Source organism: Pseudaquabacterium rugosum (assembly GCF_038066575.1).
Lineage (GTDB): Bacteria > Pseudomonadota > Gammaproteobacteria > Burkholderiales > Burkholderiaceae_C > Pseudaquabacterium > Pseudaquabacterium rugosum.
The window spans coordinates 1-57,671 of sequence record NZ_JBBUTF010000007.1; the positions used below are offsets into that span (position 1 = coordinate 1).

The following is a 57,671-nucleotide window of genomic DNA, read 5'->3' on the forward strand; positions in this document are numbered from 1 at the left end:
GACTCATGGCTCACCATGATCGCTCCACCTGGGCCCCTCTTGCCTGGGTCTGGCTGACCGAGGCGCGTATCCTCGCAACACGATTGGCCAAAAAAATCATTTAGGGGACACCCTCTGAGGCGACGGCCGGGCGACGCGGGCCCGGCTTCCAGGCACGGCCACCGCCATGCGGCCGTGCCGCTGATCTGGCGTGGCTGCGGGGCGGGCCGGAAGTCGCTCGGCCAGGTCCGTCCGGATCAGACCCGCGGCCGTGGCGGGCTGGACATGCCGGGCAGCGGCTCGACCGCCGTGCGGCGGATCCAGCCGGCGATCTCGCCCAGGCCGACCACGTCGCGCACGCCGCCGTGCTTGACCGCCTCGGCCGGCATGCCGTAGACGACGCAGCTGGCCTCGTCCTGGGCGCCGGTGATGGCGCCGGCGTCGCGCATCTCCTTGAGGCCGCGCGCGCCGTCATCGCCCATGCCGGTCATCACCAGGCCGATCGCGTTGCGGCCCGCGCAGTGCGCCACCGAGCGCATCAGCACGTCGGCCGACGGGCGGTGGTGGTTGATCAGCGGGCCGTCCTTGATCTCGACCACGTACTGCGCGCCGCTGCGCTTGAGCTGCATGTGGCGGCCGCCCGGGGCGATCAGCACCCGACCGTTGAGCACGCGGTCACCGTCCTTGGCCTCCATCACCTCCAGCGGCAGCGTGTTGTTCAGGCGCTGGGCGAAGCTGGCGGTGAAGCCCGCGGGCATGTGCTGGACCATGACGATGCCGGGGCAGGTGCGGTCCAGGCCGCGCAGCACGACCTCGATCGACTGCACGCCACCGGTCGAGATGCCGATGGCCACCACGCGGTCGGTGGTCTCGGCCAGAGCCCGAGCCGGTGCGATGGCCGTCGGAGGGGCGGCGCCCGTGGCCGCACCGGCCGATGTCGCCGGTGTGGCCGGGACCCTCAGGTGGGCCGGCAGGGCCCGTAGATTGGCTCGCGCAGCGCCGCGCACCGCATCGACCAGGCCATTGCCGCGGTCAGCGAGGAAGTCCTTCAGCCCGCTCTTGGGCTTGGTGACGAAGGCCACGGCCCCGGCGGCCAGCGCCTGCATCGTGGTCTCGCAGCCGCGCTCGGTCAGCGTGGAGCACATCACCACCGGCGTGGGGCGTTCGGCCATCAGCTTGCGCACGAAGCTGATGCCGTCCATGCGCGGCATCTCGACGTCCAGCACGATGACGTCGGGCCAGGCCGACTGCATCTTCTGCCAGGCGAACAGCGGGTCGGCCGCACTGCCGATCACGCGGATGCCGCCGGCCGTCAGGGTCTCGGTCAGCACCTGGCGCACGACGGCGGAGTCGTCGACGACGAAGGCGGTGGTCATGGGTTCTTTCTCCGGGAAGTGCTGATCGCCGGTTCTGGCGGCAGCACGGGCTTGCGGATGGCCGCGCCGCGCCGGACCTGCACTTCACCGCTGTGCAGGTCCATGCTCACGGTGCGGGGGACGTCGTCGCCGACGTCCACCGCCTGCAGCAGGAAGCCGTAGTGGTCGATCAGCTGCCAGCCCATCTCGATGTTGCGTTCGCCGATGGCCGCGCGCGGACCGCCGAGGCCGGACTGGGTGTCGGCGCCGCCGTACAGATGGGCTTCGTACTCGTGGGTCTCGGTGCCGGCCAGGCGCAGGCGCTGCACCATCAGCGCGACGGCCTCGGCGCCGAAACGGCCTTCCAGCGCCTCGGGCGGCGCCTTGGCGCGCATCGGCAACAGGAAGTGGCACATGCCGCCGAGCTGGCGGTACGGATGCCACAGCGTGATCGCCACGCAGCTGCCCAGCAGGGTGCGCACGGTGGCGGCCTTGCTGCCGAAGTACAGCTGGCCCGGCATCAGGCTCAGATGATCGCCCGGCCGAGCGCTCAGCATCTGGGTACCCGGATGTGCCGGCCGGACGGCCTGCGTGGCGGGCGCCGGGCGCTGGGCGCTGACGGCGGGCGCGGCGGGGCGTTCATGCACGCTCATACGCCGCCGGCTGGACCACCCGCAGGGGCAGGCCCATGTTGTTGAGGCTTTCCGAGTGGCCAGTCAGCAGCAGGCCGCCGGGCTTGAGCAACTGGATGACGCGCAGCACGATGTCGATCTTGGCCGCGTTGTCGAAGTAGATCAGCACATTGCGCAGGAAGATCAGGTCGAAGCGACCGAGCTCGGGCAGCGGCTCCATCAGGTTGGCGGTGTCGTAGTGCACCTTGTCGCGCAGCTCGCGCGCGATCAGCAGCATGCCCTCGTACTCCCCATGCCCCTTGCGGCAGAAGCGGCGCAGGTACTCCTGAGGCACGTTGCGGGCCCGTTCCATCGTGTAGAGGCCGCGCCGGGCGTGCGCCACCATGGCCGTGGACAGATCGGTGCCGACCACCTCGAAGCGGCCGCCCGGCAGGCGGTCGGCCAGCGTCATCGCGATGCTGTAGCCTTCCTCGCCGCTGGAGCTGGCGGCACTCCAGACGCGCATCGTGTCCGGGGCCCGCCGTGCGGCGGCCAGGCGGGCCAGCAGCGTGAAATGCTCGGGCTCGCGGAAGAAGTAGGTCTCGTTGGTGGTCAGCTTGTCGACCACCCGTGTGAGCTCCAGCGGGTCACGCTCGCGCAGCAGCTGCTGCACATAGTGGTCGACATCGTCGAGCCCGCGGTCCTGCGCGAGCTTCATCAGCCGTCCGGTCACCAGGGCCCGTTTGGATGCCGGCAGGTGAATGCCGGAGACATCGTGGAACATGCCAGTGACGGCGGCGAAAGCCTGTTCGGAGATCATGGCGGTCGCGGCCTTGTCGATGAAGGGCGGGTGTGCGCGGTCAGTGTTGCGCGCCGTGTTCGGCGATCAACGCGGCCAGCGTGTGCTGGTCGAGCACGTTGCCGATGTCGAGCTCGGGCGTGGTCTGTCCGCGCACCCGCACCATGCTGCGGATGAAGGAGGGATCGATGCGCGTGCCCAGGCGGGGCACCGGCTCCAGTTCGGCCGGGGTCGCATCGACCACCTCGTAGACCGCGTCCACCAGCATGCCCAGGCGTTGCGTGCCCTGGTCCTCGGCCAGCGTGATGTCGACGATGACCACGCAGGTGCGACGGCCGATGCGGGTGCTGGCCATGCCGAGCCGGGCACACAGGTCGATCACCGGTACCACCGCCCCGCGCAGGTTCATCACGCCGCGCACGAAGGCCGGCATCAGGGGCAGCGGCGTCATGCGCGCGACTTCGAGGATTTCGCGCACGGCATCGATGCGCACCGCATAGCGCTCCTCGCCGAGCGCGAAGCGCAGGTACTGCTGCAGGGTCTGGCTGGCCTCACCGGCGCCGCCGTGCGGCAGGCTGGAGCCGGGAGTCTGGGTGGCCTGGAGGATCATGGTCTCGGACGGTGCGGCGGTGGAGTGGGGTGGTGTCAGAAGCGGCCGAAGGCGGCTTCATCGACGACCAGGGGCGCGTTCTGGGCACCGGCTGGACGGAGCCCGGAAGCCGCGTTGTTCATGCGTTGGGCGGCATGGCGCAGGCTCGGTGCCGACTGCGATTCGCGCAGCAGCGCCTGCGCCTGCATCACCGGGGAGACCGCCCTGCGCGGCGCCTGCGCGTTGAACGTACCTTGGCCGGTACCGAAGCGGAAGAAGGCCATCATGTCCTGCAGCTGGGCGGCCTGACCGGAGAGCTCCTCGGCCGTGGCCGACAGCTCCTCGGACGCGCTGGCGTTCTGCTGCGTCGTGCCGTTGAGGTGGTTCATCGCGGTGGTGATCTGCGTCACCCCGGTGGCCTGCTCCAGGCTGGCGGCGGAGATCTCCTGCACCAGTTCGCTGGTGCGGTTGATCGACGGCACCATGTCGGTGAGCACCTGACCGGCGGTCTCGGCCAGCTTCACGCTGTTGCCGGCGAGCTGGCCGATCTCCTGCGCGGCGACCTGGCTGCGCTCGGCCAGCTTGCGCACCTCGGCGGCGACCACGGCGAAGCCCTTGCCGTGCTCACCGGCGCGCGCGGCCTCGATGGCGGCATTGAGCGCCAGCAGATTGGTCTGGTAGGCGATGTCGTCGATGATCGAGATCTTGGTGGCGATGGACTTCATCGCCTCGACCGTCTGGCGCACCGCCGATCCGCCCTCGAGGGCCTCCTTGGCGGCCTTGGTGGCCATGCCGTCGGTGACGTTGGCGTTGTCGCTGTTCTGGCGCACGCTGGCGCTCATCTCCTGCAGCTGGGCGGTCGTCTCCTCGACGCTGGCGGCCTGCTCGGAGGCCGACTGCGACAGCGCCTGCGAGGTCGACGAGACCTGGGCCGAGGCGGCCGTCAGCGCCTGTGCGGCACCGGAGACATCCGACAGCGTCGAGCCCAGCTGGGTCAGGCTGTTGTTCAGCACGGTCTTGAGTTCGTCGAAGGCGCCCCGGTAGTCGCCGTCGATGCGCGCGGTCAGGTCGCCGGCCTCGAGGCCACGCAGCACGCCCTGGACCTCCTTGAGCGGCGTGACGATGGCGTCGAGCGTGCCGTTGACGCCACCGATGATGCGCTGATAGTCACCCTGGTGGCGTCCGGCATCGGCGCGGGTGTCCAGCCGGCCTTCGACCGCCGCGGTCGACAGCGTGGCGGCGTCCTCGATCAGCGCCAGCAGGCTGCTGCGGACCTGTTCGAAGGCCCGGGCAATGCGTGCCAGTTCGTCCGCGCCCTGGAGCTGCACCGGTTGAGACAGGTCGCCGGCAGCGATGGCCGCAGCCGTTGCCAGCACCACGCGAGAGCTCCGGCGGATGGCCGACGCCGTGGCCAGGAAGAGGTAGACCGCCAGCAGCACGCCACCGGCGGCCAGTGCGATCAGGCGTGTGCGCTCGGTCACGATGCGGTCGACCCGGGCCTGCAGCAGCTGGTCCAGGCGTTCGATCGACGCGTTGTGGAACACGTCCATCTTGGCCAGTGCCAACTCGCCGGCCTTGTGGATGGCCAGGGCCGAGGCGGCATTGCCCGCCTTGCCCGTCAGGGCTTCCCGCACCTGGGCGTCGAAGGCGTCGACAGCCGCCAAGCCTTCGGACCAGCCGGTGGGCAGCGGCTCACCGGTGCGTCCGAGGGCATCCAGGCGCTGCTGGATGGCCGCGCGGGACTGCGTCAGGCTGCGGCGGGCCATCGCCACGCGCAACTGGTCATCGATCCGGTTGCTGTCGTGCATCGAGGCGATGGAGCCGGCCAGCTGCAGCTGGGTGGTGGCCTCGATCAACTGGGCATTGCGGTCGTAGGCCACGTCCATCAGCAGGAAGGTCGGGCCTTCGGGGTCCAGCAGCAGGCCGCTCTTCTCCAGCACCAGGCCGGCCAGGTCATGCACCTGGCGCACCGTGACGCTGTGGCGGTCCAGCGCCTGCGGGTCCTTGTCCAGCTTGCCCAGACGCGAACGCAGCGTGTCGGCCAGAGGTGACCAGTTGCGCTCGATGTCCAGCGGGCTGGCGGTGACCGCCTTGCTCATGTCCTGGATCGCCTGGCCCAGTCGCTCATCGGCTTCACGCAGCGCGGCCAGCACCTGGGCGTCGCCGGTCTCGGCGGCGATCGCATGCAGGTTGCGGTGCTCCTTGACCTCATCGGCGAGTTCGACCAGTTCGTGGGCCAGGTGGCTGCCGTCCTGTTCACCGCGGGTGTAGGCCAGATCGACATTGGCCTTGACCACCAAATGCACGAGCAGTGCCACCAGGGGCACCAGCAACACGGCGGCGATCAGCGTCAGCTTGCCGCCGAGGCCGAGCCGGCCCAGCAGCGGCGCCACAGGGGCGAAGATCCAGTTGGACATCGGAGCAGACACCGGCGGGGCGGCGGTCGCGTGGTCTTGGGTCACGTCTTGCTTTCCGGAGAGCGGTTGGGCGGAGAAAGCACCGGTCCATCGAGCCGATTCGTTGGCCGGCGCCTCAGGGGATCAGAAGCGGCCGAAGGAGGACTCGTCGAGCGCCAGCGGGGCCGACACGCTGTTGCGTGGCCGTGCCGGCTGACCCGCACGTTGCGCGGCATGACGCAGCGTGGGTGCGCCGTCCATGTCGGGCAGCAGACTGGCCGCATGGGCGACCGGCGAGTCGCCACGGCTGCGGCCACGCAGGCGGCCATCGCTGCCGCCCAGGCGGAAGAAGGCCATCATGTCCTGCAGCTGCGCGGCCTGGCCGGACAGCTCCTCGGCCGTGGCCGACAGCTCCTCGGACGCGCTGGCGTTCTGCTGCGTCGCACCGTTGAGGTGGTTCATCGCGGTGGTGATCTGGTTGACGCCGGTGGCCTGCTCGCCGCTGGCCGCCGAGATCTCCTGCACCAGCTCGCTGGTCTTGTTGATGGTCGGCACCATCGCGGTCAGCACCGAGCCGGCCTGCTCGGCCATCTTGACGCTGGAGCCGGCGAGCTGGCCGATCTCCTGCGCGGCCACCTGGCTGCGCTCGGCCAGCTTGCGCACCTCGGCGGCGACCACCGCGAAGCCCTTGCCGTGCTCGCCGGCGCGGGCCGCCTCGATCGCGGCGTTGAGCGCCAGCAGATTGGTCTGGTAGGCGATGTCGTCGATGATCGAGATCTTGGTGGCGATGGACTTCATCGCCTCGACCGTCTTGGTCACCGCCTCGCCGCCTTCCATCGCCTCCTTGGCGGCCTTGGTGGCCATGCCGTCGGTGACGTTGGCGTTGTCGCTGTTCTGGCGCACGCTGGAGGCCATCTCCTGCAGCTGGGCCGTGGTTTCCTCGACGCTGGCGGCCTGCTCGGAGGCCGACTGCGACAGGCTCTGCGAGGTCGACGAGACCTGGCCGGCGGCCGCGGTCAGCGCGCTGGCGGCCGAGTTGACGTCGGTCAGCGTGGTCGACAGCTTCTGCAGCGAGGCGTTGAGCGCGCCCTTGAGCTCGGCGAAGGCGCCCTGGTAGTGGCCGTCCACACCGCGCGTCAGGTCACCGGCCTCCATCGACTGCAGCACGCCCTGGACCTCCTTGATCGGGGTCACGATGGCGTCCAGCGTCTGGTTGACGCCGTCGATGATGCGGCGGAAGTCGCCCTGGTGGCGTCCGGTGTCGGCACGCGTGTCGAGCTCGCCGGCGATGGCCGCGTCGGCCAGCATGCTGGCGTCCTCGATCAGGGCCTTGAGGTTGCCGCGCACCTGCTCGATGGTGCGGTTGATGAAGGCCTTCTTGCCCGGCAGCTGCTGCAGCGGCGCGTTGAAGTCGCCCTCGCCGAAGGCCTTGATGCAGGCCATGGCCATCTTCTTGACGTCGATGTGGGCGTTGACCATGTCGTTGACGCCCTGGGCCATGGTGCGGAAGTCGCCCTGGAACTTGTTGACCTCGACGACCACGTCGATGTCGCCCTTGTCGTGCTCGGCGGCCATGTGGGCCATCTCGGCGATCAGGCCCTTGAGGTTGCCGCGCACGGTCTCGACCGTCTGGTTGATGAAGGCCTTCTTGCCGGGCAGCTGCGGCATCGGCGCATCGAAGTTGCCCTTGCCGAACTCGGCGAAGACCCCGACGGCCGTCTTCTTGACCGCGATGTGGGCGCCGACCATGTCATTGACGCCAGCGGCGATGCGGCGGAAATCGCCCTGGAAGCGCTGGGTGTCGACCACCACGTCGATGTCGCCCTTGTCGTGCTCGACGGCCATGTGGTCCATCTGGCCGATCAGGCCGTTGAGCGTCTCCATCAGCGTGTTCGTGGCCAGGCCGACGCCGGCGAGCTCGGCATCGATGCCGGCCAGGTCCACCCGCTGGGCCAGGTCGCCCTGGGCGGCCGCGGTGATCACCCGGGCCACCTCGGCCTGCAGGTGTTCGAGCTGGACCTCCTTGGTCCGGTCGTGCCACTCGACGGCGAAGCCGGTGGTCTTGCCCTGGCGGTCGGTCAACGCGGTGGCGACGAAGGACAGCGTCTTGACGCCGACCTTGATCTGCGCGCGGTGCTGGCCGCGCAGCTGCGCCAGCATGCCGCGCTGGCGCGAGGGATTCTTGTGGAAGACGTCGATGTTCTGGCCGACCAGGTGCCGGGTGTCGAAGGCCGGCAGCTCCTTGCGCAGCTCGCCCTCGATGCTCTGCAGCATGCGCATCAGCGACGCGTTCACGTAGGTGATGTTCAGGTCGGCATCGGCCATCATCACGCGCGAGTCGAGCTCGCCGACGACGCCCGCGCCCGGCTGCTGCAGCCGCTCCAGCAGGGTGTTGAAGGCGCCGGCCGTCGGGGCCAGCCAGCCGGGCAGCTGCGCGGGCTCGGCGCGACGACCCAGATCGCCGCTGGCCGCCGCGGTCACGGCCGCGTGCAGATGCTGGTTGAGCAGCGCTTCGGTGCGGGCCTGTTCGGCGGCGATGCGGTCACGCGAGACGAGGTTGAACATGGCGATGTTCCTTCTGAGGATGAGGAGGGCGCGCGGCGTGTCCGGCCGGCTCAGGAGTGACGGGACAATGCGGCCAGGGCTGCGCGCCGTTGGCCTGTCGCCAGATCGAGCAGGGCCGGCACGTCCAGGATCAGCGCGACTTCACCGCTGCCCAGGATCGTGGAGCCGGCCAGGCCCTTGATGTGCTGGAACACCTGACCCAGCGGTTTGATGACGGTCTGGTGCTCACCGTGCAGACGGTCGACGATCAGGCCGACACGGCTCGCACCGTCGCGCACCAGCACCAGCGAACGTCGGGTACCGGTGGCCGCCGGCTGATGGCGGTAGAAGCGGCACAGGTCCAGATAGGGCAGCACCTCGCCGCGCAGATCGAAGTGGCCGCTGACGCGTTCCGGGTCCTCGATGCACTCGTGGGGCACTTCGAGGCACTCGGCCACCAGCTCCAGCGGCATCACGTAGCTGACGCCGCCGACACTGGTCAGGAAGCCGTCGATGATGGCCAGCGTCAGCGGCAGGCGGATCTGCATCGTCGCGCCGTGGCCGGGCGTCGACGCGATGCGGATCTGGCCGCGCAGCGACTCGATGTTGCGCTTGACCACGTCCATGCCGACGCCGCGGCCCGACAGGTTGGTCACCGCGTCGGCGGTCGAGAAGCCGGGGGCGAAGATCAGGCCGTAGATCTCCTCGTCGCTGAGCGCCGCGTCGGCCGCGATCAGCCCGCGCTCGAGCGCCTTGGCCAGGATCTTGTCGCGGTTCAGGCCACGGCCGTCGTCGCTGACCTCGATGTTGATGGCACCCGACTCATGGTAGGCATGCAGCGCCAGCTTGCCCTGCGCCGGCTTGCCCACCGCCACCCGGTCCTCGGCCGATTCGATGCCGTGGTCCAGGCTGTTGCGCACCAGGTGCATCAGCGGATCGGCGATGGTCTCGACCATGCTCTTGTCGAGCTCGGTGTCGCCGCCGGTGATGATCAGCTCGACGTCCTTGGCCAGCTGCTTGCTGACGTCACGCACCACGCGGTTGAAGCGGGCGAAGGTCTCGCCGATGGGCACCATGCGCAGGCCGAGTGCGCCGTCGCGCGCTTCCTGCACCAGGTCGTGGATGCGCAAGGCGGCTTCGGCGAAGCGTGGGCTCTGCTCGGTCTGCGCCACCAGCTGGGCACCGGAGCTGGCGATCACCAGCTCGCCGATCAGGTCGATCAGGCGGTCGAGCTTGTCGGCGCGGACACGGATGAAACGGGTTTCTTCAGCGGCACCGGAGCGGCGGTCGCGTGGGGGCGCGCGGCGATCGCCGCCGGCAGGCTCGGCCCGTCGCTCGACCGCCAGCGCGCCGCCGGCCGGGGTGTCGGAGCCGCTCCCGTCGACGCCGGACGCCGGCTGCAGCGCGGCAGCGGCCTCGGCGTCCAGGCGGCGCAGCGGCAGGCTCACGCCCTGGTCCGCCCACAGCGCGAGCAGGCTGGCCTGGCCGTCGGCGTCGGCGTGGCGGCGCTCCAGCAGTTCCTGCCAGGCGGCCGGCCCGTCATCGGGGCCGACGATCACCAGATCGCAGTCGTCGAGGCAGAAGCTGAAGACGTCCTCGATCGTGCGCCGACCTTCCTCGGTCATCAGCCGCACCTCGAAGCCCAGGCAGCAGCCTTCCGGATCCAGCGCCTCCAGGGCCGGGACACCGTCGACCAGCGTCGTGCACTGCATCGCCGTGCCGCGCGTGGCCAGATAGCGCAGGAAGGCCAGCGGATCGAGGCCGTTGCGCAGGGCGTCGGCGCCGAAGCGCAGCGAGACCTGCCACGGCCGTGGCCCTTCGGTGACCTCCTCGGCTACCGCCACCGCTGCTGCCGTCGGGCTGCCCGTGGCCGTCGTCGCCGACGTGCTGCCCGGCATCAGGGCGCGCAGGCGGGCGCCGAGGCTGGCGCTGCGTTCGGCCAGGCCCGTCTGGGTCTGGCCGGTGCGCACCTCGTCGAGCAGGGCCTCGATCAGGTCGCGGCTCTCCAGCAGGGCGGCCGCGACATGCTCGTCGACCTTGCGCTGGCCGGAGCGCAGCACCTCCAGCAGGGTCTCGGCCTCGTGCGTGAAGGCCACCACCGCATCGAAGCCGAACAGGCCCGCGCTGCCCTTGATGGTGTGCGCGGCGCGGAAGGCGGCGTTCAGGTTCTCGTGGTCCTCGGGCTGGCTTTCCATCACCAGCAGGGCCTGCTCGAACTGCGCCAGCATCTCCAGCGCCTCGTCGAGGAAGCCGGCACGGGCGGCGGCGATGATCTCGTCGTCGTCGTCTTGGGTGTGCATGTCCTGGGTTCCTTTTCCGGCGTCTGGCGCCTCAGGCGGCCGTGGCGTGCGCGGGGTCGTCGGCCAGCAAGGTGGCCAGACCCAGGGTCTGCAGACTGCCGTGCACATGGGCCGGCAGGCCCGTCAGGTTCAGACCCAGGCCGCGGGCGGCCAGGCTGTGGCGGGTGGCCAGCAGCAGCTGGACGCCCGCGCTGTCGAAGACCTCGACCGCGCTCAGGTCCAGCGTCGGCACCGTGCCGTCGGCCGGCAGCGACTGCAGCCAGGCCAGCAGTCGGGTGCGCGTCGCGGCGGCGCCGGTGATGGCCAGATCCGCATCCAGCTGCAGGGCGGCGGTGCTCATCGCGTGGCTCCGTTCAGACGCACAGGCGGTTGACCGCATCGACCAGCTGCGAGGGCTGGAAGGGCTTGGTGATCCAGGCGCGCGCACCCGCGGCCTTGCCCTCGGCCTTCTTCGCTTCCTGGCTCTCGGTGGTCAGCATGATCACCGGCGTGAAGCGGTGGGCCGGGCTGTCCTTGACGTGGCGCAGGAAGCTCAGGCCGTCCATGTTGGGCATGTTGACGTCGCAGACGATCAGGTTGACCTTCTGCCCGCCCAGCTTGCCGATGGCGTCCTTGCCGTCGCACGCCTCGACCACGCCGTAGCCGGCCTTCTGCAGCGCCAGTTTCACGACGGTGCGGAAACTTCCGGAATCATCGACAACCAGGATGGTCTTGCTCATGGGGTCCTCTGGGGGCGCGGCGTGGAGCCTTGTTCGGGGGATGAGGGTGGTGAGGAATCAGAAGAACTCGACCGTGGTGGCCTGTTCGATCGTCTTGTTGCCGTGATGGGCGCTGCGCAGCTCTTCCATCGTGTAGCTGGACTCCAGACGCGCCAGCCAGTCCTGCGGTCGGTCGGCCAGTTCGTCGGGACTGCCATGGAGCCAACCCACATAACGGCCGATGTCATCGGTCACTGAAGTGAGCATCTGGTTCAGGCGGTCATGCGACTGCAGGCTGACCATGATCTTTTCCAGATCGCCCTGGACTTCCTGCGACGCCAGGCGCAGCTGGCGCGAGTTGCGGCTGACCTCCGACAGGCTGCCCACCAGCGACAGCACCAGCGCGCGGGTGGCCTGGTCGGTGCGCCGGCCGATCTCGTCGTCGTCGGTGTCGTTGCGGCGGGCGTCGAGCAGGGTGGCGTCGATCTGCTCGCGCAGCGTGGCCATCGTGCGGCTGAGCTGGGTGCCCGCCTGGCGGGACTGGGCGGCCAGCGTGCGCACCTCGCGGGCGACGACGGCGAAGCCTTCGCCGGCACTGCCGGCGCGCATGGCCTCGACCGAGGCGTTGAGCGCCAGCAGGTGGGTCGCCCGGCCGATGTTCTGGACCTCGCGGGCGTAGAGGTTCATGGCGTCGATCTGGGCGGCCGTGGCCTCCAGCGCCAGTTGCATGCGCTGCTTGAGGGCGACCACCTCGGTGCTCGATGCGCGCAGCGCCTCGATCTGCGGATGGTGGCGCTGCAGCAGTTCGTCGGTCGCGCCGACCTCCAGCGAGACATCGCCCGGGCCGCCGGCGAGCGCCTGGTCCAGATGCGAGGAGACGCTGGCGAAGGCCTCCAGCAGCGAGGCGCTGTTGCGGTCGGCGTGCTGCTGGGCGGTCTCGATGCCGCGACACCACACCGGCATGACCTGGGCCGACAGCCGGGCGTCGGCGCCGGCGCCCAGGGCACCGGCCTCGGCACCGGCCGCCGTCGTGGCGATCTCGCGCCGCTGGCCGCGGTGATCCAGCCACCAGACCAGGGGCAGGCAGCCCGCCAGGGCGGCGGCCGCGCCGGTCGTGCCGCCGTGGGCCTGGGCCGCGGCGCAGGCGGCGCCGCAGGCCACCACCGTCAGCCACAGGCGCCAGGGCAGGCGCAGGCGGCCGGCGGACGGGGCCGTCGCGTCCTTGGACGGGGCGTGCGCGTCGTCGGGCGACACAGCGGAGGTGGAAGCGGTGACGGACATGCGGTCTCGTTCGGGCTGGGGAGGAACGAAAGGCGAGGGGACAGCCCCGCTTTTCGACGACCCTGCGTCGAACTTGAGCGGCGGCCATTCGGGCCTGCCGGAGGGGCCTGCCGTTCAGGGCCTTGGTCACGCCGGCGCGGCATGGCGGCGGCGCCCGTTCCGCGGTTCATTTCAGTTGCCGCTGCGGCGGTCGATATGCAGGCCGTCTGGCCGGTGATGCGGCCGGCGTCCGAAGGGGGGCGGGTCGCCCGATGTGCCGTCTGCACGCGACCGTCCCGCCTTGACCACGGACCAGGATTCGACAAGGAAGCCCATGCCCCCGACCCCTCCCACAGATGCTGCGCCGTCGATGCCGTCGTCCGCGCCCGGCCTCGTCATGCGGCTGCGCCGCTGGCCTGGTCTGGTGGCCCGGCTCGGGCAGTACCACGGTGTGTGGGGGCCCGGGGTGCGGGCGCTGCGCTCGCTCAATCTGCAGCGCAAGACGCTGATCGTCGGCGCGCTGTGTCTGCTGCTGGGCACCGGTCTGGTCGCCGATGTGCTGCAGCACCGCAGCGGCCAGTGGCAGGCCAGCTCGGCGGCGCTGCAGGAGGCGCACCTGATCGAGCGGGTGTTGCCCTGGCAGACGGCGGTGCAGGAGCTGCGCGTGCTGGCCGCGGCTGCCCAGGCGGGCCAGGCCGGCGCCCAGGCCGCGTTCGCCCGCGGTCTCGCGGCCGAGCGCCAGGCCGCCCAGGCGGCCTGGCCGACCGTCGAGGCGGACCTGGCCGACGATGCGCAGCTGGCGCCGCTGCTGGACCAGCTGCGCCAGCGCGCCCGCACCGTGCAGACGGTGGCCACGCAGTCGGCCCCGGCGGCCGATCCGGCCACCGACGGTCCCCGGCTGGTCGCGGTCGCCGCCCTGGCCGACGGCGTGCAGCGTCTGACCGAACAGGTCAGTGACCGCTGGCGCGCGCTGCCCAGTCTCGATCCGGAGCGGCAGAACCTCTACAACGGCCTGGTCAAGGCGCAGATCGATCTGCTGCCGCTGCTGGTCGACGCCCAGCTGTCGGCCGCCGGCCATCACGGCGGCCATGGCCTGGCGCCGCGCATCGAGGCCTTGCGCGCCTGGATGGGCGCGGGCACGCTGCTGCACCACCAGCAGCCGGAGTTCGAGGCCGCCAAGGCCTTGCTGCCGGCGCGCACGCCGGAGCTGGTGCAGGCCCGCCAGACGGTGTTGCAGTGGATCGAACGCGAGATCGGCACGGCCTCGGCCGCCGAGGTGCCGCGGGCCACCGAACCGGTGGCGGCGGCCCGCGCCCGGGCCGCGTTGCAGCTGGCCGGCACCCAGGGCGTGCAGGCGCTGGTCGCCCGCAGCCAGGCCATGCACGCCGCCCAGCGCCGCGACGCGATCTGGCGGGTGGCCGCCACCCTGGCCATCGTCGCCTTCGGCGCCTACCTGCTGACCTGCATGTACATGGTGATGTCGGGCGGGCTGCGCTTTCTCTGCCGCCAGGTCGACGAGCTCAGCCGCGGCAATCTGGCGATCCGGCCCACCGGCCACGGCGGTGACGAGATCGGCCAGGCGCTGAACGCGCTGGCCCGGGCCGCGCATCACATGTCCGGGCTGTTCGAGGCGGTCACGCACGGTGTCTCGGCGGTCTCCCATGCCTCCCGCGAGGTGGCGGTGGGCAACAGCGGCCTGTCCGGCCGCACCAGCGAGATCCGCGAGGCGATCGACGGGGTGGCCGAGCGGGCGCGGGTGGTCAACTCGGCGATGGACCGCTGCGGCGAGGCGGTCGACCGCGGCGCCGAGCACGTGCGCGACATGCGCATCGAGGCCCAGCGCAGCCGCAAGGCGATGTCCGGCCTGCACGAGCGCATGAGCGCGCTGCAGGGCAAGAGCCGGGAGATCGCCCAGGTCGTCGCCCTGGTCGAGAGCGTGGCCTACCAGACCCGCCTGCTGGCGCTCAATGCCTCGGTCGAGGCGGCCCGTGCGGGCACCGCCGGCAAGGGCTTCGCCGTCGTCGCGCAGGAGGTCAGCGCACTGGCGCTGCGCAGCGATGCCGCGGCCAAGCGCATCCACGCCATCGTCAGCGCCTCGATCGGCGACATCGAGGAGGGCGGGGCGATGACCTCCCGCGTGATGGAGGCCATGAGCCACACCGAGCAGCAGATCGACGCCGTCAACGCCATCGTCGGCGAGGTCGTCATCCTGGTGCGTGAAGGCCTGCAGCAGTCGCGTGAGGTGATGGGCATCAGCCGCTCGGTGGCCGAGAACGTCGGCGGCAACAGCCGCCTCGTCGACCAGCTGTCCGACGCGTCCGCCGAACTGCGCGACCAGGGCGACCAGCTCAAGCGCTCGATCCAGCACTTCGTCTTCGGTTGAACGACATGAACCTGACTGCCTCCCTGCCCGCCGCTGGTCGCCTGTGGATGCGTGGTTGCGCCAGCCTGGCGGAGCGCCTGTCCGGCTGGCCGCTGGCCGCCCAGTTGCGGCTGCCGCTGCGCATGCTGGCCCTGCCTTTGCTGGCGGCCTGGCTGCTGTTGTGCCTGCAGGCGGCGGACGCCTGGCGTGCCGATCGCGAGGCCGTGCGCGGCCTGCAGCTGGTCGATGGCCTGCAGCCCCTGGTGCTGGCGATGATGGACCGCCGCGATCTGAACCAGCGTCTGCTGGCCGGTGATGCCTCGGCCCAGGCGGCCTGGCGCGAGAGCGCGGTCCGGCTCGGGCAGGAGCTGCAGCGGGTCGACCCGCTGCCGGTGCCCGCCGCCGCCGGCGCCCGCTGGCAGACCCAGTGGGCCGAGCTGCAGCGCCTGGTCCAGACCGAGGTCCGTCTGACCGCGCCCCAGGGCCCGGCCGATCAGGCCTGGCTGCGCGACACCCGGATGCTGTCGCGCGTGTCCGGGCTGGAGCTGCTGGCGGTCGAACGCAGCGGCCTGGCCCATCGTCCCGATGCCCAGCTCACGCAGCTGGTCGCCCTGTCCGTGGGCCAGTTCCAGCCCTTGGCCGCCGACATCAGCCAGTGGCGCGGCCTGGCCCTGCGCCAGGCCCTGGTGCGCGAGGACGCGGATGCGGCGCTGCGTGCGCGCTGGTTGAGCGCCCGCCTGCAGGCCCAGGTCGGCCGCATCGGCGAGCAGCTCGACAGCCTGGTCGACATCGGCCGCAGCGCGCCGGTGCATTGGCGCGCGCTGGCCGACGGGACCAGCCTGCTGGTGGCCAGCCCGCCCCTGCGGGCCGACGAGACCCCGGCGGTGGCCACGGCCCGCATCCAGGCCCAGGGCGGCGCGCTGCTGCGCCATTGGGCGGATCTGCAGGACGAGACCCGGCGGGCCGTCGGCGTGCGGCTGGACGGCCTGCAGCGCGCCCATGCGCTGCAGCTGCTGGCGCTGCTGGCGCTCGGCGCGCTGGTGGGCGGCGTCACGCTGTGGAGCCAGCGGGCGCTGCGCCTGAGCCTGGCCGAAGGTCTGCAGGGCCTCGACGAAGGGGCCGCACGTCTGGCCCAGGGCGATCTGTCCACGCCGGTGCATGTCCGCGGCCACGACGAGCTGGCGGCCCTGGCCGACCGGCTGGACCGCATGCGGCTGTCGCTGGCCCGGCGCGCGGCGGACCTGGACACCGTCAGCTGCGCGATCGCCGATGGCGGCCAGCTGCTCGCCCGCGACGGCGAGACCGTGGCCCAGTGCGCGGCCCAGCAGACCCAGCGCTTGATGACGGCCTCGTCCGTGCTCGGCCGTCTGGGTGGCTCGGCCAGCACCCAGGTCGAGGCGGCGGCGGGTCTGTCCCAGCTCAATGACGCGGTGCAGGCCCAGGCGAGCACCGGCAGCCAGGCCGTCGGTCAGACGGTCGAGCGCATCGAGGCCCTGGAGGTCAGCGCCCGCCGCATCGCCGAGGTCAACAACGTGATCGACGACATCGCGTTCCAGACCAATCTGCTGGCGCTCAATGCCGCCGTCGAGGCGGCGCGCGCGGGCGAGGCCGGCAAGGGTTTCTCGGTGGTGGCTGGCGAGGTGCGTGCGCTGGCCGGTCGCTGCGCCGAGGCGGCCAGCGAGGTCCGCCAGCTGATCGACCGCATCACCGGCGAGGTCGGCGAGACCGCCGACTGCATCCGCAGCAGCCGCGACAGCCTGGATGGCCTGGCCGAAAGCGTGAAGCTGCTGTCGCACCGGCTGGGTGAGGTGGTGCTGAGCGCCCAGGACCAGAGTGCCGGTCTGGCCGAGGCCACCGAGAGCCTGCAGGGCATGGAGGATCTGGGCCGCGAGATCGGCGTGACCGCCGGCCGTGCCGGCGACATGGCCCGCCGGCTGCAGACCCAGGGTGCCGAGTTGCACCAGGCTGCGGCCGCGCTGGCCTTGCCCTTCGGGCGTGCCGGCGATGCCCGCGGTCTGGCGGAACAGGCCCTGGCCCTGGCGGCGGACCTGGGCGCCGAGGGCGTCGGTCTGATGGCCGGCGAGCCCGATGGCGGCCTGCTGCGCCCGGGCCTGTTCGTCGACGTCATCGACCGCGATGGCCGATGCGTGGGCAGTGGTGGCTCGCCCGACTGGGTCGGACGCAGCCTGTTCGAGCGCGCCGGCCTGAGCAGCGTGCAGGGCGAGCAGTACCTGCGCCGCGCCTGGGAGGCGGCCGACGGCGCTGGCGGCTGGATCGATTTCCACTGCGTCGATGCGGCGCGCCGCCAGCCGGTGGCCAAGACCGCCTTCGTCGTCCGCCTGGATGACCGGCATCTGGCGACCTGCGGGGTCGTGCGGCACGGCATGGCCGTGGCGCCCGTGCCGCTGGCGGTGTCGGCTGGCCCGGCCGGGGGCACCGACGATGACGGGGGTCTCGCCGTCCGTGGACACGGTGCGGCCGATGGTGTGGCCGATGGTGCGGCCTATCCGTCGGGCGACGGCCTTCTGCCGGCTGGCGGCGCCATGGCGCTGACCGGCGCGGTCGCGCTGGCCGGCGCCATCTCCGGCTTCGCCGATGAGGGCGGGCGGGATGACGAGGGGGCCGGCGTGCGTGAGTCGGCCGCCATCGAGGCCGCGACCGAGACCGGTACCGAGATCGAGGCCGATGTGGGCGCGATGCTCGACGAGCCGGTCTGACGAACACGGTCTGACGAACACGGTTTGATGGGCCCGGTCTGACCGGCCCGTGCGGGCGCCTCGGCGCGCCCCACCCGGACACGCACGATCCCGAGCGGATGGTGTGTCCGGATCTCCGCGCACCCTGGAGGTCCGTGCCACCGCGGCTCGGCGGGGCCGGCCTCGGTGCCACACGGCCCGTCCTTGCATGAGGGCCCTGAGGTTCGCGGTTTCCTCGGCCGATCGGTCCGACCCCGGCTGACCCTGGCCGACCGATGTCGAGACCTGCTCCGGCGATGTGCCTGGCCGCTGCGGCGATCCCGTGGCCGTGCCGCGGGTCCTGCCTGTCCGGCCCGTCCCTCGTGTTCCAGCCTGTCCGGGGCATCCCGGGCCTGCTCCGATCGCCCGCACCGGATCTTGCCGCAGCGTGGGTGGCGTGGAGCGCGGACGAGCGCCCTGCCAGCCCGCGGCGCCCATTCTCGGGCCTCGTGGAGGCCGGCCGTGACACGGCCCGAGGCCTGACGATGGCGGCCCGCCCCGCGCACGGGGCCCGGGTCAACGGCACCGATACGGATGCGGTGCACGAGCCCCAAAAGCCACAGGCCCCCGAAGGGGCCTGTCCAGATCGACGGCAAGTCGAGGGGCGGACCGGTCGGACCGGATCGCGCCCCTGGTGAGCGCGGTCGCTCAGGCCGTCTGCAGCTGGCGGTACACGCCGCAGCCCACCAGCTGCTGGGCATCGAGCGCGATCACGTAGGACGCCTTGGGCTGCACCTGACCCGTCTCCGGATTGACGATGTCGTACTCGACCCAACCGCCATCCTGATGCTCGGCCGCAGCCCAGGCGTCACGGACGAAGCGATCGCCGTCGATGCCCGGGACCTCGTGCACGCGCTTGCCCTGCATCTGCGGCTTGGCACCATGCAGTCGGTACTGACCCTTGCGGTCCAGCACGAAGACGTAGAGGTCACGGTCGACGAAGCCCTGGTCGCGGGACTGCAGCGTCGGCATCGCCGCCTGCACGCCCTGACGCTGCAGCAGCGGCAGCGCACGGTCCACCAGCGCACGCGCCTCGTCGGCGCTGCCCTGACGCAGACGGATGGAGCCGACGGCCTTCGACAGCGAACCCGCCCGGCTGACCAGCTCGTGCGAGGACGCGCTCGATTCATCGACCATCACCGCGTTCTGCCGCGTGAGCTGGTCCAGGTGCTCGACGCTGTGCGAGACCTGGGCCAGATCGTCGCGCTGGCGCGCACTGGCCTGGGCGATGCCGCGCAGCGCATCGCTGACGCGACGCACGCCGTCGACCACGGCTTCCAGCGTGCCGCCGACTTCGCGCGTCTGGCGCACCGTCACGTCCACCTGTTCCGTCGATTGGGCGATCAGCTGGCGGATCTCGCCGGCTGCCGAGCTGCTGCGCTGGGCCAGCGAGCGCACCTCGGCGGCCACCACCGCGAAGCCGCGGCCGGCCTCGCCCGCCCGGGCGGCCTCCACGGCCGCGTTCAAGGCCAGGATGTTGGTCTGGAAGGCGATGCCGTCGATCACGCCGATGATCTCGCCCACGCGGCGTGAACCTGCCTCCAGCGAGCCCATCGAGCGGATCGAGGCCTGCATCGCCGTGCCGCCTTCCTCGCTGCGGGCCCGCAGATTCTCGGTCAGGCGATCGAGTGCCTCGGCTGCCGCGGCATTGGCCGAGACGGCTTCGCTGAGCTGGCTGATGGTGGCCACCGTCTGGCGCAGGCTGGCGCCTTGCTCCTCGGTGCGGCGTGACAGGGCCTCCGAGCTGCCGGCCACCGAGCTGCCTGACAGACCCACCCGCACCGCGTTCGAGCGGATCTCGGCGACCATCGCCGACAGCCGCGCGTTCATGCGTTCGATCATCGCGCCGATGTCGGCCAGCTCATCGCTGCCGGGGATCTCCACCTTGGGCGTCAGGTCGCCATCGGCGACCGCGTTGACGCCCTGGTGCAGCTGACGCAGGGCGCCGTGGAAACTGAAGAAGAAGGCGGCCGCCAGGTAGACCAGCAGGCCCATGCCCAGTGCCGACACGCCCAGCTGCAGGCCCAGGCGCAGGCGCTGGTGGGCGATGCGCTCGACCAGCGCGCGCTCCAGCCGCGCCGCCACGTCGGTGCGCAGCGCCGTCACGGCCGCATGGGCGGCATCGGCCTGCTGCAGGTGGGCGGCGCCGACATCGTCGAGGGTGTCGGCCGCGAACAGGGTGCGCGTGTGGCGGGCCAGCTCCAGGCTGGCGGTGCGCGACTTGGCCCAGGCCTCGGGCCGGGATTCGCCGGCGCGCTCCAGCGCACCGAAGCGGAAATCGAGGTCGTTCAGGCGGGCTTCGAGGGTCTCGACATCGCCGAGGATGGCGGCCCGGTCGAGGGTGCCGACCTCACCGCGGGCCAGCACGCCGGCCGCGCGGTCGCGCACGCCGCCGATGGCATCCATCCACGGCAGCAGGCGCTCGATGTTCAGGTCCATCAGGAAGTAGCTGCCGGCCTCAGGGTCCAGCAGCAGGCCCGAACGCTCGCCGATCAGCAGCAGGGAGGCTTGCAGCCGGTGCTGCAGGTGCTCGTGCCGTTGCAGCAGTTCGTCGCGCCGCAGGCCCGCGGCCTGTGGCGAGGCCAGCGCGGTGGCCTCCTGCACGATGACCGTCAGGGGCTCCTTCGGCAGCAGGTCGTGGTCGACGCCGCCGGCGGTCTGCAACGGTTTGAGCACCTCGGCGACCCGCGCCGCGGGGGCCGCGGCCGCGTCGGCGGGCTGGCGCAGGCTGGCCCGGATCTGGCCGGCGCGCAACTGCTGCAGGGCCAGGCTCAGATCGCCCAGGCGGTGCGCCTGTCGGGCGCCTTGCAGCTCCTGGCGGCTGTAGTCCAGGCTGGCCTGGCCGTCACGCCAGGCCCAGGCCACCAGCAGCAGCAGGGGCACGAACAGCATCAGACCCAGCAGCGCGAGCTTGGGCGCCATGCGCAGGCGGCGCATGAGCCACAGTCCGGGGGCGAGGAGGCGGGCGGCAGTCGGGGAGGCAGTCATCGGCGAACAGCGCGGAGTCCATCGGGCGGTCACGCCCCGCTGACGGCCGGCGGCGCTTCCCGTCGGGTCTTTCGGCTGCTGCCGGCGATGCTTGAGCGCTGCGTGTCCCGCGCCCGGCCCGGGCGTGCCACATGCGGCACGATGGCCGTGGCATGCCCGGGTTCAGGCGGTGCTCAGTCCGCCGGACCGGCCAGCTCCGACAGCGGCACGCAGCTGCAGAACAGGTTGCGGTCACCCCAGACGTTGTCCACGCGGCCCACCGGCGACCAGTACTTGCCGGCGCGCAGGCTGGCCACCGGCCAGGCGGCCGTGCTGCGGCTGTAGGCATGGCTCCAGTCGTCCGCGCTGACCACGGCCGCGGTGTGCGGCGCGTGCTTGAGCGGATGGTCGTCGGCCGGCCAGGTGCCGGCTTCGACCTGCGCGATCTCGGCGCGGATGGCGATCATCGCGTCGCAGAAGCGGTCGAGCTCGGCCTTGGGCTCGCTCTCGGTGGGCTCGACCATCAGCGTGTTGGCCACCGGGAAGCTCAGCGTCGGCGCATGGAAGCCGTAGTCGATCAGGCGCTTGGCCACGTCCTCGGCCGAGACGCCGCAGCGCTCCTTGAAGCCGCGCAGGTCCAGGATGCACTCGTGGGCCACGCCACCGCCGGCCACGCCGTCGATGTTGCCGCTGAAGTGGATGTCATAGTGCGGTGCCAGACGCGCGGCGACGTAGTTGGCCGACAGGATCGCGCCCTCGGTGGCGGCGGTCAGGCCCTCGGCGCCCATCATGCGCACGTACATCCAGCTGATCGGCAGCACGGCGGCATTGCCCAGCGGGGCTGCCGAGACGGCGCCCACGCGCGGATCGACCGCCGCGTCGGCCACGCCGGCGGCGGTGCTGCAGTAGCCGCCCAGGCCCTCGGCCGCACGGTGCGCGGGCAGGAAGGGCACCAGGTCCTCGACCACGCAGACCGGGCCCACGCCCGGGCCGCCACCGCCGTGCGGGATGCAGAAGGTCTTGTGCAGGTTCAGGTGGCTGACGTCGCCGCCGAACTGGCCCGGTGCGGCCACGCCGACCAGCGCGTTCATGTTCGCGCCGTCGACGTAGACCCGGCCGCCATGGGCATGGACGATCGCGCACAGGTCCTTGACCTGGGTGTCGAAGACGCCGTAGGTGCTCGGGTAGGTGATCATCATCGCCGCCAGCGTGTCGGCATGGGCCGCGCACTTGGCCTGCAGATCGGCCAGGTCGACGTTGCCCTCGGCGTCGCACTTCACCACCACCACGCGCATGCCCACCATCTGGGCCGAGGCCGGGTTGGTGCCGTGCGCCGATTCGGGGATCAGGCAGACGTCGCGCTGCGTGTCGCCGCGGCTGGCATGCCAGGCGCGGATCACCAGCAGGCCGGCGTACTCGCCCTGCGAGCCGGCATTGGGCTGCAGGCTGATGCCGGCATAGCCGGTGGCCTGCTCCAGCCAGGCGCGCAGCTGGGCGTCCAGCTCGGCATAACCCTGCATCTGGTCGGCCGGCGCGAACGGGTGGATGTCGGCGAATTCCGGCCAGGTGATCGGGATCATCTCGGCCGTGGCATTGAGCTTCATCGTGCACGAGCCCAGCGGGATCATGCTGCGGTCCAGCGCCAGGTCCTTGTCCGACAGGCTGCGGATGTAACGCAGCATCTGCGTCTCGCTGTGGTGCGAGTTGAACACCGGGTGCGTCAGGTAGGCGCTGGTGCGCAGCAGCGCCTCGGGGATCAGGGACGGCGCGCCGGCATCGAGCGCCTCGACGTCGGGCAGCGTGGCCGCGTCACCGCCGAAGATGCGCCACAGCAGGGCGAGGTCCTCCCGCGTGGTGGTCTCGTCCAGGCTGATGCACAGGTACTCGCCCCAGGCCGTGCGCAGGTTGGCGCCCAGGCTGCGCGCGCGTGCGGCCAGCTCGGCGGTGCGCGCGCCGGTGTGCAGGCTCAACGTGTCGAAGGCCGTGCCCTTGCCGTGCATGGCGTCGAAACCGAGGGTCTTCAGGCCGGCCGCCAGGATGGCCGTGCAGCGCGCCACGCGCTGCGCGATGCGGCGCAGGCCCTCGGGGCCGTGGTAGACGGCGTACATGCTGGCGACCACCGCCGGCAGCACCTGCGCCGTGCAGATGTTGGAGGTCGCCTTCTCGCGCCGGATGTGCTGCTCGCGGGTCTGCAGCGCCAGGCGGTAGGCGGTGGCGCCGTGGGCATCGACGCTGACGCCGACCAGACGGCCGGGCAGGGCGCGCTTGAACGCGTCACGGCAGGCCAGGAAGCCGGCGTGCGGGCCGCCGGCGCCCATCGGCATGCCCAGGCGCTGGGTGGTGCCGGCGACGATGTCGGCACCCATCTCGCCGGGCGACTTCAGCAGCGTCAGGGCCAGCAGGTCGGCCACCAGGATGAAGGCGCCGCCCTGGGCCTGCACGCGCGCCGCGTCGGCGCTCCAGTCGTGCAGCCAGCCGCTGCTGGCCGGGTACTGGGCCAGGGCGCCGAACAGGTCGTCGCGCGCCAGCGCCGCGTCCCAGGCCGCGGCCGAGTCGGCCACCACCAGCTGCAGGCCCAGCGGCTCGGCGCGGGTGGCCAGCACTTCGAGGGTTTGCGGATGCACGTCGCCGGAGACGGCCAGCACCTGGCCCTTGGCCTTGACGCTGCGCTTGGCCAGCGTCATCGCCTCGGCCGCGGCGGTGGCCTCGTCCAGCATGCTGGCGTTGGCGATGTCCATGCCGGTCAGCTCGCAGACCAGGGTCTGGAAGTTGACCAGCGCCTCCATGCGGCCCTGCGAGATCTCGGCCTGGTAGGGCGTGTAGGCGGTGTACCAGGCCGGGTTCTCCAGGATGTTGCGCAGGATGACGCCGGGCGTGTGGTTCGGGTGGTAGCCGCAGCCGATGAAGCTCTTCATGCGGCGGTTCTTCTGCGCGATCGCGCGCAGCTCGGCCAGGGCCGCGGCCTCGCCCAGCGGGGCGGGCAGGTCCATCGGCGCGGCGCGGCGGATGGCCGGCGGCACGACGGCGTCGATCAGCGCGGCGCGCGAGGCCATGCCCACGGCCGACAGCATCTGCGCCTGGTCCTCGGCCGTCGGGCCGATGTGGCGGGCGATGAACTCGGTCGGGTTCTCGAGCGTGGACAGCGGGGGCTGGGCAGAGGCGGTCATGCGGATCGGGGGCGGAGAAGGAAGGGGGTGCGGCAGCAGGTCGTCGCGCCCGAGGCGTCGTGGGCTTCCGGCGGCCGCCACGGCAGCGGCCGGGCGGCAGCCTGGCCGCGGACGGCTCGGGCGCGAGGACGGCGACCGGCGCGCTCGCCGGTCGCCTCAGGGCACCGTGCGCCTGGCCGCCGGTGGCGGCGAGGTGCGCACGGCGCGGACGGTCACAGCGACTTCAGCAGCGCGTCGTAGCCGGTGGCGTCCATCAGCGCGTCGGTCTGGCTGGCGTCGGCCAGCTTGACCTTGAAGAACCAGCCGGTGGCCAGCGGATCGGTGTTGGCCAGCGAGGGCTCGTCGCGCAGGGCCTCGTTGACCTCGACCACCTCGCCGTCGACCGGCATGTAGATGTCGGCGGCGGCCTTGACCGATTCGACGACACCGGCGACCTCGCCCTTGGCATAGGTGCGGCCGACTTCCGGCAGGTCGACGAACACCACGTCGCCGAGCGCGTCCTGCGCGTGCTGGGTGATGCCCACGACGGCGGCGGCGGCGTCGGCGGTGTTGATCCACTCGTGTTCGGCGGTGTACTTGATGCTCATGGCGGGGGCGGCCGGCAGGCCGCGGCTGGAGGGTCGGGTCGGATGACGGGCGGTCACGGCCAGGCGGCTGGGGCCGGCGGTGCCGCGCGTCCGGGAGTGCACCCGGCCGCCGGGGCGGACGGGCGCGCGCACGCCGGCCGTGGCGGCCGGCGCGACACGTCAGCGATGGTAGCGGTGCGGGGCGAAGGGCAGCGTGGCGACGACCATCGGCAGCCGGCGGCCGCGCACCTCGGCCTGCAGCGCGGTGCCGACCTCGGCCAGGGCCGCCGGCACGTAGGCCAGCGCCACCGGCTGCTGCACCGTCGGGCCGAGCGTGCCGCTGGTCACGCGGCCGATGGCGGTGCCGTCGGCGTCGACCAGCGTCGTGCCCTCGCGCACCGGGGCCTTGTCCAGGCCCTTGAGGCCGACGCGGCGGCGCGCCGGGCCATCGGTCAGCTCGGCGCCGATGCGCGCGGCGCCGGGATAGCCGCCGGCGCGCTCACCGCCCGGGCGGCGCACCTTCTGGATCGCCCAGGCCAGGCCGGCCTCGACCGGGCTGGTGGTGGTGTCGATGTCGTGGCCGTACAGGCACAGGCCGGCTTCCAGGCGCAGCGTGTCGCGCGCGCCCAGGCCGGCCGGTGCCACCTCGGCCTGGGCCAGCAGCGCGCGGGCCAGCGCCTCGGCCTGGTCGGCGGCCACGCTGATCTCGAAGCCGTCCTCGCCGGTGTAGCCCGAGCGGGTCAGGAAGACGTCGATCGCGCCGCCGGCCGTCTGCAACGTGAAGTGGCCGCCGGTCATGAAGCGCAGCGCGGCGACGTCGGCATTCAGGCGCGAAAGCGCGGTGACGGCCTGCGGGCCCTGCAGCGCCAGCAGCGCGCGCTCGAACTGCGGCTCGATCGTGCAGGCCGCGCCGATCTCGCGCTGCAGCAGCGCCAGATCCTGGTGCTTGCAGCCGGCGTTGACGACCAGGAACAGCTCCTCGCCGCGGCGCGTGACCATCAGGTCGTCGAGCAGGCCGCCGTCCTCGGCGGTGAAGAAGGCGTAGCGCTGGCGGCCATCGCCCAGGCCCGCGATGTCCTGCGGCAGCACGCGCTCCAGCGCCGCGGCGGCACCGTCACCGCGCAGCACGATCTGGCCCATGTGCGAGACATCGAACAGCGCGGCGGCCGCGCGGCACTGGCGGTGCTCGGCCAGGATGCCGGCCGGGTACTGCACCGGCATCGCGTAGCCGGCGAAGGGCACCATGCGGGCGCCGAGCTCCTGGTGCAGGGCGTGCAGCGGGGTCTGCAGCAGCGGGGTGTCGGCGGTGGCGGGCGCGGTCATGGCGGAATCCTGGCGAGGGCGTTCGGTCGCCGGGCCGTCGATCCGGCCCGGGGCTGCCCCCGCTGTCCGCTTTACCTGAGAGATTGACGGTGTCCGCGGCGCGCTGCACGCACCGGCCGACGGCCCGCTTGCCCCTTCGGTGGAGGCCGCCGCGCCCTGGGGCGCCGGCCTCTCTCTCCAGTGAGGAACACGGGGCCGCCTGCGCGATCCCGTGGTGGCCAGTCCTTTTGCCTGAGCGTTCGGTGGCGATGCGGCTCGCGCCGGCGCCTGCGCCTTCGGCGGCCCCGCCGGCATGGCGGGACGCTCTCCTGGTCCGGCGCGCAGTGTAGCGCAGGCCCGGCGGGCCCTCCGCAGGCCCGGATCTGACCGCCCGGGCCGTGCTTGTTCCGGCCTTGGCGGGGCCGGCGCCGGCCTCAAGATGCGCCCGCATGCCGCAGTCCGCACGCCGGGCCGGTCGCCGGGCCCAGGGAGATGCCATGACCACCTCTTACGATGCAATGGACGAGGACGCGCCGCCGTCGGCGGTCGCGCTGTCGCCCGTGTCGTTCGTCGAACGCGCGGCCGAGGTCCACGGCGGGCTGACGGCGATCGTCCACGGCCGCCGACGCCAGGACTGGCGCAGCACCCGTGAACGGGTCGCCCGGCTGGCCGCCGCGCTGCAGGCCGCCGGCATCGGCCCGGGGCGCACCGTCAGCCTGCTGCTGGCCGACACCCCCGAGGCGATCGAGGCCCACTACGCGGTACCGGCCGTCGGTGCCGTCGTGCACGCGCTCGATCCGTCGCTCGGCGTCGACGCGCTGACCGAGCGCATGGCCCACGGCGAGACCGCGCTGCTGCTGTGTGACCGCGCCTACGCCGCGATCGGTCGCCAGGTGCTGGCGCAGCTGCGGGCACAGCAGGGGCGCGTGCCGCTGGTCGTCGACGTCCACGACAGCGAGTGGCCGGCCGATGCCGTGGCCGCTCGCCTGTCGGCTGTCGACTACGAGGCCTGGCTGGCCGCCCACGCGCCGCTGGCCAGCCTGTCGCCGCCGGTCGACGAGCGCGCGGCGATCGCGCTCAACCACGTGGGCGGAGACCGACGGCCGCTGCGCGGTGTCGTCACCCACCACCGCGGGGCCTGCTTGAAGGCGGTGTGCAACGCGCTGACCTGGAGCCTGCCACTGCACCCGGTCTTCCTGTGGACGCTGCCGCTGCACCAGGCCAACGGCTGGGGTTTCGTCTGGACGCTGGCCTTGCAGGCCGGCACCCATGTCTGCCTGCGCAGCCGCGATCCGCGCAGCGTGCTGCAGGCGATGCGTCAGCACCAGGTCACCCATTTCTGCGCCTTGCCCGACGTGCACGAGGCCTTGCTGGCCGTGCCCCAGGACTGGCGCATCGGCCTGGACCGGCCGGTGCGCAGCTGGATCGGCGGGGCGCCGGTGGAGCCGGCCCTGCTCGACGCGCTGGTGCGGGCGGGCTTCGATGTCACCCAGGTCTATGGTCTGACGGAGACCGGGGGCCCCGCGGCCGTCACGGTGTCGCAGCCGGGCTGGGCCGCCGAGAGCCTCACGGAACAGGTGCGTCTGTGTGCCCGTCAGGGGGTGCGCCAGCCGCTGCAGGAGGGGCTGGCGGTCTGCGATCCGTTGACCTTGCGGCCGGTGGCCTGTGATGGCCGCAGCGTCGGTGAGGTGATGTTCCGCGGCAACCTGGTGATGAAGGGCTACCTCAAGGACCCGCAGGCCACGCGTGCGGCCCTGGCTGGCGGCTGGCTGCGCACCGGCGATCTCGCGGTGCGCGAGCCCGATGGCCACATCCGGCTGGTCCGCCCCGACGGCACCGCCGGCGGGCTGCGGCTGCCGGCCGCCGCGGCGGTCGACCTGCTGGTCTGATCGGTCAGACCGGCCGGCCGGCCGGGGCCGGGTCCGGGTCCGGCCGTGATCACGCAGCGGCCCGGCCGCGCCCGGACGGCGTTCAGCCCAGGGCGGCCGCCTGCTCCAGCGGCAGCGGCCGGCCGGTGTGGAAGCCCTGCAGCAGCGCGAAACCCATGTCGCGGCAGAGCTCGGCATCGTCCTCGTTCTCGATGCCTTCGGCCAGTGCGACGGCGCCGGCGTCCAGCACCTCGCTGACCAGATCGCGCACCCGGGCCTGGCGCAGGCTGTCCGCCTGGTGCAGCCCCCGCATCAGCCGCTTGTCGAACTTGACGAACTGCGGGCGCAACAGCGAGAGCCGACGCTCGGCGTCCTCATGGCCGCCCCATTCGTCGCAGGCCACGCCGATGTCCTGGGCGCGCAGGCGCGCGGTCAGCTCGCGCAGGCGCGGCAGGTCGACCGTCGGCGGCTCGGGCAGTTCGACCACCAGGCGGGTGGTCAGTCCGACCTCCTCGCGCAGCCGTGCGATCCGGTCGGCGAAGCCGTCGTCCAGCAGCTCCTTGGGGTGGGTGTTGACGAAGAGGCGGGCGCCTTGCAGCTGAGTGGCCATGCGGCTGACCCCGTGGCGCCGGAAGGCCTGGCTCAGATCGCATTCGCGACCCAGGCGCGAGGCCAGCTCGAACAGGGCGGCGGGTTCCTGCGGCAGATCGGGATGCTGGGCGCGGCCGAGCAGCTCCCAGGCGAACAGACGGCCGTCGAGGCCGGCGATGATCGGCTGCACCGCGACGTCGAGGCCAACGCCGCCCAGCAGGTCCTCGAGCGCCATTTCCTGCATCGGAAACACCGGTGGCGGCTCGTCGGCCAGCGGCGTGGTGGCCTGCGGATCGAAGTCCGGCCGGGCCTGGGCCGGCACGGCGTCACCGGCCCAGCGCGGCAGCTCGGACTGACGCGGGGCGGCCGCCGGTGTGCCCCAGACGCCTTCCTGCACGCGGGTGATGCGGAACTCGGCCGTGCCGAAGTGCAGCACGTCGTTCGCACGCAGGCGGCGCGGACCGCTGATGCGGCGGCGGTTGACGAAGGTGCCGTTGGTGCTGCCGAGATCGACGATGCGCAGCAGCCCTTCCTCGTCGGTGTCCAGCAGCGCGTGACGGCGGCTCATCCCGCTGGCGTTGACCACCAGATCGTTGGATGGATCGCGGCCGATGGCGCAGGGCAGGCTGTGGATCGGACGCCGGACGGTCTCCCCGTCCGGTCCCCGGGATTCGAGAAACCAGTTGACTTCCATGACGACATCCAGCGTACCGCACTGCGCGAGCTCAACCGCCACTGTAATGGTTGCCACCCGATCAAGGGGGTGACGCATGTCCACTGAACGTGGGATAAGCCGCGGCCCGATGTCCGGGAACGCCCGCCGCGCTGGTGCGTTCAGTCCGCTGATGCGTTCAGGTCGCGGAGCGCGTCCCGACGGCCGGTGCACGGTCGCCGGTGCGGTCCGACAGCCAGTGGCTCAGGCCGATCGCCAGCGCGATCGTGGCCCAGAACAGCAGGAAGGCCAGGCTGTGGACGGCGATCGCCTCGCCCGGCTGGCCGGTACCGTGATGGCCGAGCAGGCCGGCGGGATCGATCCAGGCGAAGACCAGCATCTCCAGGACCGCGGCCATCAGGAAGGCCGGCCAGAGCACGCACAGCGCGTGGGTCAGCCAGGCCGGAGGGGGCGGCTTGGCGGTCGTCGGCGCGTCCGGCGCGCGCAGGTCCAGCGGGTCCATCGTGTCCATCGGTCACCTCCGTGGCGGGTACAGGACGGGCAGGGCGACGGATGCCGGAAGCCGCCTGATGTCCGTGCGGCCCGTGCGCACGATCCGGCAGGCCCCGTGCGCCGCCGGGTGCGGCGCTGTCGCTGCGATGGACTGTGCGCCGCCGCCCCGGCCGCCGGCAATGCGGGCCTACCCGCTGCGGTGGGCGACCGCGCGTGCGTTCAGCGCGGGACCAGGAACGTGGATTTCTCGTCGACCCGGGCCTCCTCCAGGCCGTCATGGGCCGTGCGCAGCACCTCGAAATGGATGGTGTGGGCGCCGCTGCCGGCCTGCTGCGCGATCTCGGGTGGCAGGCGCACGGCCACCGTCAGCCAGCGGGCATCGGCGGGGCCGACCTCGGCCTCGGCCGTGCCGGCGATGGTGAGGCCCTGCAGGCCGCTGACCGCCAGCCGGTAGCGTTGCGGCTGTTCGGCGTTGTTCATGATCTGCAGCCGGTAGACGTTCTCGACCAGGCCATCGTCGACGATGCGGGCCAGTGAGGCGCGGTCGCGCACGACGTCGACGCGGAACGGGTCGCGCAGCATCAGGCTCGCGATGAAGGCCGCGCAGATGACGATCAGGATGCCGGTGTAGATCAGCACCCGCGGGCGCATCACCCGCTGCAGCATCTGGTGGCGGTCCAGATGCTGGTCGACGCCGTTCTCGGTCGCGTAGCGCACGAGGCCCTTGGCATAGCCCATCTTGTCCATGATGCCGTCGCACACGTCCACGCAGGCGGCGCAGCCGATGCAGTCGTACTGCAGGCCCTTGCGGATGTCGATGCCGGTCGGGCAGACCTGCACGCACAGCCCGCAGTCCACGCAGGAGCCCAGGCCGAGCTTGGCCGGATCGGCCTTCCGGCTGCGGCTGCCGCGCGGCTCACCGCGTGCCTGGTCATAGGTGATGACCAGCGTGTCCTTGTCGAACATCGCGCTCTGGAAGCGGGCGTACGGGCACATGTACTTGCAGACCTGCTCGCGCATGTAGCCGGCATTGCCCCAGGTGGCGAAGCCGTAGAACAGGATCCAGAAGGTCTCCCACGGACCGAGGCCGAAGCTGGCGACGGCGGCGCCCAGGTCCCGGATCGGCGTGAAATAGCCGACGAAGGTGTAGCCGGTCCACAGCGCCAGCGCGATCCAGGCGGCCTGCTTGGCGGACTTGCGCCAGAGCTTGTCCAGGCTCCAGGGGGCCGCGTCGAGCTTCATGCGCTGGGCACGGTCGCCTTCGATGCGGTGCTCGATCCACATGAAGATCTCGGTGTAGACGGTCTGTGGGCAGGCGTAGCCGCACCACAGCCGTCCGGCCACCGCGGTGAACAGGAACAGCGCGTAGGCCGAGATCATCAGCAGCGCCGTCAGGTAGATCAGGTCCTGCGGGTACAGCACCAGACCGAAGATGTAGAAGCGACGTGCGCCGAGGTCGAACAGCACGGCCTGGCGGCCGTTCCACACCAGCCAGGGCAGGCCGTAGAACACGAGCTGGGTGAGCCAGACCAGCGCCCAGCGCCAGCGGGCGAACACGCCGGTGACGGCCCGCGGGTAGATCTTGCGTTGCTTCTGGTAGAGCGAGACCACCGCCACCACGCTGTCGTCGGCCTTGGCGTCGGGCTGGGCTGCCGGTTCGGGCTGGATAGGGATGGGGGTATCTGGCATGGCGACGATTCTGCCCGGCTGGGGCGGCGGCGGCGAGGGGCGTCCCGCAGTGGAACTGCGCTGCGTCAATCGTGGCTTGATCTGTGACAAGGGGCAGCGGTCGGCGGTCCGGGCCAGGGCTTGAGCGCCGGAGCACTGCCGGCTGGCCGGCCTCCGTGTCCGCCCTGCCAGGGCCGTCCCGCTCCGCAGGGTTGGATCAGGGCCTGTCCGCAAGTGAAGGAGGAGGGCCGCGCAGGCGGCCCGGGGGACATGGAGGACAGGCCCTGATCCGGCCCTACGGAGTCGTGACGTGAGCGTCGCCTGTGGGCGTGAATTCCTGTTGACGACCCGGCGCACCGGCCGTTTTGCCTGATTTGTCCGGGCCTGGCGAGGGACAGAGGCGGGAGGATCCGACGGCCGGGCGGATCGCTCCGTGTCCCCCGGGCGGCCCCGGGCCGCCCTCCTCCTTGACCTGCGCGATCCGCCCGGCCGCCGGATCCTCCGTCGGCGCTCTGGCATGGCGTCCGCGGCGTGCCTGATGTGCCACGTACCGCGCGGATGAGGTGTGCGCGGTAGTTATCGATAACGCTATCGATCCGGTCGGGTGCTCGGGGTTCGGCGGCGGCGGGGCGGCATCGATGCGATGACGGCGGTGTGACGTGGTGGACGTCACCCGCAGCTGCACGGGTCGCGTCAGGCCGGGGCAAGAGCGCTTCGTAGAATGCGCGGGTTTGCCTTCACTCACCCCACCCAGACGGACACCGCATCATGAGTCTGCACAACGTTCCGACCGGCGCCAAGGCGCCCGAACAGTTCAACGTGATCATCGAGATCGCGATGAACGGCGATCCGATCAAGTACGAAGTCGACCATGACAGCGGCGCGCTGTTCGTCGACCGCTTCATGAGCACCGCCATGCACTACCCGTGCAACTACGGCTACGTGCCCAACACGTTGGCCGACGATGGCGATCCCGTCGACGTGCTGGTCATCACCCCGGTGCCGCTGCAGCCGGGCGTGGTCGTCACCTGCCGCCCGATCGGCATGCTGCGCATGGACGACGAGGCCGGCGGCGACAACAAGCTGCTGGCGGTGCCGATCGACAAGATCCTGTCGCTCTACACCCAGTGGCAGAAGCCGGACGACCTGAACCCGCTGCGCCTGAAGACCATCGAGCACTTCTTCGAGCACTACAAGGACCTCGAAAAGGGCAAGTGGGTCAAGGTGCTGGGCTGGGAAGGCCCGGAATCGGCCAAGACCGAGATCACCGAAGGCGTCGCCCGCTACCAGGCCGAACTGGCCAAGAAGGGCTGAGCCTGCGCCGGACGGCCCCGCTCGTGCAGCGGGGCGGCCACGGCGCCGTGCGTCGTGGCGTCCGGCGGACCTTTCGTGCTCAGAGCGCCTTGACCACCAGCTTGAAGTCCGGATCCTCCGGAAACGGCTTGGTCTCGAAACCCAGGCTGCCCATCAGGCGCAGCATGTTCGGGTTGTTCGCCAGCACCAGGCCCTGGATCTCGGCCAGGCCCTTGGCGCGCGCGAACTCCATGATGCTGAGCATCAGCCGCGAACCCAGCCCCTGGCCCTTGTAGGCATCGCTGACCACCAGCGAGAACTCGCAGGTCGTCTGGTCCGGGTTGGTGATGTAGCGTGAGACGCCGATCACCTCCTCGTGTTCGATCACGCTGCCGTCCTCGCCCGCCTCGCGCCGACGGTAGACGGCGGCCAGCGCCATCTCGCGGTCATAGTCGATCAGCGTGTAGCGCGCCAGCATGCGCGCCGGCAGCTCGTGGATGGTGCTGACGAAGCGGAAGTAGCGGCTCTCGTCGGACAGGCTGCGCACGAAGGCCTGCAGCATGTCGGCGTCGTCGGGCCGTACCGGACGGATGGTGTAGAGATCGCCGCCCTTCATCGGCCACTCGCGCTCGTGCGTGCTGGGGTAGGGCAGGATGGCCAGGTGGTGGTAGTCGCCGGTGCCGCGGCCGGCCGGCGGTGCGTGGTCGATCACCACGCGGGCATCGACGGCCACCGCGCCGTCCTCGTCGACGATGATGGGGTTGATGTCCATCTCGCGCAGTTGCGGCAGCTCGCACACCATCTCGGAGACGCGCAGCAGGATCTGCTCGATCGCCTCGATGTCGGCCGCCGCCGCGCCGCGCCACGGGCCCAGGCATTCGGCCGCGCGGGCGCGCTCGATCAGGCGCCGGGCCAGGAACTGGTTGAGCGGCGGCAGCTCCATCGCACGGTCGGCGATCAGCTCGATCATCGTGCCGCCGGCGCCGAAGGTGATCACCGGGCCGAAGGGGTCGTCGGTGCTCATGCCGATGTAGATCTCGCGGCCGTGGCGCTTGGCGGCCATCGGCTGGATCGTCACGCCATTGATGCGCGCCTTGGGGCTGGCGCGCTTGACCGCGGCCAGCATGTCGTGCCACGTGTCGCGCACCTGGGTGGCGGTGGCGATGTTCAGCGCCACGCCGTTGACGTCGGACTTGTGGCTGATGTCGGGCGAGTCGATCTTCAGCGCGACCGGGTAGCCGAGCTGGTTGGCGATCATCATCGCCTCGTTGGCCGAGCGGGCCAGCATCGTGCGCGTGACCGGGATCTGGAAGGCCGCCAGCAGCGCCTTGGACTCCATCTCGGTGAGCACCTTGCGGCGTTCGGCCAGCACGCTCTCGATCAGCAGCCGTGCGCCCTCGGTGTCGGGCTGGCGCAGCGTGGTCAGCGGCGGCGGCGTCTGCTGCAGCAGCTGCTGGTTCTGGTAGAAGCTGGCGATGTTGCCGAAGGCGTCGACCGCCGCCTCCGGCGTGCGGAAGGTCGGGATGGTGGCGGCGTTCAGCGCCACGCGGGCATCGCGCACGCGCGAGTCGCCCATCCAGCAGGTCAGCAGCGGCTTGCCCTGGTTGCGCAGGCCTTCGATCACGCCCTGGGCCACGGCGGCCGGGTCGCTGTCGGGCTTGGGTGAGTAGATGGCCAGCACGCCGTCGACGCCGGTGTCGCGGCCGCAGGCCTGCAGCGCGGCGGCGTAATGCTCGGCGCCAGCGTCCTCGCCCAGGTCGATGACCGCCTGCAGGCTGGCGGCGGACGGCAGCTTCGGCGCCAGCGCGAGGCGGCTCTCGGTGCCGAGCGCGGCCACTTCCAGGCCGATCTCGTTGGTCCAGTCGGCCGCCAGCACGCCCGGGCCGCCGCCGTTGGTGACGATGGCCAGCCGCTTGCCGACCGGCCGGTAGCGCGAGGCCAGGCACTTGGCGGCCGAGAACAACTGGGTGAAGGCCCGCACCCGCACCGCGCCGGCACGGCGCAGCGCGGCCTCGAACACGTCGTCCGAACCGACGATGGCCGCCGAGTGGGTCAGCGCGGCGGTCGAGCCCGCCGGCTTGCGCCCCGCCTTCATCACCACCACCGGCTTGGCATAGGCGGCCGCCCGCAGCGCGCTCATGAAGCGCCGGGCATGGCGGATGCCCTCCATGTAGACCAGGATGCTCTGCGTGGCGCCGTCGTTGGCCAGGAAGTCGAGCGCCTGCGGCAGATCGACGGCGGTGTTGGGGCCGAGCGAGATCACCGTGGAGAAGCCGACCGCGTTGCGCGAGGCCCAGTCCAGGATGGACGAGGTGAGCGCGCCGGACTGCGAGATCAACCCCAGCGGCCCGGGCGCGGCGAGCGAGCCCAGCACGCTGGCATTGAGCTTGAGCGCCGGCCGCTGGAAGCCCAGGCTGTTGGGGCCCAGCAGCAGCATGCCGTGGCGGCGGGCGATCGCGTGCAGGCGCTGGCAGTCCGGCCCCGGCAGGCTGGCGCCGACCACCAGCGCGGCGCGGCAGCGGATGCGGCCGGCGACCTCGAGCGCCTCGTCCAGCTCGTCCTTGGGCAGGGCGATCAGCGCCAGATCGGCGCCCGACTGCGCCAGATCGGCCAGCGTGCCGGTGGTGTGGATGTCGAGCGCGGTCACCGGTCCCTGGAAACCGCCGGAGCGCAAGGCCGCCAGCAGCTCCCGGGCATAGGCGTGGGTCGGCGGATCCTGGGCCGGATCGCCGGCGAAGACGACGATCGATGCAGGGTGGAACAGCGGGGTCAGGTAATGCTTGTCCATCGGGCAGGAGCGGCGTGCCGGTGACGGCGAAGCGCCTAGCATAGAGGCTTCATGGCCGCCCATCGGGCGCAGTACGGAGTGCGTGCCGCGTCGTTGGCCTGGATCAAGCCGGTGGGTCGTCCGGCGGCGCGAGCTCGCGGAACGGGCTGTGCTCGCGCAGCTCGTCCACATGGCCGGCCATCGCGCGGCCCTCCTGCTGCAGGAAGTCGGCGACGGCGGCGCTGAACTGCGGATGAGCCAGCCAGTGGGCCGAGCGGGTGGGCGCCGGCAGCAGGCCGCGGGCCATCTTGTGCTCGCCTTGCGCCCCGCCCTCGAAGCGGGTGAAGCCGTGCGCGATGCACCACTGCAGCGGCTGGTAGTAGCAGGCCTCGAAGTGCAGGCAGGACACCGTCTCGACCGCACCCCAGTGCCGGCCCCAGGCCTGGCCCGTGGCCGTGTCGATGGCCAGCAGCGAGGCGGCGATCGCCTGGCCATCGCGTCGGGCGACGAACATCAGCGCCTGACCGGGCGCCGTCCGCGCCCACTGGCGCCAGAACGCGCGCTGCAGATAGGGGTGCCCGCCGTGGGCCTGGTAGGTCAGCGTGTAGCAGTGGTGGAAGAAGTCCCACAGCGGCTCGTCGATCTGCGTGCCCTGGTGCACGGTGAAGGTGATGCCGGCCTCGGCCACCTTGCGCCGCTCCTGGCGGATCTTCTTGCGCTTGTCGTGCTGCAGATCGGCCAGGAAGGCGTCGAAGTCCGGCCAGGGCCGGTCCTCGCGCTGGCACCAGTGGAACTGCACGCCGTCGCGGCGCAGCCAGCCGGCCTGCGCGCTGCCCAGCGCATCGTCGGCCTCGTCGTGGAACAGCAGGTGGATGGACGAGGCCCGCTCGGCCTGCGCCAGCGCGACCAGGCCCTCCAGCAGCCGTGCGCGCGATGCGGCATCGACGGCCAGCAGCCGGCTGCCGGCCACCGGCATGAAGGGCACGGCCACGACCAGCTTCGGGTAGTAGCGCAGGCCATGGCGACGGTAGGCGTCGGCCCAGGCCCAGTCGAACACGTACTCGCCCCAGGAGTGGGTCTTCAGCCACACCGGGGCGGCCGCCAGCAGTCGGCCCTCGTGCTCGACGGTGATGAAGCGCGCGTGCCAGCCGCTGTCGGGCGTGGCGCTGCCGCTGTCGACCAGCGCGCGCAGGAAGTCCGCCGCCATGAACGGCGTGGGCCGGGCCTGCCGCGCCAGCAGCGCGTCCCAGTCCGCGGCGTGGATCGTGTCCAGGTGCTGGTGCACCCGAACGGTGGCGGTCGCGGCGGTGTCGATCACCGGGGGCGATCCGTGCCCGGCGGGGGCGCCGTGCGTCTTCGGGCCGGACTCGGCAGGGGTCAAGGGCAGTCTCCGTGCAGGGGGGGGCGACGCCGCCGACGGCGGGTCTGTGCGGCCGACTGTGCCTCAGCGCGGGAGGCCGGATGCGCCGTCCAGGTATTGCGCCGGTGAGGCTGTCCGGATGGCGGTCCATGCCGGCCGGTGAGGCCGGCGTTCCGTGCTTAAATCCGCCGTGACACGGTGGGAAGGTCCGCGACGGCGCCCACCGGGGCTGTCCAGCCCAGACACACGACCCCTCGATTTCCGGAGCCCACCATGAAGCAGATCACCGCCGTCATCAAGCCCTTCAAGCTGGAGGAGGTGCGCGAGGCCCTGGCCGACGTCGGCGTTTCCGGCCTGACCGTCACCGAGGTCAAGGGCTTCGGCCGCCAGAAGGGCCACACCGAGCTCTACCGCGGCGCCGAATACGTCGTCGACTTCCTGCCCAAGGTCAAGGTCGAGGTCGTCGTGCGCGATGCCGACGTCGACCGCTGTGTCGAGGCCATCGTCAAGGCCGCCAAGACCGGCAAGATCGGCGACGGCAAGATCTTCGTCACGCCGGTCGAGCAGGTGGTGCGCATCCGCACCGGCGAGACCGACGAATCGGCGGTCTGACCGCGGCGATCCGGGCGGCGTGCTGCCTCAGCTGCCCGACAGGTCCGGCATCCGCCGTGGCCCGGCGCTCGCCTGCAGCGCATCGAGCATCGCGTCGACCGATGTCTCGATCCGCAGCATCGCCATCTGGCTCTCGTCCATGAATCCGGCGGCCACGGACTGCCGCAGGAACGCCAGCATCGGCGCCCAGTAGCCCTGCACCTCGAGCAGGCCCAGCGGCCGGTCGTGGTAGCCGAGGTGGCGCCAGGTCCAGGTCTCGAACAGCTCCTCGAAGGTGCCGATGCCGCCGGGCAGCGCGATGAACGCGTCGGACTGTTCGGCCATGCGCCGCTTGCGCTCGTGCATGGTCCGCACCACCTGCAGGTCGTCCAGATCCTGGTGGCCGACCTCCATCTGCATCAGCGCGTCGGGGATCACGCCGATGACCCGGGCGCCGGCCGTGCGCGCCGCATCGGCCACCTCGCCCATCAGGCCGACCCGGCCACCGCCGTAGACCAGCTGCCAGCCGCGCCGGCCGATGGCCGTGCCCAGCGCACGGGCCGCCGCGGTGTAGGCCGGATCGTGGCCGTGGCGTGCGCCGCAGTAGACGCAGACGCTGAAGGGGGTGGCGGTCAGGGGCATCGATCGTCCGTTCATGTGGACTGCGCCAGGCGGGACCACAGGGCGGCGGCCCAGGTGCCGCCGCACAGCAGCAGGCTGATCAGCACGGCGGCGCTGCCGTAGTCCTTGGCCTTCTTCGACAGATCGTGCAGTTCGAAGGAGACGCGGTCGACCACCGCCTCGATCGCCGAGTTCAGCAGCTCGACCACCAGCACCAGCAGCACCGTGCCGGCCAGCAGGGTGGTCTGCACCCAGTCGCGGCCGAGCACCGGCGCCAGCGGCAGCAGGATCAGCGCCAGCAGCGCTTCCTGTCGGAAGGCGCTCTCGCCGCGCACGGCGGCGTGCAGCCCCTGCATCGAGTAGCCGAACGCATGTCGCACGCGGTCCAGCCCGGTGCGGCCCTTGTGGGGATTGTTCATGCGGCGGATTGTGCCGTCGCCCGCCCGGGCTTCACTGGCGTGTGCACCAGGCGGGTGCCGCAGACGGCGTCATGCCAGAACTGCCGGTCGGCCCGCAGGCGACTGAGCAGCGCGAAGCCCGCCACATTGGCCAGCAGCGCGCTCCAGATCGCTGCCGGTCCGTGCAGGCCGGCCAGGCCCACCGTGGCCAGACCGGGCACGAACCACATCCAGGCCAGCAGATAGCGCGCGGCAGCGCGTGCCGGTCGCACCGGGTGGCCGACCGCGTCGACCAGGCGCAGATGCCAGGCTTTCATCGCCACCGTCTGGCCGCCATGGCTCCAGAGCCAGGTGAAGTACAGGCCGAGCACGAGGAAGACGAAGACCTGCAGCCCGGTCTTGCCCTGCAGGGCATGGTGCTGGCCGGTCAACGGGCTGTAGATCAGGCCGGCCACCATCAGCACGCCGAACAGCAGCACGCCCTCGTAGATGAAGGCCGCCATGCGGCGGCGCAGCGTCGGGGCGGACAGGGGCAGGGCGGCCTGCGCAGGCGCGGGCGGGACAGCGGTCATGGATCAGGATCCGGTGGGCGGAGGGTTCGGACGGACGGCTGCGCGGCCCTGCCGTGCCGCCGGGGCCTCGGGCAGCCGGTGCGGCGGTGCCGTGGCGTCCGGCCGGGTCATGCGCAGGCGGTGCCGCGGCCCGTGGCCGGTGCGGACCGCGAGGCCCTTGCGCGGCGCTGGCGGCTGGTACGGGCACCGTCCGCTGCGCCGGGCACCGACGCGGCGAGGCGATGCAGCACAGCGCGACGCATCACGGCCGCGGCGCGCTGGCGCTGACCGCGGCCGGGCTGGGGGTGGGCACGGGCGGCGCCACGCCGGCCATGCTGCTCACGGTCTGGGTGGCGGGCGGCAGGGCGGCGCTCGCCAGGGCCGGTGGCGCCTGCGGGCCGCGGCGCGGCAGCAGCGTCTTCGGGTCGACCGCCTGCGGATCGCGCACCAGCGGCGGCCGACCGGGGCCGGCCTGATGGGCCGGCGGCTTCGGTGCGGCGTTCAGGGGTAGGGTGGTCGCGCCCTGGGGGCTGCGCAGCACGGCCGGCGCGGTCGGCTCGACACTGACCAGCTGGCGCGTGCGGGCCGCCGACGCCGCCGACGCGCTGGCCACCGGCGGGCGCAGGGCCACGCCGCTCGCGGCACCGCGTGCGGGCGTGCGGGCTGCCGAGGCGGCCGCCTGCTTGGCCTGTTGCCCGCGTGCCTCCAGCGCTTCACGCTGCTCGCTCGGCAAGGCTTGGTAGGCCTCCCAGCGGGCCTGACGTTCCGATGGGCTCAGCTGCTGCGCATCCAGGAAATTCAGCCGGGCCTGCAGCCGCTGCGAGGGGGTCAGCCGGGCCCATTCGGCCATCCGGGCCTGGATCCGCTCGCGCTCGGGTGCCGACATGGCGGTCATCCGCCGGGCCAGCTCCAGCCACTTGGAGCGGGGGCGCGCCTCGATCGACGGCCATTCCTTCTGCAGTGGCGCCAGCGCCGCGCGCTGCTGGGGCGTCAGTGCCGACCACGACGGCCCCGGATCGGCGCCGGTCTGCGACGGCGACATGCCGGTGGGCGCCGAGGGGTGCACCGCCGCCCGGGTGGCCGCGGCGGTGGCCCGCGGCGCGGCCTGGGCCGCGGCGATGCGGGCCGTGCTGGCGGCCGTGGCTCCCGCATCGGCAGGCTGTGCCTGAGCGATCCAGCCGGCGCCCAGCAGACACCAGGCCATGAGCCGGCCCGCCGTGGCGCGCACGCCGGACGCAGGTCTCGCAAGGGTGCCTGAGGCCGGGTGACTCACAGGACCTCGTCCTGGTGCAGGAACTCGGCGAAGCCGGCGTCGCTGTAGGCGTCCGGTGGCAGCTCGTCGGCCAGCAGCGCGCTGTCGATGTCGGCGGCGGTGGCGATCTGCTGTTCCTGGTGCAGCGTGTCGATCAGCCAGAACCCGCTGACCAGCATCACCAGCGGCAGTGCCGAGGCCAGTTGCCAGCCCCAGCGCTGCAGCCAGGCGCCGACACGGCGCTGCCGCACCCGGGCGACGCGCTGATCGCGGACCCGCCGCAGCGCCTGCTCGCGGGCGAAGCGCAGCCGTTCAGTGACATCGGCAGGCAGGTCCTCGCTGGCGACGCGCAGGTGCGCACCGATCGCGTGGCCCAGGCGGTCGCCGGGCTCGCGCAGCGCCGGACGGGGGGTGGCGGGTCGGTCAATCACGAAAAACCTCGAAGTCTCAGGGCCTTGGCCAGGGCATGTACGGCACGCGAGCAGTGGGTCTTGACGCTGCCTTCGGAGCAGCCCATGGCCTCGGCCGTCTCCGCGACGTCAAATTCCTCGAAGTAACGCAGCAGGAAGGCCTCCCGTTGACGGGTCGGCAGGGCCGCGATCTCGGACTCGATGGCATGCAGGGTCTGTGCCCGCTGCAGATGGTCGGCGGCGCTCTCGCTGCCCAGGTGATCTTCGGCCGCCCGCAACAGCTCCAGCGGATCGCCGTCATCGTCGCCATCGCCCGGTGGCAGCAGATCCTGCAGGTTCTGCATCACCGCCTTGCGGGTGCGCTGGCGCCGGAACCAGTCCATCGTCGCGTTCGACAGGATGCGCTGGAACAGCATCGGCCATTCGGCGGCCGGCCGGTCGGCATAGTGCTCGGCCAGACGGATCATCGCGTCCTGCACGATGTCGAGGGCCGCGTCGTCGTCGCGCACGGCCCAGGCCGTGCGCTTGAACGCGCGGCGTTCGACGCTGCGCAGGAAGTCCGACAGGGCGCTCTCGTGGGCCAACGGCGACTCCGGTCGCGTGCCGGGCCGCCCGTGCGGACCCGGCGGGTCGACCATGTACGAAAAACGCACATTATGTCAGCGCCGTTGCGTGCTCCCGGGTCAGGCCGATGTTGATGCGATAATCGCGGGCTCGCTCAAAGCGAACTCTGGTCTCACGTTCGGCTCGTCCACCCTTGGCGGCCTTTCTGTTGTTGACCGCGCAGGTCCCGATTCCACCCCACGAGGGCGCGAGGAGGGGCACCGATGGATTTTCGTCAGAGAAATTCACAGAGGTTCTCACATGGACATGTCTGCCGCGGATGTCAAGCGCGCCTCGACGGCGCAACCGCAAGCCCAATCCCCCTCCGATTCCCTGCCCGAGCTCAATGGCTCGGACATCCTCGTGCGCTGCCTGCAGGCCGAGGGCGTCCAGTACATGTGGGGCTACCCTGGCGGGTCGGTCCTCTACATCTACGACGCCCTGTACAAGCAGGAGACGATCCAGCACGTGCTGGTGCGCCATGAGCAGGCCGCGGTGCACGCGGCCGACGGCTATGCGCGCGCCACCGGTGAGGTCGGCGTCGCCCTCGTGACCTCGGGTCCGGGTGTGACCAATGCCGTCACCGGCATCGCCACCGCCTACATGGACTCGATCCCGATGGTCATCATCACGGGTCAGGTCCCCACGGCCGCCATCGGTCTGGATGCCTTCCAGGAGTGCGACACCGTCGGCATCACCCGCCCGATCGTCAAGCACAACTTCCTGGTCAAGGACGTGCGTGACCTGGCCTCGACGCTGAAGAAGGCCTTCCACATCGCGCGCACCGGCCGTCCGGGCCCGGTGGTGGTCGACATCCCGAAGGACGTCTCGCTGAAGACCTGCGCCTTCTCGTACCCCGAGAAGGTCGAGATGCGTTCGTACAACCCGGTCAAGAAGGGGCACGGCGGCCAGATCCGCAAGGCCATGCAGCTGCTGCTGACGGCCAAGCGCCCCTACATCTACACCGGTGGCGGCGTGATCCTGGGCAACGCGGCGGCCGAGCTGCGCGAGCTCTGCGACGCCCTCGGCTTCCCGGTCACCAACACGCTGATGGGCCTGGGCGCCACGCCGGCGTCGGACCCGAAGTTCCTGGGCATGCTGGGCATGCACGGGACCTACGAAGCCAACATGACGATGCAGAACGCGGATGTCGTGCTGGCCGTCGGTGCCCGCTTCGACGACCGCGTGATCGGCAACCCGAAGCATTTCGCCTCGGTCGAGCGCAAGATCATCCACGTCGACATCGACCCCTCGTCGATCTCCAAGCGCGTCAAGGTCGACATCCCCATCGTCGGCGACGTCAAGGACGTGCTGCAGGAGATGCTGGCCTTCCTGCGCGAGAACCCGCAGCGGCCGGACACGGCCGAGCTGTCGAACTGGTGGCGCCAGATCAACGAGTGGCGCAAGCGTGAGTGCCTGACCTACAAGCGCAGCGACGAGGTCATCAAGCCGCAGTTCGTCATCGAGACGCTGGCCCGCCTGACCAAGGGCACCGACACCTACGTCACGTCCGACGTCGGCCAGCACCAGATGTGGGCGGCGCAGTTCTACCCGTTCGAGGAGCCGCGGCGCTGGATCAACTCCGGCGGCCTGGGCACGATGGGCGTGGGCCTGCCGTACGCGATGGGCATCAAGCTGGCCAAGCCGGACGCCGACGTGTTCTGCGTGACCGGCGAAGGCTCGATCCAGATGTGCATCCAGGAGCTGTCGACCTGTCTGCAGTACCGCACGCCGGTCAAGGTCCTGGCCCTGAACAACCGCTATCTGGGCATGGTGCGCCAGTGGCAGCAGCTGGACTACGGCGGCCGCTATTCGCACAGCTACATGGACGCGCTGCCGGACTTCGTCAAGCTGGCCGAGGCCTACGGCCACGTCGGCCTGAAGATCGAGCGTCCGTCGGACGTCGAGGGTGCGCTGCGCGAGGCCATCGCCCTGAAGGACCGCACGGTCTTCCTCGACATCCGCACCGATCCGACCGAGAACGTCTGGCCGATGGTCCAGGCCGGCAAGGGCATCACCGAGATGCTGCTGGGCTCCGAGGACCTGTGACCCCGGCGCCGCCGTGCGCACCGCCTGCCGCCACCGCGGCAGCGACGGGTGGGCACCGGCGGTACCGGTCGGCGAGGGCGCTGCACGCGTCGCGCGCCGACAGTCCCCGCAACCCGGCGGCCCACCGGCTGCCGGCGTCCGCCGCGTGCGGGCGCCACTCTCCTGAACCTCGCCGTCAGGGTGCGATGGTCACCGCCGTCGTCATCGCTGGCCGCGTGTCCCCAAGGACAGTCCCATGAAACACATCATCGCCGTGCTGCTCGAGAACGAGCCGGGTGCGCTGTCGCGCGTCGTCGCGCTGTTCTCCGCCCGTGGCTACAACATCGAGAGCCTGACCGTCGCGCCGACCGAGGATGCCTCGCTGTCGCGCATGACCATCGTCACCACCGGCTCCGACGAGGTGATCGAGCAGATCACCAAGCACCTGAACCGCCTGATCGAGGTGGTCAAGGTGGTCGACCTGACCGAAGGCAGCTTCACCGAGCGCGAGCTCATGCTGATCAAGGTCCGTGCGGTCGGCAAGGAGCGCGAGGAGATGAAGCGCATGGCCGACATCTTCCGTGGCCGCATCATCGACGTGACCGAGAAGAGCTACACCATCGAGCTGACCGGTGATGCCGGCAAGCTCGACGCCTTCATCCAGGCGGTCGACCGCACCGCCATCCTCGAGACGGTGCGCACCGGCACCAGCGGCATCGGCCGCGGCGAGCGCATCCTGCGCGTCTGATTTCCCATCCCCCCAGGGGCACCTCAGGGTGCTCCGTCCCTCAAGGGGGCGCCGTCCGCACCGTCGACCGACGGTTCATGGACGGCCGCTTGAACGGCTGTTCGAGCCCGCCCCTGACACTGCCAACAGCCGCTTTTCTGGAGCAAGCACCATGAACGTCTACTACGACAAGGACGCCGACCTGAGCCTGATCAAGGGCAAGAACGTCACCATCATCGGCTACGGTTCGCAGGGCCATGCCCACGCGCAGAACCTGAACGATTCGGGCGTCAAGGTCACCGTCGGCCTGCGCAAGGGCGGCGCCTCCTGGGCCAAGGCCGAGGCCGCCGGCCTGAAGGTCGCCGAGATCGCCGCCGCGGTCAAGGAAGCCGACGTCGTCATGATCCTGCTGCCGGACGAGCAGATCGCCGACGTGTACAACAAGGAAGTCGCGCCGAACCTGAAGGCCGGCGCCTCGCTGGCTTTCGCCCACGGCTTCAACGTGCACTACGGTCAGGTCCAGCCGCGCGCCGACATCGACGTGTGGATGGTCGCCCCGAAGGCCCCGGGCCACACCGTGCGCAACACCTACCGCCAGGGTGGCGGCGTGCCGCACCTGATCGCCATCTACCAGGACAAGACCGGCAAGGCCCGTGATCTGGCCCTGAGCTACGCCACCGCCAACGGCGGCGGCAAGGCCGGCATCATCGAGACCTCGTTCCGCGAAGAGACCGAGACCGACCTGTTCGGCGAGCAGGCCGTGCTGTGCGGCGGTGCCGTCGAGCTGATCAAGGCCGGCTTCGAGACGCTGGTGGAAGCCGGTTATGCGCCCGAAATGGCCTATTTCGAGTGCCTGCACGAGCTCAAGCTGATCGTCGACCTGATCTACGAAGGCGGCATCGCGAACATGAACTACTCGATCTCGAACAACGCCGAGTATGGTGAGTACGTCACCGGCCCGCGCGTGATCACCGAGGAGAGCAAGAACGCGATGCGCCAGTGCCTGAAGGACATCCAGACCGGCGAATACGCCAAGTCCTTCATCCTGGAGAACAAGGCCGGCGCCCCGACCCTGATCAGCCGCCGTCGCCTGACCGAAGAGCACCAGATCGAAGTCGTCGGCGCCAAGCTGCGCGACATGATGCCCTGGATCAAGGCCAACAAGCTGGTCGACAAGAGCCGCAACTGATGGGTTGGCGGCGCCGGGCGCCGCCTTTCCACCAGACGCAGAGGGCCGCCCATCGGGCGGCCTTCGTCTTTTCGGCCTGACCCCTGCGTTATGCTTCCGACCATGAATGACACGCAAGATCCGGACGATGATCTGGAGCCGGCCGAGGTGCCCGCGCGCCCCCGCCGCAAGGGCATCTATGTGCTGCCCAATCTGTTCACCCTGGCCGCTCTGTTCGGTGGTTTCTACGCCATCGTGATGGCGATGAACGCGCGCTTCGACCAGGCCGCCATCGGCGTGTTCTGCGCGATGGTGCTCGACAGCCTGGACGGCCGTGTCGCGCGCATGACGAACACGCAGAGCGCCTTCGGCGAGCAGATGGACAGCCTGTCGGACATGGTCAGCTTCGGCGCCGCGCCGGCCCTGATCATCTACGAATGGGCGCTCAAGGGCCTGGGCAAGGCCGGCTGGGCGGCCGCCTTCATCTATTGCGCCTGCGCGGCGCTGCGGCTGGCGCGCTTCAACACCAACATCGGCGTGGTCGATCGGCGCTTCTTCCAGGGCCTGCCGAGTCCGGCGGCCGCGGCCATGGTGACCGGCTTCCTGTGGATCATGGACGACCAGGGTGTCCGTCCCGACCTGCTGGCCACGCCGGTGCTGGTGTGGGCCGCCTGGGGTCTGACGCTGTTCGCCGGCCTGACCATGGTGACCAACGTGCCGTTCTACAGCTTCAAGGACTTCGGTCTGAAGAAGTCGGTGCCCTTCGTCACGCTGGTCATCATCGCGCTGCTGATGGCGCTGATCAGCCAGCACGTGCCGGGCATGCTGTTCCTGCTGTTCCTGCTCTACGGCCTGTCGGGCTACGTGATGTACGTCTACCGCAAGGCCAAGGGCAAGCCGGTCAGCGTGATCGCCACCTCGACCGACGAGCCTGACGAGGCGGGTCTGCACCACTGAACGGTCGTGATCGACCGCGCGCCGGCGGCTCCCGCCGGCCGTGATACAGTCCAGCCCATGTCGATTCGTGTGACCCCCAAGCTACTAGGCGTGCCTCTGGCGCGCTGAACGTCCACGACCACGTATCGCCGGATACCGCCCTGAGCGGATCCTCCCGACACCGGACCAACGGCCCGCCAGCTCTGCTGCAGCGGGCCGTTGTCATTTCCGGGCCCCCGATCGTTCACCCGACCGCTGCGGCGCCCCGAAATCCCTGGAGAACCCCGATGACCATGCTCACGAACCCCGCTGCCAAGTACCGTCGCTTCGCTCCTGTCGGCCTGCGTGACCGGACCTGGCCTGACGCCGTGATCGAGCGTCCGCCAGTGTGGTGCAGCGTCGACCTGCGCGACGGCAACCAGGCGCTGATCGAGCCGATGGATCCGGCGCGCAAGCGCCGCATGTTCGAGGCCCTGGTGCGCATCGGCTTCAAGGAGATCGAGGTCGGCTTCCCCTCGGCCTCGCAGGCCGACTTCGACTTCGTGCGCCAGCTCATCGACGAGGGTCTGATCCCCGATGACGTCACGATCCAGGTGCTGACCCAGGCCCGTGAGCACCTGATCGCGCGCACCTTCGAGGCGCTGCAGGGGGCGCCGCGCGCCATCGTCCACGTCTACAACGCGACCGCTCCGGTGATGCGCCGCGTGGTGCTGGGCCTGGACGAGGACGGCATCGTCGAGCTGGCCAGCACCCATGCCCGCATGGTGCGCGAGCTCGCCGCACGGCAGCCGGCCACGCGCTGGACCTTCGAGTACTCGCCCGAGATGTTCTCCGGCACCGAACTGGCCTTCAGCAAGCGGGTGGTCGACGCGGTGACCGCGCTGTGGATGCCGGGCGATGACCTGCCCGAGCTCGGCAAGTGCATCATCAATCTGCCGGCCACGGTCGAGCACTCGACGCCCAACATCTTCGCCGACATGGTCGAGTGGATGCATCGCCACCTGGAGCGGCGTGAGCGGCTCGTGCTGTCCATCCATCCGCACAACGACCGTGGCACCGGCGTGGCTGCCGGCGAGTTCGCGTTGATGGCCGGTGCCGATCGCCTCGAAGGCTGCCTGTTCGGCAACGGCGAGCGCACCGGCAACCTCGACATCGTCAACGTCGCGCTCAACCTCTACACCCAGGGCGTGCATCCGGGTCTGGACTTCTCCGACATCGACGGCATCCGCCGCACCGTCGAGCACTGCAACCAGTTGCCGGTGCACCCGCGCCATCCGTACGTCGGCGATCTGGTCTATACCTCGTTCTCCGGCTCGCACCAGGACGCGATCAAGAAGGCCTTCGCCGCCCGGAATGAGGCCGACCTCTGGGACATGCCCTATCTGCCGATCGACCCGATGGACCTCGGCCGCAGCTACGAGGCGGTGATCCGCGTCAACAGCCAGTCGGGCAAGGGCGGCATCAGCTACCTGCTCGAAGCCGAGTACGGGCTGGAGCTGCCGCGCCGGGCGCAGATCGAGTTCAGCCAGGCCGTGCAGGCGGTGATGGACGAGCGCGGTGGCGAGTTCTCGGCGGACTCGCTGTGGCAGATCTTCGACCAGACCTACGGCATTGCCGAGGCTCCTCAGGTCGTGCATCAGGTGATCACCGAGGGCGACGACGGCCGCGTGCGCGTGCAGGCCCAGGTGCACGAGAAGGGCCGTGCGATGGCCGTCATCGGCCACGGCCAGGGCCCGCTGGAGGCCTTCGTCGACGGGCTCGCGCGTGCCGTCGGTGTGCCGGTGCAGGTGCTGGACTTCCACGAGCACGCGATCGGCGAGGGCGCTCAGGCCCGTGCGGCAGCCTATCTGGAGCTGCGCGTGGGGGACCGCACCCTCTATGGCATCGGCATCAGCACCAGCATCGTCACCGCCTCTTTGCTGGCGGTGCTCAGCGGGCTGCGCCGCTGCGAGGTGCCCTTGCGTCGCGCGGACGCGGCGACCGTCTGAACCTCCCCCTGCTTCAGCAGACAATCCAGCCTGAGGGTGCCTGCGGGCACCCGGCAGCGAACCCGACATCCGAGGAGCCAACGCCATGACCGACAAGCTGATCATCTTCGACACCACCTTGCGCGACGGTGAGCAGTCGCCCGGTGCGTCGATGACCAAGGACGAGAAGCTGCGCATCGCGCGCCAGCTCGAACGTCTGAAGGTCGACGTCATCGAGGCCGGCTTCGCCGCCTCCAGCAACGGCGACTTCGAGGCCGTCAAGGCCATCGCCGACGTCATCCAGGACGCCACCGTCTGTTCACTGGCGCGTGCCAATGACCGCGACATCGGCCGTGCGGCCGAGGCGCTCAAGGGCGCGGCGCGGGCCCGCATCCACACCTTCATCGCCACCAGCGAGCTCCACATGGAGAAGAAGCTGCGGATGACGCGTGAGCAGGTGCTGGAGCAGGCCCGGCTGTCCGTGCGCTTCGCCCGCAACCTGTGCGGCGACATCGAGTTCTCGCCCGAGGACGGCTACCGCTCCGACGTCGATTTCCTGTGCCGCGTGCTCGAGGCCGTGATCGCCGAGGGGGCGACCACCATCAATGTCCCCGACACCGTCGGTTATGCGGTGCCCGAGCTCTACGGCAACTTCATCCGTACGCTGCGCGAACGGGTGCCCAACAGCGACAAGGCCATCTGGAGCGTGCACTGCCACAACGATCTGGGCATGGCCGTGGCCAACTCGCTGGCCGGTGTGACGATCGGTGGCGCGCGTCAGGTCGAGTGCACGATCAACGGCCTGGGCGAGCGCGCCGGCAACACCTCGCTCGAGGAGATCGTCATGGCGGTCAAGACGCGGCGGGACTATTTCGGACTCGAGCTCGGTGTCGATGCCAGCCAGATCGTGCCGGCCTCGCGCATGGTCAGCCAGACCACCGGCTTCGTCGTCCAGCCGAACAAGGCGGTGGTCGGCGCCAACGCCTTCGCGCACGCCAGCGGCATCCACCAGGACGGCGTGCTCAAGGCGCGCGACACCTACGAGATCATGCGTGCCGAGGACGTGGGCTGGAGCGCCAACAAGATCGTGCTGGGCAAGCTCAGCGGGCGCAACGCGTTCAAGCAGCGCCTGCAGGAGCTCGGCATCGCGCTCGACAGCGAGGCCGAGGTCAACGCCGCCTTCGCACGCTTCAAGGACCTGGCCGACCGCAAGGCCGAGATCTTCGATGAGGACATCCTCGCCCTGGTGGCCGACGAGAGCGTCACCAAGGAGCAGGAGCACTACCGTCTGGTGTCGCTGGCCCAGAGCTCCGAGACCGGCGAGCGGCCGCGTGCCCGGGTGGTGTTCGCCGCTGGCGCGGTCGAGCACCATGCCGACAGCGATGGCAACGGACCGGTCGACGCGAGCTTGAAGGCCATCGAGTCCAAGGTCGGAAGTGGGGCTGAACTGCTGCTGTATTCGGTCAATGCGATCACCAGCGGTTCGACAGAATCGCAGGGCGAGGTCACCGTCCGTCTGCAGCTCGGGGGCCGCGTGGTCAACGGCGTGGGTGCCGATCCGGACATCGTCGTCGCCTCGGCCAAGGCCTATCTGGCGGCGCTGAACAAGCTGCACGCAGCGCCGGAACGGGTGGCGGCTCAAGGGTGATCGCGACAGGACTGGAGGGAACTCCCGACAGTCCTCGTCGTCTACTTGAGAAAGCTTCTGCAAGTCTCTGATCTTGCGGCATTTTTTCTCATCTTCTACACTTGCTGCAGGTTTTTTCGAATTGACTCCATCGTGACCCAGCGACGCCTCCTCAAGACCTGCGGCAGTGGACTGCTCATGCTGCTGCTGGCGGCCGCCCTGGGCACGGCCCAGGCCCGCCCGGCCGCCGAACGCAACGCGGCTCGCGCCGATGCCGGCCGTGCCAAGGTGGTGAAGACCGCCAAGACCGTCAGGGCCCCCAAGATCGCCCAGGCGGCCAAGCCCGAGCCCCGTGCCGGCCGCCAGGCGCGCGCCGAACGACCGGCTCGCCAGGCCGTGGCCGCCAAGGCGCTGGACAAGGCCGCGCAGGTCCGTGCCGGCAGCCGCTCGCGTGCCGGCCAGGCCACGGCCTTGCGCCGCGCGGCGGTGGCTGCACCGGTGGTCGCTGCCGCGGCGGTCGCCGTCCCGACGCTGTCCTTCGGCCAGCAGCAGGGCCTGCACAACAATCCCGATCCGCTGGACCTGCGCAGCAGCGTGGCCCTCGTCATCGACCAGGACACCAACGAGGTGCTGTTCGCCAAGAACGCCAACGCGGTGCTGCCGATCGCCTCGATCACCAAGCTGATGACCGCGCTCGTCGTCACCGAGGCGAGGCAGTCGCTCGACGAGGTGCTGACGATCACCAGCGACGACATCGACACCGAGAAGAACAGCCGCTCGCGCCTGAATCCCGGCACGCAGCTGTCGCGTGGCGAGATGCTGCATCTGGCGCTGATGTCGTCGGAGAACCGGGCCGCCAATGCGCTGGGCCGGCACTACCCTGGCGGCCTGTCGGCCTTCGTGCAGGCGATGAACCGCAAGGCGGCGCAGCTGGGCATGCGCGACACGCACTATGTGGAGCCGACGGGGTTGTCCAGCCGCAACCAGTCCAGCGCCCGCGATCTGGCGGTGCTGGTCAAGGAAGCGCACCGCTTTCCGCTGCTGCGGGAGCTGTCGACCTCGCCCGAGGCCCAGGTCGAGATCGGCCATCGCACGATGGCCTTCCACAACACCAACGGCCTGGTGCGCAGCCCGAACTGGGAGATCGGTCTGCAGAAGACCGGCTACATCTCCGAGGCGGGTCGCTGCTTGGTCATGCAGGCTCAGCTCGCCGGCCGCAAGCTGATCATGGTGCTGCTGGATTCCGCCGGGAAGTACTCCCGCATGGGCGACGCCGAGCGCATCCGCCGCTGGCTGGACGGCAGTTCCGCCAGCCTCAACGCCGCTGCGCGACCGCGCGGCGGTTGATGCTCCTGGCCGGTGGCGGCGGCACCTTGGCGTGCCGCCTGCCGTCCGGTTCAGCGTGCGCCGTGGCGCGGCACGGCACCCTGCCGATAGCCGAGCGACGAGGAGATCTGCGAGGCGGTGTCGCGCACGCGCTCGGCCCAGCTCTCTTCCAGCCGGTCCGACGGTGCGGAGATCGACAGCCCGGCCACCAGCTTGCCCTGGTCGTCGAAGATGCCGGCGGCCATGCAGCGCACACCCAGCTCCAGCTCTTCCTCGTCGCGCGACAGCGCGCTGTGGCGGATCTGGTTGAGCTCGCGCTCCAGGCGCTGCACGTCGGTGATGCTGTTGCGGGTGTGGCCGGCCAGGCCGGTGCGGGTCGCGTAGGCGCGCACCCGTTGCGGATCGTCGTGGGCCAGGAAGAGCTTGCCGACGGAGGTCAGGTGCAACGGCGCGCGACCACCGATCGCGCGCACGACCTGCATGCCCGAGCGCTCGCTGTAGGCGCGTTCGATGTAGACGATCTCGTCGCCCTGGCGCATCGACAGGTTGACCGGTTGGTGGGTGAGGCGATGCAGTTCGCGCATCGGTGCCAGCGCGGCCTCCCGCACGTCCAGCCGGGCCTTCACCAGGTTGCCCAGTTCCAGCAGCCGCATGCCGAGCCGGTAGCAGCCGGGTTCGGGGCGGTCGACGTAGCGGCCCAGCGTCAGATCGTTGAGGATGCGGTGGGCGGTCGACGGATGCAGGCCGGTGCGCTCGCTCAGCAGCTTCAGCGGGACGGGATCGGGTTGCTCGGCCAGCACATCGAGCAGGGCGAACATGCGCTCGATGACCTGTATGGCCGGGGCCTGGGTGTCGTTCGGCGGATTCATGTCCCCTTATTTTGCATGACGAAACCAGGGATGTCCTGATCGGCGCCGATCGCGTGAGCCAAGGCCTGCACGGCCGCCTCGCCCGAGCGCACCGCGCCTTCGAGCGTGGCCGGGTAGGGGCCGTCGATGTGGTCGCCGGCGGCCACCAGGGCCGGGGCCACGACGGTGCCCGGCCGACGCAGGCCGGGCGTGCAGCGGAAGGTTGCACGCCGTTCGCAGCGGGCCTCGACCTGCGCGTCGGGGGCCACGAAGTGGCCGGGGTAGAGTGCGCGGGCCTGCTCCAGCGTCGCGCGTGCCGCGCCGTCGATGCCGGCGTCCAGCCAGGGCGTCGGCGCGCTGGCGACCCAGGCCTGCAGGCCGCTGTCGGGGTGCGGCAGCGGTGGCTGGTGCAATCCGTCACCGCGGCATTGTGCGAGGTCGAAGGCGAACTGGGCCGGGCCTGCGGGCCGGGCGGGCAGGGTGACCATCGGGTGCGCCAGACGCAGCCCGGGCTCGCGCAGCCAGACGGTCAGGATCGGCTCATGGGCGAGCCCGCGGTTGCAGGCGGCCCAGTCCGGTGCCAGCGGCTCGGCCAGTCGGGCGGCCTCGGTGGCAGCGCAGGCCAGAACCACGCCGTCCCAGGGGGCGGCGAGGGATCGCAGGTCCGGCGTGTCGGCCGTGGCCGGTGGCAGTGTCAGCCGCAGGCGGCCGTCGTCGGTCCGGTCGATGCGGTGCACCCGCTGCCGCAGATGCAGCCCGGCGCCCCGGGCCTGCAGCCAGCGCCAGGCCGGGCCCGGCAGCAGGGCCTGCAGCGCCGCGGCCGGCAGCAGCAGATCGGCATGGCCTGGTCCTCCGGCCAGGCTGTCGCCCAGCACGCGCAGCAGCACGCGTGCGCTGGCCTGTTCTGCCGAGGTGTTCAGCGCGGCGACGCACAGGGGCTCGATCAGCGAGGCCATCACCTGCGGATGCAGCGTGGCGCACAACTGGCCCACGCGGAGATCGTCCGCGCAGTCGAAGCCCTGGAGCCGCCAGGACAGCGCATGGCGCAGCAGGCTGATGCGTGCCGGCCATGACCACTGCGGATGGCTGGCCACCGCGCGGGCGAAGGCCAGCGCCGTCGGGCCCCGGCCCAGGCGCAACCCGTGGCCGTCGGGCCCCACCAGGGCCAGCGGGCCGCGCCACAGCACCGTCCGCGGGTCGACGCCGACGGTGCGCATCAGCGCCAAGGTGCGCACGTAGGCGCCGATCAGGATGTGCTGGCCGTTGTCGGCCGGCGCCCGCTCGGCCCCGGCGGCGGTGCGGTCGTCGACGGCCTGGCTGCGCGCGCGGCCACCGGGCTGCGGGGCCATCTCCAGCACCGTCACCGACCAGCCGCGCTGCACCGCCTGCACCGCGGCGCTCAGCCCCGCCCAGCCCGCGCCGACGATCGCCACCCGCGGTACGCGGGCGCCGGTGGTCAGCGGCCGCGCCAATGGGTGCACAGCGCGATCCACAGTTTGCGCAACGGGGTCAGTGAGGTGCGTTGATGCAGCACCTGGAAGCCGTCACGCTCGATCTCGCGCAGCAAGGTGCGGTAGATGTTGGCCATCATCAGCCCGGGCTTCTGGGCGTGGCGATCCGCCTCGGGCAGCAAGGCCAGCGCCGCGTCGTAGTTCTGGTGGGCGCGTTCGGCCTGGAAGCGCATCAGCGCGGTGAAGCGTTCGCTGTAGCCCCAGGGCGCTTCGCGCTTGAGCAGCTCGTGGGCCTTGACATCAAAGCGCTGCAGTTCGTCGATCGGCAGATAGATGCGGCCGCGTCGCGCGTCGTCGCCGACGTCGCGCAGGATGTTGGTCAGCTGCAGGGCCAGACCCAGGCGGTGGGCGTACTCCACCGTGCGCGGGTCGGTGTGGCCGAAGATCCTCGCCGCGACCTCGCCGACGACGCCGGCCACCAGATGGCAGTAGCGCTGCAGGTTGCCGTAGTCGAGGTAGCGCGACTGCTCCAGGTCCATGCGACAGCCTTGGGCGACCTGCAGCAGGTGCCGGGCTTCGATGCCGTAGATCGGTGCGTGGGGCAACAGGGCCTGGAGCACGGGATGGTCGGCGCGGCCCTGGCTGAAGGCGAGCTGCACCTGCTGCTCCCACCAGCCGAGCTTGGCGGCGGCCACGCTGGGGTCCTGCACCTCGTCGACCACGTCGTCGATCGCGCGGCAGTAGGCGTAGAACGCCGTGATGGCCGCGCGGCGTGGCGGCGGCAGGAACAGGAAGGCGTAGTAGAACGAGGACCCGCTGGCGGCGGCCTGTTGCTGGACGTACTGCTCGGGGCTGAGGGCGGTCATCGGTCGGTCATCGGTGCGGTGGCGCCGGTCCGCGTGGTGGCGGACGTCGCGCTGTGGACGGTCGGATCGGTGGCCGGCGCCGCGGCGCTGGCTCGGTCCCGGTGGGGGTGTAGGGCGGGCTCGGGTCCTCAGACCGGGCGACCGGTGCCGGCCGTGCCTGTGGCCGCGGGCACGCGGCCCATGCGCAGGGCGCGCCACAGCAGACGCGGCGCGTCCCGTCGTGCCACCGTGGGCCGATGGCCGAGCGCGCGATGGTCGGCCTGCGCCAGGCGGTCGAGGATGGCGAGCCCGCCCTGCACGACCAGGCGCAGCTCCCAGCCGATGCGCCCGGGCAGCGCGATGGCCAGCGGGGCGCCGTCGAGCATCATCTGCCGCGCCCAGCCGCACAGCTCGGCCACCAGGGCCTGGGTGCGGGGGGTGTCAGCGCCGGCGCGCAGCTCGGCGCGGCTCAGGCCGTGGCGGGCGAGGTCGCTGTCGGGCACGTAATGGCGGCCGCGTGGCAGGTCCACGCTCAGGTCCTGCCAGAAGTTGATCAGCTGCAGCGCGTGGCAGACCGCGTCCGAGCGGGCCAGGGCCGGTGCGTCGTCGATCCGGTAGAGGTGCAGCAGCAGCCGTCCGATCGGCGCGGCCGAGCGGCGGCAGTAGTCGATCAGCGCGGCACGGTCGGGCGGGATCGGGTTGCCGCTGTCCTGCATGAAGGCGTCGAGCAGGTCGTCGAGCAGGCCGAGCGGCAGCCCATGGGCGCGGATCTGCCCGCCCAGCGGGCCGAAGACACCGGGCCAGGCCTCGGCGTCGGGCGGCGCGCCGGCGGCGCAGCGGTGCAGCGCCTCGCGGTAGCGCCGCAGCTGCGCCAGGCGTTCGGCCGGCGTGGCGCTGCCCTCGTCGGCGATGTCGTCGGCGGTGCGCGCATAGTGGTAGATCGCCTGGATGGGCGGCCGCAGGGCCGGCGGGCACAGCCAGGAGGCGACGGGGAAGTTCTCGTAGTGGTCGACGCTCACGATGGGGCGATTGTCGCGCGTTGACAGCGCGGGCTGCCGCTCACTACATTACTGACCAGTCAGTCATTAACTGGGTCGTGCAGGGGGAGGCCGGCGCCATCGGCGTCGCGGCCCGATGCCTGCGTGGCCACCGCCGCCCGCTCGCCATGCCTCTGTCCGCCCGTCGCCGTGTCCCGTTCCCGTCCTCCGAGGTCTGTCCGGAGGGGGCTGTCCGTGATGGCCGGCCACGGGAGGCGCCGGGCCTGCCCTTGTCGCCGCGGTGGGCCGCCCCGGCGCGGTTGCGGCGCTCGGGCGCCGGCATCACGCTCGGCCTGGCGCTCGGTGGTGCGGCCTTGCTGGGGGCCTGCTCCCGCTCCGAGCCCGCCCCGGAGCCCGTGCGCGCGGTGCGCACCGTGGTCGTCGGCGGCGCGGGCCATGGGGTCGATGCGCTGCGGCGCGACTTCGCGGCCGAGATCCGCGCCCGCAGCGAGGTGCCGCTGGGGTTCCGTGTCGGCGGCCAGTTGCGCAGTCGGCCGGTGGCCGTCGGTGATGCGGTGCGGGCCGGCCAGCTGCTGGCCGAGCTGGATCCGGCCGATCTGCGGCTGGGGCAGCAGGCCGCGCAGGCCGCGCTCGACGGTGCGCGCACCGCGCAGCGCCAGGCCGAGTCCGATCTGGAGCGCACGCGTGGCCTGCGCCAGCAGGGCTTCATCAGCGCGGCCGAGCTGGAGCGGCGCGAGTCGGCCTGGCGTGCGGCCCAGGCCCAGACGGCCCAGGCCGAGGCCCAGCTGGCGGTGCAGGGGCGACAGACCGGCCACAGCCGGCTGCAGGCCGAAGCGGCCGGTCTGGTGACGGCCACGCTGGCCGAGCCCGGCACGGTGCTGGCCGCCGGTGTGCCGGTGCTGCGCCTGGCGCTGGATGGTCCCCGCGACGTGGTCTTCCAGGTGCCGGAGGACCAGATCGCGTCCTGGCGCGCCCTGCGCGGCCGCACCGACGTGCTCAGCGTGCGGCTGTGGAGCGAGCCGCAGCGCGCGCTGCCGGCCGTCGTGCGCGAGGTCGCCGCGGCGGCCGATCCGCTCAGCCGCACCTTCCAGGTCAAGGCCGATGCCGGCACCGATGCCGCGCTGCGGCCCGGCGCCAGTGCCCAGGTCCGGCTGCAGCTGCCATTGCCCGACGGGGGGCTGCGGCTGCCGCCGTCGGCCCTGTTCGAACAGGGGGGCAAGACCCGGGTCTGGGTCGTCGATCCGGCCGCGCTGACGCTGCGCGCGCAGAGCGTCGAGATCGGCGGGGCCAGCGAACGCGAGGTGCGGATCGCGGCCGGCCTGCAGCCCGGTCAGCGGGTGGTCGTCGCCGGCACCCATGTGCTGGCCGAGGGCCAGAAGGTGCGCCTGTACCAGGAGCCCCCGGCCGCGGCCGCCGCCGCGGCCTCCATCACCCCGCTGCCGCGCTGAGGTCGCCGTGTCGCATTCCGATTCCTCGACCGCGCCGACCACCCCCCCGCCGCCGCCCTCCGACAGGCCGCCGGTGGCCGCCAGGGCCCCCGGCTCGGCCGGCGGCTTCAACCTTTCCCGCTGGGCGATCGACCACCCCGCGCTGACACGCTACCTGATGGTGGTGCTGATGGCGCTGGGTCTGGCTGCCTGGTTCCAGCTCGGCCAGGACGAGGATCCGCCGTTCACCTTCCGCATCATGGTCGTGCAGGCCTTCTGGCCCGGCGCCACCGCGCGCGAGGTGGCCGAGCAGGTCACCGACCGCATCGAGCGCACGCTGCAGGACGTGCCCCACGTCGACATCCTGCGCAGCTACACCAAGCCGGGCGAGTCGCTGACGCTGCTGGAGGTCAAGGACAGCACGCCGCCCAAGGAGGTGGCCAACGTCTTCTACCAGGCGCGCAAGAAGCTGGGCGATGCACGCGGCAACCTGCCGGCCGGCGTGCTGGGGCCGGTGGTCAACGACGACTTCGGCGATGTCTACGGCACGATCTACGCGCTGTCTGCCGACGGCTTCAGCCCCGAGGAGCTGCGCCGTGCCGCCGAGCGGGTGCGCGACCGGCTGCTGCGCGTGCCCGACGTGGCCAAGATCGAGCTCTTCGGCGTCCAGCCCGAGAAGATCTGGATCGACCTGCCGGCGCGCCGCGCGGCGGCGCTCGGCATCGATCTGTCGCAGGTGCTGGCCCAGCTGTCGGCGCAGAACGCGGTCGAGTCCTCCGGTCTGGTCGACGGCGGCAGCCAGAACCTGCAGGTGCGCGTCGACGGCGCGCTGCGCAGCGTCGAGCAGCTGCGCGAGCTGCCGATCCGCAGCGTCGATCCGGTCACCGGCCAGGCCGCCACGCTGCGTCTGGGTGACATCGCCCAGGTGCGCCGCGGGCCGCCCGATCCGGCCGCCGTGCAGGTGCGCCACCAGGGCCGCGAGGTGGTGGCCATCGGCGTGGCGATGGCCAAGGGCGGCGACATCATCGCCCTGGGTGAGGCGCTGACGGCCGAGGCCGCGCGCATCCGCGCCGAGCTGCCCGCCGGCCTGACGCTGGACCAGGTGCAGGACCAGCCGCAGGCCGTCAGCCGCTCGGTCGGCGAGTTCGTCAAGGTGCTGGCCGAGGCGGTGCTGGTGGTGCTGGCCGTCAGCTTCGTCAGCCTGGGCCTGCACACCCGTCCGTTGCGGGTGGACGTGCGCCCGGGCCTGGTGGTGGCGCTGACCATCCCGCTGGTGCTGGCCATCACCTTCATCGTCATGTACTACGCCGGCGTCGGCCTGCACAAGATCTCGCTGGGCTCGCTGATCATCGCGCTGGGCCTGCTGGTCGACGACGCGATCATCGCGGTCGAGATGATGGTGCGGAAGATGGAGCAGGGCTGGGACACGCGGTCGGCCGCCAGTCATGCCTATCAGGTCACCAGCATGCCGATGCTCACCGGCACGCTGATCACCGCCGCCGGCTTCCTGCCGATCGGTCTGGCGCGCAGCGTGACCGGCGAATACACCTTCGCC

General features: G+C 71.3%; 43 protein-coding genes and 2 riboswitches (1 of these 45 running past the window's edge). Of the genes, 14 read left to right on the forward strand and 29 right to left on the reverse strand.

What is annotated here, in order from left to right:
• Positions 1-236: 236 nt before the first annotated feature.
• The 10 genes from AACH11_RS08840 to AACH11_RS08885 all read right to left on the reverse strand — a co-directional run bounded on the left by AACH11_RS08840 (position 237) and on the right by AACH11_RS08885 (position 12,552).
• Entirely contained in the window at positions 237-1,355 is a 1,119-nt protein-coding gene (locus tag AACH11_RS08840; RefSeq protein WP_341373853.1) for a protein-glutamate methylesterase/protein-glutamine glutaminase, read from the reverse strand.
• Entirely contained in the window at positions 1,352-1,981 is a 630-nt protein-coding gene (locus AACH11_RS08845) for a chemotaxis protein CheD (protein WP_341373854.1), read from the reverse strand. The genes AACH11_RS08840 and AACH11_RS08845 overlap by 4 nt, the downstream gene beginning before the upstream one ends.
• On the reverse strand, positions 1,974-2,765 hold the full coding sequence (locus AACH11_RS08850) for a CheR family methyltransferase (protein WP_341373855.1): 792 nt from the start codon (positions 2,763-2,765) through the stop codon (positions 1,974-1,976). Before AACH11_RS08850 ends, AACH11_RS08845 begins: the two co-directional genes overlap by 8 nt.
• 40 nt (positions 2,766-2,805) lie before the next feature.
• Positions 2,806-3,354 carry a chemotaxis protein CheW gene (locus AACH11_RS08855; RefSeq protein ID WP_341373856.1) on the reverse strand — a complete coding sequence of 183 codons (549 nt, stop codon included), beginning with the start codon at positions 3,352-3,354 and terminating at the stop codon, positions 2,806-2,808.
• Between the two features lie 35 nt (positions 3,355-3,389).
• Positions 3,390-5,795, reverse strand: a complete 2,406-nt coding sequence (locus AACH11_RS24880; protein ID WP_341373857.1) for a methyl-accepting chemotaxis protein — start codon at positions 5,793-5,795, stop codon at positions 3,390-3,392.
• Positions 5,796-5,873: 78 nt separating this feature from the next.
• Positions 5,874-8,294 carry a methyl-accepting chemotaxis protein gene (locus AACH11_RS08865; RefSeq protein WP_423228712.1) on the reverse strand — a complete coding sequence of 807 codons (2,421 nt, stop codon included), beginning with the start codon at positions 8,292-8,294 and terminating at the stop codon, positions 5,874-5,876.
• A 50-nt stretch (positions 8,295-8,344) separates the two neighbouring features.
• Positions 8,345-10,573 carry a chemotaxis protein CheA gene (locus AACH11_RS08870; protein WP_341373858.1) on the reverse strand — a complete coding sequence of 743 codons (2,229 nt, stop codon included), beginning with the start codon at positions 10,571-10,573 and terminating at the stop codon, positions 8,345-8,347.
• 31 nt (positions 10,574-10,604) lie between these two features.
• Positions 10,605-10,913, reverse strand: a complete 309-nt coding sequence (locus AACH11_RS08875) for an STAS domain-containing protein (protein ID WP_341373859.1) — start codon at positions 10,911-10,913, stop codon at positions 10,605-10,607.
• A gap of 13 nt (positions 10,914-10,926) precedes the next feature.
• Complete coding sequence (locus AACH11_RS08880; RefSeq protein ID WP_341373860.1) at positions 10,927-11,292, reverse strand: response regulator; 366 nt, start codon at positions 11,290-11,292, stop codon at positions 10,927-10,929.
• Between the two features lie 57 nt (positions 11,293-11,349).
• Complete coding sequence (locus tag AACH11_RS08885) at positions 11,350-12,552, reverse strand: methyl-accepting chemotaxis protein (protein WP_341373861.1); 1,203 nt, start codon at positions 12,550-12,552, stop codon at positions 11,350-11,352.
• A 349-nt stretch (positions 12,553-12,901) separates the two neighbouring features.
• Between AACH11_RS08885 and AACH11_RS08890 the strand changes: the two genes are divergently transcribed.
• Positions 12,902-14,914 (forward strand): methyl-accepting chemotaxis protein, encoded by a 2,013-nt coding sequence (locus tag AACH11_RS08890; protein ID WP_341373862.1) that lies wholly within the window; start codon positions 12,902-12,904, stop codon positions 14,912-14,914.
• 5 nt (positions 14,915-14,919) lie between these two features.
• The gene (locus tag AACH11_RS08895) at positions 14,920-17,610 is read left to right on the forward strand and encodes a methyl-accepting chemotaxis protein (RefSeq protein ID WP_341373863.1); all 2,691 of its coding nucleotides are present in this window, start codon (positions 14,920-14,922) and stop codon (positions 17,608-17,610) included.
• 666 nt (positions 17,611-18,276) lie between these two features.
• On the opposite strand, the gene AACH11_RS08900 is transcribed toward AACH11_RS08895, so the two are convergent.
• The 4 genes from AACH11_RS08900 to gcvT all read right to left on the reverse strand — a co-directional run bounded on the left by AACH11_RS08900 (position 18,277) and on the right by gcvT (position 25,651).
• On the reverse strand, positions 18,277-20,565 hold the full coding sequence (locus AACH11_RS08900) for a methyl-accepting chemotaxis protein (RefSeq protein WP_341373864.1): 2,289 nt from the start codon (positions 20,563-20,565) through the stop codon (positions 18,277-18,279).
• A gap of 224 nt (positions 20,566-20,789) precedes the next feature.
• Positions 20,790-23,762, reverse strand: a complete 2,973-nt coding sequence (gene gcvP / locus AACH11_RS08905) for an aminomethyl-transferring glycine dehydrogenase (protein ID WP_341373865.1) — start codon at positions 23,760-23,762, stop codon at positions 20,790-20,792.
• A 212-nt stretch (positions 23,763-23,974) separates the two neighbouring features.
• Positions 23,975-24,349: a glycine cleavage system protein GcvH gene (gene gcvH / locus AACH11_RS08910; RefSeq protein ID WP_341373866.1), complete on the reverse strand. Its 375-nt coding sequence runs from the start codon at positions 24,347-24,349 to the stop codon at positions 23,975-23,977.
• A 159-nt stretch (positions 24,350-24,508) separates the two neighbouring features.
• Entirely contained in the window at positions 24,509-25,651 is a 1,143-nt protein-coding gene (gene gcvT / locus AACH11_RS08915) for a glycine cleavage system aminomethyltransferase GcvT (protein WP_341373867.1), read from the reverse strand.
• Between the two features lie 52 nt (positions 25,652-25,703).
• A riboswitch (glycine riboswitch) is annotated at positions 25,704-25,842 on the reverse strand.
• A 27-nt stretch (positions 25,843-25,869) separates the two neighbouring features.
• A riboswitch (glycine riboswitch) is annotated at positions 25,870-25,963 on the reverse strand.
• Between the two features lie 164 nt (positions 25,964-26,127).
• Between gcvT and AACH11_RS08920 the strand changes: the two genes are divergently transcribed.
• A complete protein-coding gene (locus AACH11_RS08920) occupies positions 26,128-27,519 on the forward strand; it encodes an AMP-binding protein (protein WP_341373868.1) in 1,392 nt (463 codons plus the stop codon).
• Between the two features lie 82 nt (positions 27,520-27,601).
• Here the strand turns inward: AACH11_RS08920 and AACH11_RS08925 are convergent, their stop codons facing one another.
• The 3 genes from AACH11_RS08925 to ccoG all read right to left on the reverse strand — a co-directional run bounded on the left by AACH11_RS08925 (position 27,602) and on the right by ccoG (position 30,943).
• The gene (locus AACH11_RS08925; RefSeq protein WP_341373869.1) at positions 27,602-28,783 is read right to left on the reverse strand and encodes an EAL domain-containing protein; all 1,182 of its coding nucleotides are present in this window, start codon (positions 28,781-28,783) and stop codon (positions 27,602-27,604) included.
• 157 nt (positions 28,784-28,940) lie between these two features.
• Positions 28,941-29,273, reverse strand: a complete 333-nt coding sequence (locus AACH11_RS08930; protein WP_341373870.1) for a hypothetical protein — start codon at positions 29,271-29,273, stop codon at positions 28,941-28,943.
• Positions 29,274-29,473: 200 nt separating this feature from the next.
• Complete coding sequence (gene ccoG / locus AACH11_RS08935; RefSeq protein WP_341373871.1) at positions 29,474-30,943, reverse strand: cytochrome c oxidase accessory protein CcoG; 1,470 nt, start codon at positions 30,941-30,943, stop codon at positions 29,474-29,476.
• A gap of 747 nt (positions 30,944-31,690) precedes the next feature.
• On the opposite strand from ccoG, the gene ppa reads away from it, so the two are divergent.
• On the forward strand, positions 31,691-32,236 hold the full coding sequence (ppa, locus tag AACH11_RS08940) for an inorganic diphosphatase (protein WP_341373872.1): 546 nt from the start codon (positions 31,691-31,693) through the stop codon (positions 32,234-32,236).
• 79 nt (positions 32,237-32,315) lie between these two features.
• Here ppa and AACH11_RS08945 read toward each other — a convergent pair whose 3' ends face one another.
• Positions 32,316-35,003, reverse strand: coding sequence for a bifunctional acetate--CoA ligase family protein/GNAT family N-acetyltransferase (locus tag AACH11_RS08945; RefSeq protein WP_341373873.1), 2,688 nt, complete (start codon positions 35,001-35,003; stop codon positions 32,316-32,318).
• A gap of 103 nt (positions 35,004-35,106) precedes the next feature.
• Positions 35,107-36,300, reverse strand: a complete 1,194-nt coding sequence (locus AACH11_RS08950) for a GNAT family N-acetyltransferase (protein ID WP_341373874.1) — start codon at positions 36,298-36,300, stop codon at positions 35,107-35,109.
• A 315-nt stretch (positions 36,301-36,615) separates the two neighbouring features.
• On the opposite strand from AACH11_RS08950, the gene AACH11_RS08955 reads away from it, so the two are divergent.
• Positions 36,616-36,954, forward strand: a complete 339-nt coding sequence (locus AACH11_RS08955; protein WP_341373875.1) for a P-II family nitrogen regulator — start codon at positions 36,616-36,618, stop codon at positions 36,952-36,954.
• A gap of 27 nt (positions 36,955-36,981) precedes the next feature.
• On the opposite strand, the gene AACH11_RS08960 is transcribed toward AACH11_RS08955, so the two are convergent.
• The 6 genes from AACH11_RS08960 to AACH11_RS08985 form a co-directional block, all read right to left on the reverse strand.
• Positions 36,982-37,569, reverse strand: coding sequence for an LOG family protein (locus tag AACH11_RS08960; RefSeq protein ID WP_423228718.1), 588 nt, complete (start codon positions 37,567-37,569; stop codon positions 36,982-36,984).
• Positions 37,570-37,586: 17 nt separating this feature from the next.
• Positions 37,587-37,973, reverse strand: a complete 387-nt coding sequence (locus AACH11_RS08965; RefSeq protein WP_341373877.1) for a diacylglycerol kinase — start codon at positions 37,971-37,973, stop codon at positions 37,587-37,589.
• Positions 37,970-38,524 carry an RDD family protein gene (locus AACH11_RS08970; protein ID WP_341373878.1) on the reverse strand — a complete coding sequence of 185 codons (555 nt, stop codon included), beginning with the start codon at positions 38,522-38,524 and terminating at the stop codon, positions 37,970-37,972. The genes AACH11_RS08965 and AACH11_RS08970 overlap by 4 nt, the downstream gene beginning before the upstream one ends.
• A 241-nt stretch (positions 38,525-38,765) precedes the next feature.
• Entirely contained in the window at positions 38,766-39,707 is a 942-nt protein-coding gene (locus AACH11_RS08975; RefSeq protein ID WP_341373879.1) for a DUF3106 domain-containing protein, read from the reverse strand.
• Positions 39,708-39,772: 65 nt separating this feature from the next.
• Positions 39,773-40,186, reverse strand: coding sequence for a DUF3619 family protein (locus tag AACH11_RS08980; RefSeq protein ID WP_341373880.1), 414 nt, complete (start codon positions 40,184-40,186; stop codon positions 39,773-39,775).
• Entirely contained in the window at positions 40,183-40,749 is a 567-nt protein-coding gene (locus AACH11_RS08985) for an RNA polymerase sigma factor (RefSeq protein WP_341373881.1), read from the reverse strand. The genes AACH11_RS08980 and AACH11_RS08985 overlap by 4 nt, the downstream gene beginning before the upstream one ends.
• A gap of 280 nt (positions 40,750-41,029) precedes the next feature.
• On the opposite strand from AACH11_RS08985, the gene AACH11_RS08990 reads away from it, so the two are divergent.
• The 7 genes from AACH11_RS08990 to pbpG all read left to right on the forward strand — a co-directional run bounded on the left by AACH11_RS08990 (position 41,030) and on the right by pbpG (position 50,568).
• The gene (locus tag AACH11_RS08990; RefSeq protein WP_341373882.1) at positions 41,030-42,817 is read left to right on the forward strand and encodes an acetolactate synthase 3 catalytic subunit; all 1,788 of its coding nucleotides are present in this window, start codon (positions 41,030-41,032) and stop codon (positions 42,815-42,817) included.
• Between the two features lie 235 nt (positions 42,818-43,052).
• Positions 43,053-43,544, forward strand: a complete 492-nt coding sequence (gene ilvN / locus AACH11_RS08995; RefSeq protein WP_341373883.1) for an acetolactate synthase small subunit — start codon at positions 43,053-43,055, stop codon at positions 43,542-43,544.
• A 151-nt stretch (positions 43,545-43,695) separates the two neighbouring features.
• Positions 43,696-44,712: a ketol-acid reductoisomerase gene (ilvC, locus tag AACH11_RS09000; RefSeq protein WP_341373884.1), complete on the forward strand. Its 1,017-nt coding sequence runs from the start codon at positions 43,696-43,698 to the stop codon at positions 44,710-44,712.
• A gap of 102 nt (positions 44,713-44,814) precedes the next feature.
• Positions 44,815-45,648, forward strand: coding sequence for a CDP-diacylglycerol--serine O-phosphatidyltransferase (pssA, locus tag AACH11_RS09005; RefSeq protein ID WP_341373885.1), 834 nt, complete (start codon positions 44,815-44,817; stop codon positions 45,646-45,648).
• A gap of 272 nt (positions 45,649-45,920) precedes the next feature.
• Positions 45,921-47,615 (forward strand): 2-isopropylmalate synthase, encoded by a 1,695-nt coding sequence (gene leuA, locus AACH11_RS09010; protein WP_341374081.1) that lies wholly within the window; start codon positions 45,921-45,923, stop codon positions 47,613-47,615.
• Between the two features lie 85 nt (positions 47,616-47,700).
• Positions 47,701-49,242, forward strand: a complete 1,542-nt coding sequence (locus AACH11_RS09015; RefSeq protein ID WP_341373886.1) for a 2-isopropylmalate synthase — start codon at positions 47,701-47,703, stop codon at positions 49,240-49,242.
• A 177-nt stretch (positions 49,243-49,419) separates the two neighbouring features.
• Complete coding sequence (pbpG, locus tag AACH11_RS09020) at positions 49,420-50,568, forward strand: D-alanyl-D-alanine endopeptidase (protein ID WP_423228719.1); 1,149 nt, start codon at positions 49,420-49,422, stop codon at positions 50,566-50,568.
• A 50-nt stretch (positions 50,569-50,618) separates the two neighbouring features.
• On the opposite strand, the gene AACH11_RS09025 is transcribed toward pbpG, so the two are convergent.
• The 4 genes from AACH11_RS09025 to hpnC all read right to left on the reverse strand — a co-directional run bounded on the left by AACH11_RS09025 (position 50,619) and on the right by hpnC (position 54,710).
• Positions 50,619-51,416, reverse strand: coding sequence for an IclR family transcriptional regulator (locus tag AACH11_RS09025; protein WP_341373888.1), 798 nt, complete (start codon positions 51,414-51,416; stop codon positions 50,619-50,621).
• Entirely contained in the window at positions 51,413-52,876 is a 1,464-nt protein-coding gene (gene hpnE, locus AACH11_RS09030; protein ID WP_341373889.1) for a hydroxysqualene dehydroxylase HpnE, read from the reverse strand. The genes AACH11_RS09025 and hpnE overlap by 4 nt, the downstream gene beginning before the upstream one ends.
• Positions 52,852-53,712, reverse strand: coding sequence for a presqualene diphosphate synthase HpnD (hpnD, locus tag AACH11_RS09035; RefSeq protein WP_341373890.1), 861 nt, complete (start codon positions 53,710-53,712; stop codon positions 52,852-52,854). The genes hpnE and hpnD overlap by 25 nt, the downstream gene beginning before the upstream one ends.
• Positions 53,713-53,840: 128 nt before the next feature.
• Positions 53,841-54,710, reverse strand: a complete 870-nt coding sequence (gene hpnC / locus AACH11_RS09040; protein WP_341373891.1) for a squalene synthase HpnC — start codon at positions 54,708-54,710, stop codon at positions 53,841-53,843.
• Between the two features lie 146 nt (positions 54,711-54,856).
• Here hpnC and AACH11_RS09045 point away from each other — a divergent pair, with 146 nt between their 5' ends.
• Positions 54,857-56,137 carry an efflux RND transporter periplasmic adaptor subunit gene (locus AACH11_RS09045; protein ID WP_341373892.1) on the forward strand — a complete coding sequence of 427 codons (1,281 nt, stop codon included), beginning with the start codon at positions 54,857-54,859 and terminating at the stop codon, positions 56,135-56,137.
• 73 nt (positions 56,138-56,210) lie between these two features.
• Positions 56,211-57,671, forward strand: the start of a protein-coding gene (locus AACH11_RS09050; protein ID WP_341373893.1) for an efflux RND transporter permease subunit. Its footprint extends 1,758 nt past the window's final position; 1,461 of the gene's 3,219 nt are visible here — the first part of the coding sequence; the start codon lies at positions 56,211-56,213; its stop codon lies beyond the right edge, outside the window.

Bases quoted from the DNA above. Each gene is read 5' to 3' on its own strand.
- AACH11_RS08890 (WP_341373862.1), top strand. From the start codon at position 12,902: ATGCCGTCGTCCGCGCCCGGCCTCGTCATGCGGCTGCGCCGCTGGCCT.
- AACH11_RS08850 (WP_341373855.1), bottom strand. From the start codon at position 2,765: ATGATCTCCGAACAGGCTTTCGCCGCCGTCACTGGCATGTTCCACGAT.
- AACH11_RS08840 (WP_341373853.1), bottom strand. From the start codon at position 1,355: ATGACCACCGCCTTCGTCGTCGACGACTCCGCCGTCGTGCGCCAGGTG.
- ilvN (WP_341373883.1), top strand. From the start codon at position 43,053: ATGAAACACATCATCGCCGTGCTGCTCGAGAACGAGCCGGGTGCGCTG.
- pssA (WP_341373885.1), top strand. From the start codon at position 44,815: ATGAATGACACGCAAGATCCGGACGATGATCTGGAGCCGGCCGAGGTG.
- AACH11_RS08970 (WP_341373878.1), bottom strand. From the start codon at position 38,524: ATGACCGCTGTCCCGCCCGCGCCTGCGCAGGCCGCCCTGCCCCTGTCC.
- AACH11_RS08930 (WP_341373870.1), bottom strand. From the start codon at position 29,273: ATGGACACGATGGACCCGCTGGACCTGCGCGCGCCGGACGCGCCGACG.
- ilvC (WP_341373884.1), top strand. From the start codon at position 43,696: ATGAACGTCTACTACGACAAGGACGCCGACCTGAGCCTGATCAAGGGC.
- pbpG (WP_423228719.1), top strand. From the start codon at position 49,420: ATGCTGCTGCTGGCGGCCGCCCTGGGCACGGCCCAGGCCCGCCCGGCC.
- AACH11_RS08855 (WP_341373856.1), bottom strand. From the start codon at position 3,354: ATGATCCTCCAGGCCACCCAGACTCCCGGCTCCAGCCTGCCGCACGGC.
- ppa (WP_341373872.1), top strand. From the start codon at position 31,691: ATGAGTCTGCACAACGTTCCGACCGGCGCCAAGGCGCCCGAACAGTTC.
- AACH11_RS09045 (WP_341373892.1), top strand. From the start codon at position 54,857: ATGCCTCTGTCCGCCCGTCGCCGTGTCCCGTTCCCGTCCTCCGAGGTC.
- gcvP (WP_341373865.1), bottom strand. From the start codon at position 23,762: ATGACCGCCTCTGCCCAGCCCCCGCTGTCCACGCTCGAGAACCCGACC.
- AACH11_RS08920 (WP_341373868.1), top strand. From the start codon at position 26,128: ATGACCACCTCTTACGATGCAATGGACGAGGACGCGCCGCCGTCGGCG.
- AACH11_RS08945 (WP_341373873.1), bottom strand. From the start codon at position 35,003: ATGGACAAGCATTACCTGACCCCGCTGTTCCACCCTGCATCGATCGTC.
- gcvH (WP_341373866.1), bottom strand. From the start codon at position 24,349: ATGAGCATCAAGTACACCGCCGAACACGAGTGGATCAACACCGCCGAC.
- AACH11_RS09025 (WP_341373888.1), bottom strand. From the start codon at position 51,416: ATGAATCCGCCGAACGACACCCAGGCCCCGGCCATACAGGTCATCGAG.
- AACH11_RS08880 (WP_341373860.1), bottom strand. From the start codon at position 11,292: ATGAGCAAGACCATCCTGGTTGTCGATGATTCCGGAAGTTTCCGCACC.
- AACH11_RS08900 (WP_341373864.1), bottom strand. From the start codon at position 20,565: ATGCGCCGCCTGCGCATGGCGCCCAAGCTCGCGCTGCTGGGTCTGATG.
- AACH11_RS08925 (WP_341373869.1), bottom strand. From the start codon at position 28,783: ATGGAAGTCAACTGGTTTCTCGAATCCCGGGGACCGGACGGGGAGACC.
- AACH11_RS08955 (WP_341373875.1), top strand. From the start codon at position 36,616: ATGAAGCAGATCACCGCCGTCATCAAGCCCTTCAAGCTGGAGGAGGTG.
- AACH11_RS08870 (WP_341373858.1), bottom strand. From the start codon at position 10,573: ATGCACACCCAAGACGACGACGACGAGATCATCGCCGCCGCCCGTGCC.
- AACH11_RS08965 (WP_341373877.1), bottom strand. From the start codon at position 37,973: ATGAACAATCCCCACAAGGGCCGCACCGGGCTGGACCGCGTGCGACAT.
- AACH11_RS08990 (WP_341373882.1), top strand. From the start codon at position 41,030: ATGGACATGTCTGCCGCGGATGTCAAGCGCGCCTCGACGGCGCAACCG.
- AACH11_RS08865 (WP_423228712.1), bottom strand. From the start codon at position 8,294: ATGTTCAACCTCGTCTCGCGTGACCGCATCGCCGCCGAACAGGCCCGC.
- gcvT (WP_341373867.1), bottom strand. From the start codon at position 25,651: ATGACCGCGCCCGCCACCGCCGACACCCCGCTGCTGCAGACCCCGCTG.
- AACH11_RS08975 (WP_341373879.1), bottom strand. From the start codon at position 39,707: ATGGCCTGGTGTCTGCTGGGCGCCGGCTGGATCGCTCAGGCACAGCCT.
- hpnD (WP_341373890.1), bottom strand. From the start codon at position 53,712: ATGACCGCCCTCAGCCCCGAGCAGTACGTCCAGCAACAGGCCGCCGCC.
- ccoG (WP_341373871.1), bottom strand. From the start codon at position 30,943: ATGCCAGATACCCCCATCCCTATCCAGCCCGAACCGGCAGCCCAGCCC.
- AACH11_RS08885 (WP_341373861.1), bottom strand. From the start codon at position 12,552: ATGTCCGTCACCGCTTCCACCTCCGCTGTGTCGCCCGACGACGCGCAC.
- AACH11_RS08895 (WP_341373863.1), top strand. From the start codon at position 14,920: ATGAACCTGACTGCCTCCCTGCCCGCCGCTGGTCGCCTGTGGATGCGT.
- leuA (WP_341374081.1), top strand. From the start codon at position 45,921: ATGCTCACGAACCCCGCTGCCAAGTACCGTCGCTTCGCTCCTGTCGGC.
- AACH11_RS08875 (WP_341373859.1), bottom strand. From the start codon at position 10,913: ATGAGCACCGCCGCCCTGCAGCTGGATGCGGATCTGGCCATCACCGGC.
- AACH11_RS09015 (WP_341373886.1), top strand. From the start codon at position 47,701: ATGACCGACAAGCTGATCATCTTCGACACCACCTTGCGCGACGGTGAG.